Source organism: Flavobacterium melibiosi, assembly GCF_048158545.1.
Classification (GTDB): domain Bacteria; phylum Bacteroidota; class Bacteroidia; order Flavobacteriales; family Flavobacteriaceae; genus Flavobacterium; species Flavobacterium melibiosi.
On the sequence record NZ_JBLNKU010000016.1, the window covers coordinates 1 to 57,671 of the forward strand.

The 57,671-nt window shown below is 34.7% G+C and carries 54 protein-coding genes and 1 pseudogene; 36 read left to right on the forward strand and 19 right to left on the reverse strand.

The window, feature by feature from the left end; translation table 11 throughout:
* The 4 genes from ACM55F_RS16405 to hemL all read left to right on the forward strand — a co-directional run.
* Positions 1-492, forward strand: a 492-nt coding sequence (locus ACM55F_RS16405) for a T9SS type A sorting domain-containing protein (protein WP_416854922.1), incomplete at its 5' end; no start/stop codon positions are given.
* Positions 493-581: 89 nt separating this feature from the next.
* Positions 582-1,478 (forward strand): 1-aminocyclopropane-1-carboxylate deaminase/D-cysteine desulfhydrase, encoded by an 897-nt coding sequence (locus ACM55F_RS16410; RefSeq protein ID WP_416854923.1) that lies wholly within the window; start codon positions 582-584, stop codon positions 1,476-1,478.
* Positions 1,471-2,379: a glucosaminidase domain-containing protein gene (locus tag ACM55F_RS16415; RefSeq protein ID WP_416854924.1), complete on the forward strand. Its 909-nt coding sequence runs from the start codon at positions 1,471-1,473 to the stop codon at positions 2,377-2,379. The genes ACM55F_RS16410 and ACM55F_RS16415 overlap by 8 nt, the downstream gene beginning before the upstream one ends.
* A gap of 31 nt (positions 2,380-2,410) precedes the next feature.
* Positions 2,411-3,697 carry a glutamate-1-semialdehyde 2,1-aminomutase gene (gene hemL, locus ACM55F_RS16420; RefSeq protein ID WP_416854925.1) on the forward strand — a complete coding sequence of 429 codons (1,287 nt, stop codon included), beginning with the start codon at positions 2,411-2,413 and terminating at the stop codon, positions 3,695-3,697.
* A 65-nt stretch (positions 3,698-3,762) separates the two neighbouring features.
* On the opposite strand, the gene ACM55F_RS16425 is transcribed toward hemL, so the two are convergent.
* Positions 3,763-4,227 carry a hypothetical protein gene (locus ACM55F_RS16425; RefSeq protein ID WP_416854927.1) on the reverse strand — a complete coding sequence of 155 codons (465 nt, stop codon included), beginning with the start codon at positions 4,225-4,227 and terminating at the stop codon, positions 3,763-3,765.
* Between the two features lie 195 nt (positions 4,228-4,422).
* Between ACM55F_RS16425 and ACM55F_RS16430 the strand changes: the two genes are divergently transcribed.
* From ACM55F_RS16430 to ACM55F_RS16465, 8 genes are all read left to right on the forward strand, one after another.
* Positions 4,423-4,911 carry a c-type cytochrome gene (locus ACM55F_RS16430; protein ID WP_416854928.1) on the forward strand — a complete coding sequence of 163 codons (489 nt, stop codon included), beginning with the start codon at positions 4,423-4,425 and terminating at the stop codon, positions 4,909-4,911.
* Between the two features lie 16 nt (positions 4,912-4,927).
* Entirely contained in the window at positions 4,928-6,901 is a 1,974-nt protein-coding gene (gene nosZ, locus ACM55F_RS16435) for a Sec-dependent nitrous-oxide reductase (RefSeq protein WP_416854930.1), read from the forward strand.
* A 64-nt stretch (positions 6,902-6,965) separates the two neighbouring features.
* Positions 6,966-7,982, forward strand: coding sequence for a nitrous oxide reductase accessory protein NosL (locus tag ACM55F_RS16440; RefSeq protein ID WP_416854931.1), 1,017 nt, complete (start codon positions 6,966-6,968; stop codon positions 7,980-7,982).
* Between the two features lie 81 nt (positions 7,983-8,063).
* Positions 8,064-9,293 carry a nitrous oxide reductase family maturation protein NosD gene (locus ACM55F_RS16445; RefSeq protein WP_416854933.1) on the forward strand — a complete coding sequence of 410 codons (1,230 nt, stop codon included), beginning with the start codon at positions 8,064-8,066 and terminating at the stop codon, positions 9,291-9,293.
* On the forward strand, positions 9,290-10,012 hold the full coding sequence (locus tag ACM55F_RS16450) for an ABC transporter ATP-binding protein (RefSeq protein WP_416854934.1): 723 nt from the start codon (positions 9,290-9,292) through the stop codon (positions 10,010-10,012). Before ACM55F_RS16445 ends, ACM55F_RS16450 begins: the two co-directional genes overlap by 4 nt.
* Positions 9,996-10,763, forward strand: a complete 768-nt coding sequence (locus ACM55F_RS16455) for an ABC transporter permease subunit (RefSeq protein ID WP_416854935.1) — start codon at positions 9,996-9,998, stop codon at positions 10,761-10,763. Before ACM55F_RS16450 ends, ACM55F_RS16455 begins: the two co-directional genes overlap by 17 nt.
* Positions 10,763-11,056 carry a cupin domain-containing protein gene (locus tag ACM55F_RS16460; protein ID WP_416854937.1) on the forward strand — a complete coding sequence of 98 codons (294 nt, stop codon included), beginning with the start codon at positions 10,763-10,765 and terminating at the stop codon, positions 11,054-11,056. Before ACM55F_RS16455 ends, ACM55F_RS16460 begins: the two co-directional genes overlap by 1 nt.
* A gap of 11 nt (positions 11,057-11,067) precedes the next feature.
* Positions 11,068-11,439, forward strand: coding sequence for a group III truncated hemoglobin (locus ACM55F_RS16465; protein ID WP_416854938.1), 372 nt, complete (start codon positions 11,068-11,070; stop codon positions 11,437-11,439).
* Positions 11,440-11,508: 69 nt separating this feature from the next.
* Here the strand turns inward: ACM55F_RS16465 and ACM55F_RS16470 are convergent, their stop codons facing one another.
* The 3 genes from ACM55F_RS16470 to ACM55F_RS16480 form a co-directional block, all read right to left on the reverse strand.
* Positions 11,509-12,063: a fasciclin domain-containing protein gene (locus ACM55F_RS16470; protein WP_416854939.1), complete on the reverse strand. Its 555-nt coding sequence runs from the start codon at positions 12,061-12,063 to the stop codon at positions 11,509-11,511.
* A 67-nt stretch (positions 12,064-12,130) separates the two neighbouring features.
* Positions 12,131-13,363, reverse strand: a complete 1,233-nt coding sequence (locus tag ACM55F_RS16475) for a hypothetical protein (RefSeq protein ID WP_416854940.1) — start codon at positions 13,361-13,363, stop codon at positions 12,131-12,133.
* Positions 13,364-13,366: 3 nt separating this feature from the next.
* A complete protein-coding gene (locus tag ACM55F_RS16480; protein ID WP_416854941.1) occupies positions 13,367-13,960 on the reverse strand; it encodes a Crp/Fnr family transcriptional regulator in 594 nt (197 codons plus the stop codon).
* Positions 13,961-14,225: 265 nt separating this feature from the next.
* Between ACM55F_RS16480 and ACM55F_RS16485 the strand changes: the two genes are divergently transcribed.
* On the forward strand, positions 14,226-16,040 hold the full coding sequence (locus ACM55F_RS16485) for a hypothetical protein (protein WP_416854942.1): 1,815 nt from the start codon (positions 14,226-14,228) through the stop codon (positions 16,038-16,040).
* A 139-nt stretch (positions 16,041-16,179) separates the two neighbouring features.
* Here ACM55F_RS16485 and nadB read toward each other — a convergent pair whose 3' ends face one another.
* The 11 genes from nadB to ric all read right to left on the reverse strand — a co-directional run bounded on the left by nadB (position 16,180) and on the right by ric (position 26,544).
* Positions 16,180-17,709 (reverse strand): L-aspartate oxidase, encoded by a 1,530-nt coding sequence (gene nadB / locus ACM55F_RS16490; protein WP_416854943.1) that lies wholly within the window; start codon positions 17,707-17,709, stop codon positions 16,180-16,182.
* Positions 17,709-18,638, reverse strand: coding sequence for a quinolinate synthase NadA (gene nadA / locus ACM55F_RS16495; RefSeq protein ID WP_416854944.1), 930 nt, complete (start codon positions 18,636-18,638; stop codon positions 17,709-17,711). Before nadA ends, nadB begins: the two co-directional genes overlap by 1 nt.
* A gap of 72 nt (positions 18,639-18,710) precedes the next feature.
* The gene (locus tag ACM55F_RS16500; protein ID WP_416854945.1) at positions 18,711-19,970 is read right to left on the reverse strand and encodes a pyridoxal phosphate-dependent decarboxylase family protein; all 1,260 of its coding nucleotides are present in this window, start codon (positions 19,968-19,970) and stop codon (positions 18,711-18,713) included.
* 207 nt (positions 19,971-20,177) lie between these two features.
* Complete coding sequence (locus tag ACM55F_RS16505; protein ID WP_416854946.1) at positions 20,178-20,888, reverse strand: endonuclease/exonuclease/phosphatase family protein; 711 nt, start codon at positions 20,886-20,888, stop codon at positions 20,178-20,180.
* A 134-nt stretch (positions 20,889-21,022) separates the two neighbouring features.
* On the reverse strand, positions 21,023-21,457 hold the full coding sequence (locus ACM55F_RS16510) for an RrF2 family transcriptional regulator (RefSeq protein ID WP_282716360.1): 435 nt from the start codon (positions 21,455-21,457) through the stop codon (positions 21,023-21,025).
* A 64-nt stretch (positions 21,458-21,521) separates the two neighbouring features.
* On the reverse strand, positions 21,522-21,986 hold the full coding sequence (locus tag ACM55F_RS16515; protein WP_416854947.1) for a hemerythrin domain-containing protein: 465 nt from the start codon (positions 21,984-21,986) through the stop codon (positions 21,522-21,524).
* An 11-nt stretch (positions 21,987-21,997) separates the two neighbouring features.
* The gene (locus tag ACM55F_RS16520; protein ID WP_416854948.1) at positions 21,998-22,447 is read right to left on the reverse strand and encodes a CopD family protein; all 450 of its coding nucleotides are present in this window, start codon (positions 22,445-22,447) and stop codon (positions 21,998-22,000) included.
* A gap of 274 nt (positions 22,448-22,721) precedes the next feature.
* Positions 22,722-23,411, reverse strand: a complete 690-nt coding sequence (locus tag ACM55F_RS16525; protein ID WP_416854949.1) for an anaerobic ribonucleoside-triphosphate reductase activating protein — start codon at positions 23,409-23,411, stop codon at positions 22,722-22,724.
* Complete coding sequence (gene nrdD / locus ACM55F_RS16530) at positions 23,395-23,556, reverse strand: anaerobic ribonucleoside-triphosphate reductase (protein WP_165153262.1); 162 nt, start codon at positions 23,554-23,556, stop codon at positions 23,395-23,397. The genes ACM55F_RS16525 and nrdD overlap by 17 nt, the downstream gene beginning before the upstream one ends.
* Before the next feature lie 111 nt (positions 23,557-23,667).
* Positions 23,668-25,773 carry a ribonucleoside triphosphate reductase gene (locus ACM55F_RS16535; protein WP_416854950.1) on the reverse strand — a complete coding sequence of 702 codons (2,106 nt, stop codon included), beginning with the start codon at positions 25,771-25,773 and terminating at the stop codon, positions 23,668-23,670.
* A 39-nt stretch (positions 25,774-25,812) separates the two neighbouring features.
* On the reverse strand, positions 25,813-26,544 hold the full coding sequence (gene ric, locus ACM55F_RS16540) for an iron-sulfur cluster repair di-iron protein (protein WP_416854951.1): 732 nt from the start codon (positions 26,542-26,544) through the stop codon (positions 25,813-25,815).
* A 306-nt stretch (positions 26,545-26,850) separates the two neighbouring features.
* On the opposite strand from ric, the gene ACM55F_RS16545 reads away from it, so the two are divergent.
* From ACM55F_RS16545 to ACM55F_RS16605, 13 genes and pseudogenes are all read left to right on the forward strand, one after another.
* Entirely contained in the window at positions 26,851-27,285 is a 435-nt protein-coding gene (locus tag ACM55F_RS16545; protein ID WP_416854952.1) for a c-type cytochrome, read from the forward strand.
* Between the two features lie 11 nt (positions 27,286-27,296).
* Positions 27,297-28,724, forward strand: a complete 1,428-nt coding sequence (locus tag ACM55F_RS16550; protein WP_416854953.1) for a cbb3-type cytochrome c oxidase subunit I — start codon at positions 27,297-27,299, stop codon at positions 28,722-28,724.
* A 131-nt stretch (positions 28,725-28,855) separates the two neighbouring features.
* Positions 28,856-29,635, forward strand: a complete 780-nt coding sequence (locus ACM55F_RS16555; protein WP_416854954.1) for a CbbQ/NirQ/NorQ/GpvN family protein — start codon at positions 28,856-28,858, stop codon at positions 29,633-29,635.
* A 185-nt stretch (positions 29,636-29,820) separates the two neighbouring features.
* Positions 29,821-31,596, forward strand: a complete 1,776-nt coding sequence (locus ACM55F_RS16560) for a nitric oxide reductase activation protein NorD (RefSeq protein ID WP_416854955.1) — start codon at positions 29,821-29,823, stop codon at positions 31,594-31,596.
* A gap of 7 nt (positions 31,597-31,603) precedes the next feature.
* Positions 31,604-32,569, forward strand: coding sequence for a DUF438 domain-containing protein (locus ACM55F_RS16565; RefSeq protein ID WP_416854956.1), 966 nt, complete (start codon positions 31,604-31,606; stop codon positions 32,567-32,569).
* A gap of 123 nt (positions 32,570-32,692) precedes the next feature.
* Positions 32,693-33,418, forward strand: coding sequence for a carbonic anhydrase (locus tag ACM55F_RS16570; RefSeq protein WP_416854957.1), 726 nt, complete (start codon positions 32,693-32,695; stop codon positions 33,416-33,418).
* A 23-nt stretch (positions 33,419-33,441) separates the two neighbouring features.
* Positions 33,442-34,023, forward strand: coding sequence for a cytochrome c oxidase subunit 3 (locus tag ACM55F_RS16575; RefSeq protein WP_131915754.1), 582 nt, complete (start codon positions 33,442-33,444; stop codon positions 34,021-34,023).
* A 3-nt stretch (positions 34,024-34,026) separates the two neighbouring features.
* Positions 34,027-34,263, forward strand: a complete 237-nt coding sequence (locus ACM55F_RS16580; protein WP_416854958.1) for a cytochrome C oxidase subunit IV family protein — start codon at positions 34,027-34,029, stop codon at positions 34,261-34,263.
* Positions 34,264-34,372: 109 nt separating this feature from the next.
* On the forward strand, positions 34,373-35,863 hold the full coding sequence (gene nirK / locus ACM55F_RS16585) for a copper-containing nitrite reductase (RefSeq protein ID WP_416854959.1): 1,491 nt from the start codon (positions 34,373-34,375) through the stop codon (positions 35,861-35,863).
* A 106-nt stretch (positions 35,864-35,969) separates the two neighbouring features.
* Positions 35,970-36,293 (forward strand): annotated as a pseudogene (locus tag ACM55F_RS16590) (c-type cytochrome); the annotation flags it as partial.
* A gap of 101 nt (positions 36,294-36,394) precedes the next feature.
* Complete coding sequence (locus ACM55F_RS16595; protein WP_416855001.1) at positions 36,395-37,093, forward strand: formylglycine-generating enzyme family protein; 699 nt, start codon at positions 36,395-36,397, stop codon at positions 37,091-37,093.
* 18 nt (positions 37,094-37,111) lie between these two features.
* Positions 37,112-37,792 (forward strand): SCO family protein, encoded by a 681-nt coding sequence (locus ACM55F_RS16600; protein WP_416854960.1) that lies wholly within the window; start codon positions 37,112-37,114, stop codon positions 37,790-37,792.
* Positions 37,793-37,794: 2 nt separating this feature from the next.
* Positions 37,795-39,057, forward strand: a complete 1,263-nt coding sequence (locus ACM55F_RS16605) for an alginate export family protein (RefSeq protein ID WP_416854961.1) — start codon at positions 37,795-37,797, stop codon at positions 39,055-39,057.
* A 72-nt stretch (positions 39,058-39,129) separates the two neighbouring features.
* Here ACM55F_RS16605 and ACM55F_RS16610 read toward each other — a convergent pair whose 3' ends face one another.
* The gene (locus tag ACM55F_RS16610; protein WP_416854962.1) at positions 39,130-39,753 is read right to left on the reverse strand and encodes a murein L,D-transpeptidase catalytic domain-containing protein; all 624 of its coding nucleotides are present in this window, start codon (positions 39,751-39,753) and stop codon (positions 39,130-39,132) included.
* A gap of 349 nt (positions 39,754-40,102) precedes the next feature.
* Between ACM55F_RS16610 and ACM55F_RS16615 the strand changes: the two genes are divergently transcribed.
* The 3 genes from ACM55F_RS16615 to ACM55F_RS16625 all read left to right on the forward strand — a co-directional run bounded on the left by ACM55F_RS16615 (position 40,103) and on the right by ACM55F_RS16625 (position 43,547).
* The gene (locus ACM55F_RS16615; RefSeq protein ID WP_416854963.1) at positions 40,103-40,477 is read left to right on the forward strand and encodes a hypothetical protein; all 375 of its coding nucleotides are present in this window, start codon (positions 40,103-40,105) and stop codon (positions 40,475-40,477) included.
* Positions 40,478-40,613: 136 nt separating this feature from the next.
* A complete protein-coding gene (locus ACM55F_RS16620; protein WP_416854964.1) occupies positions 40,614-41,462 on the forward strand; it encodes a hypothetical protein in 849 nt (282 codons plus the stop codon).
* A gap of 87 nt (positions 41,463-41,549) precedes the next feature.
* A complete protein-coding gene (locus ACM55F_RS16625) occupies positions 41,550-43,547 on the forward strand; it encodes a TonB-copper family protein (protein ID WP_416854965.1) in 1,998 nt (665 codons plus the stop codon).
* An 80-nt stretch (positions 43,548-43,627) separates the two neighbouring features.
* Here the strand turns inward: ACM55F_RS16625 and lysS are convergent, their stop codons facing one another.
* The gene (gene lysS / locus ACM55F_RS16630; protein ID WP_416854966.1) at positions 43,628-45,337 is read right to left on the reverse strand and encodes a lysine--tRNA ligase; all 1,710 of its coding nucleotides are present in this window, start codon (positions 45,335-45,337) and stop codon (positions 43,628-43,630) included.
* 204 nt (positions 45,338-45,541) lie between these two features.
* Between lysS and ACM55F_RS16635 the strand changes: the two genes are divergently transcribed.
* Together ACM55F_RS16635 and lipB are read left to right on the forward strand one after the other, a co-directional pair.
* Entirely contained in the window at positions 45,542-46,282 is a 741-nt protein-coding gene (locus tag ACM55F_RS16635; protein ID WP_416854967.1) for a hypothetical protein, read from the forward strand.
* Positions 46,283-46,380: 98 nt separating this feature from the next.
* The gene (lipB, locus tag ACM55F_RS16640; protein WP_416854968.1) at positions 46,381-47,085 is read left to right on the forward strand and encodes a lipoyl(octanoyl) transferase LipB; all 705 of its coding nucleotides are present in this window, start codon (positions 46,381-46,383) and stop codon (positions 47,083-47,085) included.
* A 22-nt stretch (positions 47,086-47,107) separates the two neighbouring features.
* Here the strand turns inward: lipB and ACM55F_RS16645 are convergent, their stop codons facing one another.
* Entirely contained in the window at positions 47,108-47,767 is a 660-nt protein-coding gene (locus ACM55F_RS16645; RefSeq protein ID WP_416854969.1) for a ribonuclease HII, read from the reverse strand.
* Between the two features lie 176 nt (positions 47,768-47,943).
* Here ACM55F_RS16645 and ACM55F_RS16650 point away from each other — a divergent pair, with 176 nt between their 5' ends.
* On the forward strand, positions 47,944-49,902 hold the full coding sequence (locus ACM55F_RS16650) for a putative porin (protein ID WP_416854970.1): 1,959 nt from the start codon (positions 47,944-47,946) through the stop codon (positions 49,900-49,902).
* Between the two features lie 237 nt (positions 49,903-50,139).
* Positions 50,140-51,501, forward strand: a complete 1,362-nt coding sequence (locus ACM55F_RS16655; protein WP_416847050.1) for a pyridoxal-phosphate dependent enzyme — start codon at positions 50,140-50,142, stop codon at positions 51,499-51,501.
* A 135-nt stretch (positions 51,502-51,636) separates the two neighbouring features.
* Here the strand turns inward: ACM55F_RS16655 and ACM55F_RS16660 are convergent, their stop codons facing one another.
* On the reverse strand, positions 51,637-51,867 hold the full coding sequence (locus ACM55F_RS16660; RefSeq protein WP_035670395.1) for a helix-turn-helix domain-containing protein: 231 nt from the start codon (positions 51,865-51,867) through the stop codon (positions 51,637-51,639).
* Between the two features lie 194 nt (positions 51,868-52,061).
* Here ACM55F_RS16660 and ACM55F_RS16665 point away from each other — a divergent pair, with 194 nt between their 5' ends.
* The 3 genes from ACM55F_RS16665 to ACM55F_RS16675 all read left to right on the forward strand — a co-directional run bounded on the left by ACM55F_RS16665 (position 52,062) and on the right by ACM55F_RS16675 (position 57,653).
* Positions 52,062-53,960, forward strand: coding sequence for a site-specific DNA-methyltransferase (locus ACM55F_RS16665; protein WP_416854971.1), 1,899 nt, complete (start codon positions 52,062-52,064; stop codon positions 53,958-53,960).
* A gap of 2 nt (positions 53,961-53,962) precedes the next feature.
* A complete protein-coding gene (locus ACM55F_RS16670) occupies positions 53,963-56,932 on the forward strand; it encodes a type III restriction-modification system endonuclease (protein WP_416854972.1) in 2,970 nt (989 codons plus the stop codon).
* Between the two features lie 238 nt (positions 56,933-57,170).
* Positions 57,171-57,653 carry a 3'-5' exonuclease gene (locus ACM55F_RS16675; RefSeq protein WP_416854973.1) on the forward strand — a complete coding sequence of 161 codons (483 nt, stop codon included), beginning with the start codon at positions 57,171-57,173 and terminating at the stop codon, positions 57,651-57,653.
* Positions 57,654-57,671 lie beyond the last annotated feature (18 nt).

Sequence of the window (57,671 nt, forward strand, 5' to 3'; positions counted from 1 at the left end):
GACATTGATAAAAAAATTCCAATTGGATTTAGAAATGCGAATCAAGCCAATTATAAAATTACGGTGAAAGAAATTTTGAACTTTACAGCCGCTAATACGATTTACTTACACGATAAAACAACTGATTTATACCACGATATCAAAAATGATTTTTATGATTTGACATTACCAGCTGGGGTGAACAACACACAATTTGAAATTACTTTTAAAAAGAATTCTAGTTTAGGTGTTGAAGATATTGAAAGTCAAAGTTTTGTGGTTTATCAAAATAATTCCACTAAGAACTTAACCATTAGTAATCCATTATTACTGGATCTTGCTACCTGCAATTTGTATGATGTAGCCGGAAAATTAATTTTTAATAAAAAAGATTTGGGGTCAAATTCGTCTTACACTTTTTCTACTTCGGGTCTCGGCGATGGAATTTATATTGTTAAGTTATTGACGAAAGACAATATTGGGGTTGGTAAAAAAATTATCATTAAAAACTAGAATTCATCAGGAATGAATATAAAAATGCAATCTTTGGAGGTTGCATTTTTATTATATATAATTTTACCTTTGTACCAAAATCACTTAGCTTGAATCAATACTTAACAACTCCGTTTCTAAATGCCATTTCAGTAGCCATCAAACGGGAAGATTTGATTCACCCTTTTGTTTCCGGAAATAAATTCAGAAAGCTGAAATACAATTTGCTGCAAGCGAAAACGGAGCATTACGAAACGCTGCTTACTTTTGGAGGCGCTTTTTCAAATCATATTGCAGCAGTAGCTTTTGCAGGTAAAGAAAAAGGATTTAAAACCATCGGAATCATTCGTGGAGATGAATTAGGGAGTAAAATTTCGGAAAACCCCACATTGTCATTCGCTCAAAATTGCGGAATGCAACTGGAATTTATTTCAAGAGAAGAGTATCGGTTAAAAAGCGAGGCTTCATTTTTAGAGAACTTAAAACAGCAATTTGGCGATTTTTATCTAATACCTGAAGGCGGGACAAATGCGTTAGCCATCAAAGGTTGTCAAGAGATTCTAACTCCGGAAGATGCTGAATTTGATTATATTTGTTGTTCAATAGGAACTGGCGGTACCATTTCGGGAATCATTAACAGTGTTTTGCCGCACCAAAAAGTTTTAGGATTTCCCGCTTTAAAAGGTGATTTTTTGAAAGAGGAAATTCGTAATTTTGTCCAAAATGAAAATTGGGAGTTAATTACGGAGTATCATTTTGGAGGTTACGGGAAAGTAAATGAAGCCTTAATCGGATTCATCAACCAGTTTTACACCGAAAATCAAATTCCTTTGGATCCCATTTATACGGGAAAGATGGTTTTTGGCGTTATAGATTTAATTCAAAAAAACTATTTTCCTGCCGAATCAAAAATTTTACTAATTCATACGGGTGGAATTCAGGGAATTCAGGGAATGAATATGAAATTAAGAAACAAACAATTACCAACAATCGATATCAATGTTTAAAAAAATTCTACTGCTTCTTACCTTAATTACTTTGATAGGTTGTAATGCCACAAAACCTGTTATTGTAACAAAGAAAGCTCCTGTAAAACCAAAATCGGAAGTAGTCCGCACGATTAAAAAGCCAGCTGCGTCAAGTCCTAATACTACAAGACCAACTGTTGCAAAACCTGTAAAAAAGGAACAAAGTAATCGAGAAACAGAAGTAATTGTTTCAACTTCAAAAACAGTAGTTACGAATGATGTGGTCGTGTCTTATATTTCTAAATTTAAAGAAATTGCGATGGGAAACATGAAGAATTACGGTATTCCCGCAAGTATTATTTTGGCTCAGGGAATTTTAGAATCGGGTGCAGGAAGAGGCGATTTAGCAATAAGTGCCAATAATCATTTTGGAATAAAATGTCACGTAGGATGGACAGGAGAAAGTGTTAAGCACGACGATGATTCTGATCAGGAATGCTTTAGAAAATATGACAACCCTTCAGAATCATTCAAAGATCACGCCTTGTTTTTGACTGGAAGAAGCAGGTATTCTAAGCTGTTTGAATTCTCAAAAGGCGATTATAAAGCTTGGGCAAAAGGCCTAAGAGCTGCAGGTTATGCCACAGATCCTAAATATCCGGATAAGTTGATTTCTTATATTGAACGCTACAATTTGCATCAATATGACAATCAGGTTTTAGATGTCAATTATGTATCTAATGAAAAACAAATGGTTGAGGAATTAACGATTGAATCCAGAAATACAATCAATCATGACTTATTTTCATACGTTGTTCAAAAGGGAGATACGCTTTATTCCATTTCAAAAAAATTCGATTTAAAGGTCGATGATTTAAAACAAAAAAATAATCTTTCTGACAATACACTTTCTATTGGACAGAGATTGGTGGTAAAATAATTGAAAAATAACTATAACTCATAATTTATAAATGTTGTATAAAAGAAGCAGTCAGCTTTTTGCTGAAGCAGAAAAAGTAATTCCGGGAGGTGTAAATTCACCAGTAAGAGCTTTTAAAGCAGTGGGTGGAACTCCAATTTTTGTCAAAAGTGCCAAAGGTGCTTATTTGTATGATGAAGATGGAAACCGTTTGATTGACTATATCAATTCTTGGGGACCAATGATTTTAGGACACGCTTATGAACCGGTAGTACAAGCCGTGATTGAGAAAGCGAAGTTAGGAACCTCGTTTGGAATGCCAACAGAATTGGAAACGCAAATTGCAGCTTTAGCCGTTGCGATGGTTCCAAATATCGATAAAATTAGATTTGTAAACTCTGGTACCGAAGCCTGTATGAGCGCTGTAAGATTGGCTCGCGGATTTACCAAAAGAGATAAAATAATAAAATTTGCAGGGTGTTATCACGGTCATTCGGATTCGTTTTTAATCCAAGCCGGAAGTGGAGCAATTACTTTTGGTTCACCAAACAGCCCTGGAGTTACCGCAGGAACTGCCAAGGATACTTTGTTGGCACGATACAATGATTTAGAAAATGTAGTCACTTTAATTCAAGCGAATAAAAGTGAAATTGCAGCCATAATCGTAGAACCTGTTGCGGGGAATATGGGTTGCATTCCACCAAATAAAGGCTTTCTGGAAGGCTTACGCCAATTGTGTACCGATAACGGAATTCTATTGATTTTTGATGAGGTTATGACCGGATTTAGACTTGCTAGAGGCGGTGTTCAGGAATTATTTAATATAACGGCTGATATCGTTTGCTTTGGGAAAGTAATTGGTGGAGGATTGCCCGTTGGTGCTTTTGCCGCCCGTGCAGAAATTATGAATTATCTGGCTCCGTTAGGTCCTGTTTATCAGGCAGGAACATTGTCTGGAAATCCATTGGCAATGGCCGCAGGATTAGCAATGTTACAAGCTCTAGATACGGACCGTGCTATTTTTCAAAGATTAGAAGAGAAAACAGCGTATTTGGCTGCAGGAATTGATAAAGTGCTGAAAGCAAATGACGTTACATTTACAATCAACAGCATTGGTTCAATGATTTCGGTTCATTTTGATGCTGCTCCTGTTGTAGACTTTCAAACAGCAGCAAACGGCGATAACGAAACGTTCAAGAAATTCTTTCACGGATTATTGCAAGAGGGAATTTATATTGCACCATCTGCTTATGAAACGTGGTTTATTACCGATGCACTAACCTATGAGGATTTAGATTTTACCATTCGAGCTATAGATAAAGTTTCGAAAACATTTTAATAAAAAAAAGCCCCAAATTTGGGGCTTTTTTTATGAAATAAGATGAAATATTTCAAGTAAACAGATTATTTTTTGTCGCCCATTTCAGCTGGTTTTCCATCTTTATGGTGCATCATTCTTTTTTTCATTCCGTGATGTCTTTTCCCTTTCATGTCATCCCATTTTTTATATTGTTCTGGATTAAGAATTTTTTTCATTCTTTCTTTCATCACAATTTGCTCGTCTAACATTTTACTTTTTTTAGCAAAAACTTCGTCAGCAGTAAGTTGTTTTTTAGCAGAATCTTTACTTGCTTTTCTTTCGGCCATTTTAGCTTCTCTTTTGGCACTTTGTTCCGCGATGATTTTGCTCATTTCTTTTTGTTGCGAAGCATTCAAATCTAATTCCAAAGTCATCTTTTTCAAGTGCAATTGATTTCTTTGCTCAGGAGTCATTTGCTCCATTTGAGCTCTCTCTGGTCTTGCTTTTCTTTCTTGTGCAAAGCTTGTCATTCCGACAACTAATAATGCAACGATAAATAATTTTTTCATTTCTATTGTTTTAAGTTTTATAGCTATAAGACAAGGATAGGTTTGAAAAGTTTAATCCTTAACAAAAGTTTATCGTTTGGTTTTCTGATTAGAAGCAGAAAAATCACAAAAAATACTTGATTAAGTATGATTCCAGTCATAATTAATGCGCTAATCTAATCGCAAATTTGTTAAACAATTCTAAAAACAATTTCTATGTACAAATTAACTTTTTTTGTAGTTGCATTCGTAATGTTAACTTCATGTGGTGATAAAACCAAAACCAACGATGACTTTTCAAAAGATACTGCTGCACCTTCTGAGGAATCTGCTACCAACCCAACCGATGCAGTTGCGTATGATCCAAACAGAGGTATTGGAAAACATACATCAGTTGATTTAGGTGATAAATTAGATGAGGCAATGGCTGCCGAAGGAGAAAAAATACAATCCGTTAAATGTTCTTCTTGCCATAAATTGACCGATGAAAAATTAGTTGGTCCAGGATGGAAAGGAGTTACTCAAAGACAAAAACCAGAATGGATTATGAACTTCATCACTAATCCAGACCCAATGATTGATAAAGACCCAAAACTTCAAGCGCAACTAGAACTTTGTTTAGTTCGTATGCCAAATCAAGCCTTGACGGATGTCGATGCAAGAAATTTATTGGAATACATGCGTAAAAATGACGGAGTAAAATAATTTAATTCAAAATAAAATGAACAATTTTTTTATAAAAACAAGTCTATCCATAGTTTTGGTTAGTGCATTTTTTGGTTCTTGCAGACCTAAAGATACTGCAGATGCCGTAAGTGGTGACGCTGCTCAAAAAGTCTATGTTGCTCCGGGAAAATATGACGAATTCTATAATTTCGTTTCAGGAGGTTTTAGTGGTCAAATGAGTGTGTATGGTTTGCCAAGTGCAAGATTATTGAGAGTAGTTCCAATATTTTCCCAAGATCCGCAAAGTGGTTATGGATACAGTGAAGAAACGAAACCAATGTTGAATACTTCTCACGGTTATGTGCCTTGGGACGATCAGCACCATTTAGAATTGTCTCAAACTAAAGGTGAGGTTGATGGTCGTTGGATTTTTGCCAATGCCAATAACACACCCAGAATTGCCCGTGTTGATTTGAAAACGTTCAAAACGGTTGAAATAATTGAATTGCCGAATAGTGCAGGAAATCACTCTTCTCCATTTATTACCGAGAATACAGAGTATGTGGTGGCAGGAACCCGATTCAGCGTTCCTACGGATAATGCTAACGGTGATGTGCCTATTAATACCTACAAACAAAATTTCAAAGGTTATTTGAGTTTTGTAAAAGTAGGGAAGGAAGGTCAGATGGATATTGCTTTCCAAATTGAAGCTCCTGGAGTAAATTTCGACTTAAGTCATGCCGGTAAAGGCAAATCTCACGGTTGGTTTTTCTTCTCTTGTTACAATACGGAACAAGCCAATACTTTGCTGGAAGTGAATGCTTCACAGAATGACAAAGATTATATTATGGCGGTGAACTGGAAAAAAGCCGAAGAATACATTAAAGCCGGAAAAGGAAAAAAAGTAAAAGCTAAATACGCACACAATACGTGGGACGAAAAAACCCATACGGCAAAATCTGAAATGAGAACTGAAGTATTAGTATTAGATTCTAAAGTATTAAAAGACATTTGTTACATGATTCCTTGTCCAAAATCACCTCATGGATGTGATATAGATCCTACGGGAGAATACATTGTAGGCAGCGGAAAATTAGCGGCTTTAATTCCAGTCTTTAGTTTTGACAAAATGAAAAACGCTATTGCCAAAAAACAATTTGACGGCGAATATGAAGGTATTCCGGTTATCAAATATGAGGCAGCTTTACACGGTGAAGTAAAAAAACCGGGATTAGGACCATTACATACTGAATTTGATGGAAAAGGGAATGCGTATACTACTTTCTTTGTTTCTTCAGAAGTGGTGAAATGGGATATTAAAACATTGAAAGTGTTAGATAGAGCAGCTACCTATTATTCTCCAGGACACCTTTCTATTCCTGGTGGAGACAGTAAAAAACCATTTGGTAAATACATGGTAGTTTACAATAAAATCACAAAAGACAGATACCTGCCTACGGGTCCGGAATTAGCTCAAAGTGCCCAATTATTTGATATTAGTGGCGATAAAATGAAGCTTTTGTTGGATTATCCAACTATTGGAGAACCACATTATGCACAATCTGCTCCAGCTGATTTAATCAGAAACAATGGTCAGTTGAAATTTTATAAAATCGAAGAAAACAAACATCCTTACATTGCCAAAGGAGAAAAAGAAGCTAAAGTAGTTAGAGAAGGAAATAAAGTTCATGTGTATATGACTTCCATACGTTCTCACTTTGCTTCTGATAATATCGAAGGGGTCAAAGTAGGTGATGAGGTATATTTCCATGTCACTAATTTAGAACAGGATTGGGATGTACCGCATGGATTTGCTATAAAAGGCGCTGATAATGCCGAACTGTTAATCATGCCGGGTGAAACAGCCACTTTGAAATGGATTCCAAAAAAAGCAGGTATATTTCCTTTCTATTGTACTGATTTTTGTAGTGCGCTGCATCAGGAAATGTCAGGATATCTAAGAGTTTCTCCTGCGGGAAGTAGTGTTCCTTTAACCTTTAGCTTAGGAACAAACATACCGGCTAAATAAGAATCACTTCAAATTCAAGAGGGAACAAATTATCTGGTTTGTTCCCTTTTTTAATAAAAAAAACATGAATAATTCAAAAATTTCAACACTTTCAAAAGTGATGCTTTTGTTGGTGATGGCGCTATTAGTGTCATCTGTTTTTGTTCCAATGTGGAGAATTGAATTGTCAGCTCCTCAATATCCCGAAGGTTTAGTATTGCAGTTGCATGCTAATAAAATAGGTGGTGATGTCGAGATTATTAATGGATTAAACCATTACATTGGCATGAAAACCTTGCATAAAGAAGATTTTATAGAGTTTGCCGTATTGCCTTATATCATTGGTTTTTTTGCATTGTGTGCTTTGACAGTTGCAATAGTTGCCAAGAAAAAAGGACTTTATGCTTTGTTTATTTCTTTTATTCTTTTTGGAATATTAGCAGGAGTCGATTTTTACCGATGGAACTATGAATACGGCCATAATCTGGATCCGAATGCGGCAATCAGGGTGCCGGGAATGTCTTATCAGCCGCCATTAATAGGATACAAACAACTCCTGAATTTTGGAGCGTATTCTATTCCCGATATTGGAGGATGGATGTTAATTGCTTCGGGATTTTTATTGTTTTTATTGGTTATAAAAGAGACTAATCTGTTGCGAAAAATCAAAAAATCAAATACAACAGCAGTTTTATTTGTCTTTTTATCTTTTTCTTTTTTTTCCTGTGCCAAAACGGAAGTGGTTCCCATTAAATTGAACGTTGATACGTGCGATTTCTGTAAAATGACTATCGCCGATGGGAAATATGCGGCGGAAGTGATTACTGAAAAAGGCAGAGTCTACAAGTTTGACGATATCATGTGTATGGTACATTATGGAAAAGAAAATTCCAACACAAAAATGGCAGCTTATTATGTGAATGATTATACCCAAGACAATGTTTTGATTCCTGCTAAAACCGCTTTTTTCATTTCTGAAGGAACTATTCAAAGTCCAATGAGAGGCGGAATTATAGCTTTTTCTTCTGAAAATGAGGCAAAAGAATTTGGAATAAAATTAAAAGCAAAACCAGTTACTTGGGAAGCTGTAATTACAAAATAAACCAATCGTTTTTTGAATCAGTTAGAAATTAAGAACAGTGTGTTTTCTTAATTAAATTCAGATGGTTTAATTTTAAAAATAATGAAAAAAATCCTCTACATATTTCTGTTTTTTTCTTCATTCCTTCATGCTCATGTGATTGAAGTAGGCGCTAATAAACCTGTAAAATCAATAAAAAAAGCCATTAATCTGGCTAAAGTTGGTGACACGGTTTTGGTTCATAAAGGTGTGTATCGAGAAGGCAATATTGTTATTGATAAAAGAATTGTTTTTCTAGGTAAAGGATATCCGGTTTTAGATGGGCAAAAAAAGTATGAAGTACTTTCCATTAAAGCGGATAGTGTGGTTGTGCAAGGTTTTAAAGTGATAAAATCAGGGTATGCTTCACTCGAAGATCCCTGTGCGATTAAAGTGTATAATAAAAGCCATGTTATTATTCAGAACAATATTCTAGATGATAATTTCTTTGGAATTTATATCCAAAATGGCAAAAACTGCCTGATAAAAAACAATACCATTGTGGCGTATGGCAAAGAAGAACAGCAAATAGGCAATGGAATTCATTGTTGGAAAAGTGAGAATCTCCAAATTATCGCCAACACCATTTCCGGTCATCGGGATGGGATTTATTTTGAATTTGTTACCAATTCCATTATCTGGAGGAATATTTCAATTAACAATATTCGGTATGGCTTGCATTTTATGTTCTCTAATGACGACGCGTATATTACCAATATTTTCAAGAATAACGGTGCCGGCGTTGCGGTAATGTTTACCAAAAATGTCAAGATGTTCAATAACTATTTCGAAGAAAATTGGGGCGATGGCGCTTATGGATTATTCCTTAAGGAAATCACGGACAGCCATATTATTGGTAATAAATTTTCTAAAAACACTTCTGGAATTCACATGGAAGGAACCAATCGGATTCGGGTTGAAAAAAACGTATTTGAAGCCAACGGTTGGGCGATGAAAATCCAGGCTAGTTGCGTAGACAATGAAATCGTGAATAATAATTTTATTGGAAATACTTTTGATATGGGAACTAACGGAAGTTTAGTTTTAAACAAGTTCGATACCAATTATTGGGATAAATACGAAGGATATGATTTAGACAAAAATGGTGTCGGTGATGTGCCGTATCATCCGTTGAGTTTATTTGCGGTTTTAGTTGAAAATAATCCCTCGGCGATGTTGTTGTTCCGGAGTTTCATGATCACACTTTTGGATAAATCCGAAAAAGTGTTGCCCAGTATAACGCCAGATAATTTCATTGACAATTCGCCATTAATGCATTCATTACCATTATGATTGAAATAAAAAATATATATAAAAAATTCGGAAAATTAGAGGTTTTAAATGACATCAATCTTTCTTTTAAAAAAGGAGAATGCATTGCTTTAATTGGTCCAAATGGCTGTGGAAAAACGACTTTGATAAAAAGTATTTTGGGAATGGTTATTCCTTCTAAAGGCGATATTTTATTCAATGAAAAATCAATTTTAAAGGAATTTAAATATCGGGAACAAATAGGATATATGCCGCAAATAGGGCGTTATCCGGATTATATGACAGTTGGGCAAATCATCGAAATGATAAAAAAAATTCGAAATTCGGATCAGGTTTTAGATGAAGATTTAGTCAAGGCATTTGAACTCGAAAAAATAGTTGACAAACAAATGCGGACACTTTCAGGAGGAACAACGCAAAAAGTAAGTGCTACACTGGCTTTTTTGTTTAATCCTGAAGTGCTGATTTTAGACGAACCCACAGCGGGATTAGATCCATTGGCTTCCGAAATATTGAAAGAAAAAATTATAAAAGAAAAAGAAAAGGGAAAACTCATTTTGATTACTTCCCATCTTTTGAGTGAATTAGATGATTTGATTACGCAAATTATTTACATGCAAGACGGAACAGTACATTTTCATCAAACTATCGCAGATTTATTGGAATCAACAAACGAACAAAAAATATCCAAAGCAATTGCTAAAATCTTAAAAAACAAAAGCAATGAACAGAATCATTAAAATCATTTTTCTAGACATTCTGAAGAACAAGATTATACTGGGGTACACCTTTATTTTAGCCATTCTTTCGTGGAGCTCATTTGGGCTTGAAGATAATTCTGCCAAAGGATTGCTTACTATTTTGAATATAATTTTATTCACGGTTCCGCTGGTTTCTATTCTTTTTGCCACGATTTATTTGTACAACAGTACGGAGTTTATTGAGCTTTTATTAAGCCAACCGATTAAGCGCAAGAAAATTTGGTTGAGTCTGTTTCTCGGACTTTCGTTAGCAATGGTTTTAGCCTTTTTTATTGGTGCCGGAATTCCGCTTTTAATCAATGCGCCGGATAGCGTAGGCATTATGATGCTCGTCGTAGGTTGCCTGATTACGTTGGTCTTCGTGGCTTTAGCATTTTTAAGTTCAATTCTGACCAGAGACAAGGCAAAAGGAATAGGAATTGCCATCATGGGTTGGTTGTATTTTGCACTGCTTTTTGATGGAATAATTTTGTATTTGTTGTTTCAATTTTCAGATTATCCAATCGAGAAAGCAATGATAGTTGTTACGGCGTTAAGCCCAATAGATTTAGCCCGAATTCAAATCCTGTTGCATCTGTATGTTTCAGCGATGATGGGATATACCGGAGCTATTTTTAAAGATTTTTTCGGGACTTCATTGGGGCTGTTACTTTCTTTCTCGTTGCTGTGTTTGTGGATTATTATCCCATTTTTCATTTCATTAATCAAATTTAAAAACAAAGATTTATAATGTTTAAAGATATACTTCAAAAACTAGAAAATGCTGCTAATCCAGTGGCGCAAGTGGTTCAAAATACTTCTTGCAGTAAAGTAATGGTGATTGCTTTCAAAAAAGGAATGATACTCAAGGAGCATAAAACGGATGTTCCTGCCAAATTATTAGTGATAAAAGGGAATGTGATTTATAAAGAGAAAGACCAACAAAACGAACTTTTTCTTTATGACGAATATGATATTCCGGTAGCAGTTTTGCATTCCGTAGAAGCGATGGAAGACAGCTTGTGTTTATTGTTTAAAGGCTAAAAAATCTAGAAATGAAAACAGATATAAAAAACAGAAATGACATTGAGAAACTGATAAACACTTTTTATGATAAAATAAAAACGGATACTAAAATCGGTTATTTTTTTACGGATGTAGCCAAGGTGAATTGGGAAGATCACTTGCCTAAAATGTATGATTTCTGGGAAAATATTATGTTTTCTAATGGGAATTACACGGGGAATCCGATGACAAAACACAAAGAGTTGCATCAAAAAAGCGAAATGAAAGAAGCTCATTTTCACCATTGGAACGCCTTGTTCAATGAAACCGTTGATGAATTATTCACGGGAGAAAAAGCAGAAGAAATCAAACAAAGAGCGATGAATATTTCGGCAGTATTGATGTACAAAACAATAGGTTGAAAAGCATAAAAAAAGCGTGAACTATTTTAGTTTACGCTTTTTTCAATCAGGCAAAATGAATTAATAATATTATTTTGGAAGTAAAACATCATTTATCACGTGTATAATTCCGTTTGATGTTGGTATTGAGGATACTATTTCTGAACCATTTACAAATACTTTATCACCTACTTTAGTGATTTTTACTTTACCGCCATTTACTTGTTCAAATTCCTGGCCGTCCTGCATGTATTCCGTTTTCAAAGCACCCACATAGGTATGGTATTCTAATATGTTTTTCAAATCATCTTTTTTCTCGGGTTTCAATAGTCCTTCAACAGTTCCTTTTGGGAGTTTATCAAAAGCAGCGTTTGTTGGTGCAAAAACGGTAAATGGCCCGGCATTGCTCAAAACATCCACTAATTCTGCTGCTTTTACTGCAGTTACAAGAGTAGAGTGATCTTTACTTCCGGAGGCTGTCTGAACGATATTTGGACTGGAAGCATCATCAACCACGGCAGACTGTCCGGCACCTTGGGCTGCTGTGATTTCTGTTGTTGTTTCAAGCGAAGCTTCACTATTTTGTTTGCAACCAAAAATGGTAAAGAAACAAACGACTGCTACTAATTGAATTGATTTTTTCATAATTAAGGTTACTTTGGTTTTATATAGCAAAGTACCTAATTATCAATTTTTTATTCTATGAGTTCAATCATAAAGGCGGGTTGTTTTTAACTTTTTTGATAGAAAAATAAGTAGTAAACCCAATTCCTAAAAGCAAGATTAATGCGACAACAAAAAGAAGTTCATTTACATACGGAATAATAGTATAAGTGAACGATGCAACACCTTGAATGGCGAGAACCAACTCGTTTAATAGAACGCCAACAGAAAATAGAACCAAGCCGATTTTTATCTTTTTAGTAATGAAAATCAAATGACTGGCATAAATGTAAAACAACAGAAACAACGAAATTACCGCCAATAAAACCAAGTGTAAATAGGCGATTACAATTGGTCTGAAACCAAAGGCAAGCTGGCTTAACGATGGGATTGTTGAACCCAATTGCAGGATGAATTTTATGCTTAATGCCAAGCAGGAAAAGAGTAAAATGTAGCGTAATAAAAGCGCAAAATTTTTCAAATGTTCTTTTTTCGTTTGTACTAAAATGACAAGAAGTTTAAACCAGGCAACAACCTGAATTATTGCGGCAAAGACAGAGATTGCGTAAAGCCAAACTGGTAAATCCAACCAAAGTGTAGATAAAAAATAGGCAGGAATACAAGAAACAGCAAACAGCTTAAAGGAAGTTTCGTAAAAGGAATGTTCTGATTTTTTTAGATTTAAAAAGCCAAAAAATAAACCGATGCAACCAAAGAAAAACCAACCGTTATATTGAAAATGGAGAAAATAATAAATGGATGCTAAATACAAATCCTGAATAACATTTTTACTTGCCATCATGTAAGCCAAGTAAAAAGTCCCAAAAGAGGAAATAATATTAAAAAATAGGGCGGCCTTAAACCAGTTTATTGCGGCAAAATCAGTATCTAGTTTTCTCAAATCTTTGATGTAATAAAAGCCAAAAACATAGGAAACCAGAATCGATACCGTTGAGAAAAATATGGAAATCATCCCGTATCCCTGAATAATAAAGAAAATAAGCATCCCGTAAGAACAAATGAGATTGGCTATAATTATTTTGCGGTATTTATGGACATGAAAGTCTGCCGTTTTATTCTGAAGATAATACACCATCAACGTCATCAATGTATGACTAATCCATCCTGAAAACGCAAAATGAGAATGGGAATGTAAGATGTTTTTTTGATTGAAATAAGGGAATTCAAAACCAATTTTATAACGCATTAAAACGCCAAGAGTGGCAACGATACAAAGATTCAACAAGGAAAATTTAAGCCAAAACTGAATGTTTAATTTCATTTTTTAAAAAAATATTTTGTGATTGATGATGTCAACTTTATTGCAATCATTCATTTTTGAAAAAACTCGAATCACCGTTTCGACTCTCAATCCGGTAAAATTTGCAATTTCCTGACGCGTGTAAGGAATTAATACTTTTTGGCCATTACATTCTGATTTTCTTTTGTGTGTGTTCAAAAAGGCAAGAATTCTAAATTCTGGTTTCTGGTTGATGATTTCTTTTGAAGTATTGGATTTTGAGTGAATTTTATTGGCAAGCAGAATCAGAAATGTTTTTTGGATTATGGGATATTCGTCAAGAATTTTTAAAAATTTATCTTTTGATAATTTTATAATAGTGCTGTCCTGAATGCAAATCGCTTTAGATGGATACGGTTGGTCAATAAACAAAGGGGGTTCGCCAAAACTCTCTCCTATACAAAAAAGCCCCTGAGTAAACTCTTTTCCTTCGTCATTTGAATTAAACATTCTCACACTTCCATCAATAATTTGATAATAAAAATGGGCTATTTCATCTTCATGAAAAATAACTTCGTTTTTTTTATATTTTTTGGCAACAGCACCCCATGAGAACAATAAATCTATGTCTATTTGCATAATTAAATTGGAATTAATAATAGTTTATTAGCAATAAAAAAAGGCAAAAATTTGTAACGAATACAAATGTAATTTTTATAAAATCAATAGGAATATGATTGAAATCATAAAATATGATCAGAAAAAGTATTTGTTTACTAAAATTTTATATAAAAAAAATAATGGCTAAAGTATTTCATTAAAGTAGTATAGCATATGATATTTATCAGTTTTTATACGGTTTAGTTTCTCGACTTTTGTGGTTTATTTATTAAATCATTCAGGCATGACAACATTTAAACCACTTCATACTTTTCATATCCCGGTTATGGGACTTGCTTATACGATTGATAGTCCGATACGAGTGGCAAAGTATGGAATTTCATCCGTGATTTCAATTATGGATGATGAGCTTATCGAAAAAATGAATGCTTTTTACAGCAAGAAATTCGATTTGCCTTATCAGGAAATTACCCAAAAAATACATGATTATCGCGCAGAACGCATTACTTCTTATTTGAATTTGGTAGACAAAATCGTCAAGGAAAAATTCGAAAATTTCAAAACGGAATTATCCGAAAGCAAATCAGCTTTGGAAAATTACATCGCCATGCTGCCCAACAAATCGGAGATTAAAGCAGGCTTGCAAAACTTGATGGAAGACGGTTTTGCTTTCAAAGAAAACATCAAAAATTATCTGGAGAAGAATCTTTATCCGGGCGATATTGATGTCAATATTATGACCAAATTGGATAAGGATAATTTCATCAAAGACGAACAATTGCCAATTATTTTTAATGATGCACATGCCGCGCTGCGTGGGTTTGTCAATAGTACATTAGAATCTTCGGTAGTTTTATCGGCTGGGATGAATCCAAGGTTATACAGCTATTTCGAAAGTTTTTCAGCTTTTTTTCCTGATACAAATAACACGCTGAAAAAGAAAATCACACTGAAAGTGAGCGACTTTCGTTCGGCGATGATTCAAGGGAATTTTTTAGCCAAAAAAGGACTTTGGGTTTCTGAATATCGAATCGAATCCGGACTAAATTGTGGCGGACATGCTTTTGCTACCGAAGGGTATTTGTTAGGACCAATTCTGGAAGAATTCAAACAGAAAAAAGAGCAATTGATTCAATCTGCCCATGAGTTGATGGTGAAAGCGTTGGGACAAAAAGAAATGCATGTTCCGGAACAACCTTTGGATTTAAAAATCACGGTTCAAGGCGGCGTAGGAACTGCTGAAGAACACGATTTTCTATTGGACCATTATGATGTAGATTCTGTGGGTTGGGGTTCTCCGTTTTTATTGGTTCCTGAAGCCACTTCGGTAGATAAACACACCAGAACATTACTGGCTGGAGCCAAAGAAGATGATTTGTATTTAAGTCATATTTCGCCGTTGGGAATCCCTTTCAATACGTTGCGAGGAACGACGAATGAAAAATTGAAATTGAAACGAATTGAAGAAAGCAAAGCGGGAAGTTCGTGTCCAAAACGATTTTTGGCGTTAAGCAAAGAATACGATGCAAAAGGAATTTGTACGTCTTCCAAGAAATACCAAGACTTGAAACTGGAAGAATTACTACTGCAAAAGGATATTTTAACTGCAGAAGTTTTCGAAAAAAAGAAAAATAGTATTACTGAGAAAGCCTGTCTTTGTGTGGGTTTAGCCAATGCTTCGTATCTTGAAAATGACATTAAGATAAAAGGGCAGGCTCAGGGTGTAATCATTTGTCCAGGACCCAATATGGCTTATTTTGACCAAGAAGTTTCACTGTCTAAAATGGTGCAGCATATTTATGGAAACGCTTCTGTACTGACGGTTACCAATCGTCCAAACCTATTTGTCAAAGAGTTAAAAATGTATCTGGATTATCTGAAAAACGAAATCACAGCCGTTACTGAAGAAATAACTTTGGGACAAATTAAAAAATGGAATTCGTTTAAAAACAATTTGCTTTTAGGAATCGGATATTATGAAGAATTATTTTCAGCAACTCCTTTTTTCGAAAGTACTAAAAATGAGATTTTCAGTCAATTTGATATTTATAAAAATGAACTGATTGCTTTTGAGATTCCAGAATTAAAATTGGCATAATAAAAAATAGGCTTGATTAATTTCAAGCCTATTTTTTTATTTTTTATTAGCCTGTTTAAAATTTAAAAGGCTCTTATTTTGGAATAATTTTTTTAGAATGATACAGCTTTTTAGAGTTGAAAAAATCATTTCTATATTCCTATAAATTGTAGACTTTCATAAAACCACCTCGGTTATTCTTCCTTTCAATGGAGTGCTGCACAATTAAATTCCCAATTGTAATCATGTTCAGTAATTCGTAAATCGCAACACTAATTTGATGGGTTCTACTAATTTCTTCCATTTCATTTTGCCAATGCAAAAGCTGTTCTTTGGCTTTCGCTAAATCCAATTCATTTCGCACAATTCCTGCATTCTGACGCATCAAAAGCTGTAATTGGGCCTTCCTTTTAGCCAAATAATCAGAATTAATTTTAGGTTTTTCAGCGGATTCCAAATTCGAGATGATCCCATTGAATTCGCTTTTTTCAATAGAAACATGGGCCAAATAATCATAAATTTTCTCTGAATATACGAGTGCTTCCAACAAGGAATTGGAGGCTAATCTATTTGCGCCATGTAATCCTGTACGAGAACATTCACCACAGGCAAATAAATTTTCTATAGATGTTTTTCCGTTTTTATCAACAGTAATTCCGCCACACAGATAATGCTGTGCGGGAACCACGGGAATCCAGTCTCTTGCTATGTCAATCCCAATGCTTTTGCAACGCTCATAAATCATGGGAAAGTGCTTTATGAAAGCGTCTAAGTCCAGATGGGTACAATCTAAATAAACGCAATCATCTCCTGATTTTTTTAGTTCCAAATCAATGCTTTGCGAAACAATATCTCTGGACGCTAATTCGCCTCTTTCATCATAATCCATCATAAACCGAAGTCCTTTTTGCGTACGTAAATACGCTCCAAAACCTCGAACTGCCTCCGAAATTAAAAATTTAGATCCTGCTGAAGCATCATATAAAGCGGTAGGATGAAATTGAATAAACTCCATGTCTTTGATAATGGTATTTGCACGAAAAGCCATGCCAATACCATCTCCGGTTGCTATAACCGGATTGGTGGTATGACCGTAAAGATGGCCGATTCCTCCAGTGGCCAGCACCGTGAAATCAGAGTGGAATGTGATAATTTCGTTTGTTTTTTCCTGCAATGCATAAGCACCAAAACAACCATTATTTTGGGTTATCAAATCAAGTGCAAAATAATGATTCAGAACGGTTATGTTTTCTTTTTGATGCACTTGCTCTAAAATGGCACGCTCAATTTCATAACCCGTTTGGTCTTTATGATGTACCACCCTATTTTGGGAATGGCCACCTTCTTTGCCTAAATCAAAATTTCCTTTGACCGTTTTATCAAATTTGGCGCCCCACGCTATGAGTTCTTTCAATCGTTTCGGGCCTTCGGTAACGACCATTTTAACGACATCAACATCGCACAAACCGTCTCCGCAAATGAGGGTGTCGTCAATGTGTTTTTGATAGGAATCCTCGGTTTCGTCAGTGACAATCGCAATCCCGCCTTGCGCATATTTTGTATTGGATTCATCTTCGTTCGACTTGGTAATTATCGTGATTTTTCTATCAGGAAATCGTTCTGCAATTTTTATGGCAAAAGTCAATCCTGCCACGCCAGAACCGATGATTAAGTAATTTGTAGCAATCATTATTTGGACATTTCAAGCATTCGTTCAATGGGAACTAAGGCTTTTTTTCTAATATTTTCAGGGACATCAATTTCCGGACTTTCACTAAGCAAGCAATCATATACTTTTTGTAACGTATTCATTTTCATATAGCCGCATTCGCTGCAAGCACAGGTATTATCCTCTTTTGAAGGAGCCGGAATCAATATTTTATGCGGTACTTCCTGTTGCATTTTATGTAAAATTCCCGCTTCGGTAGCCACAATAAATTGATTGTTCGGATTTGTTTTTACGTACTCAATCATCCCGGCTGTTGAACCAATATAGCTTGCTGTTTGCAGAATATGTGTTTCTGATTCGGGATGTGCAATGATGGTTGCATCAGGATATTGTTTATGGATTTCGATTAATTTATCTAGCGAAAAAGCTTCATGAACCACACAGGATCCGTCCCAAAGCAGCATGTCTCTTCCTGTTTTGCTGATGATGTATTTTCCTAAATTCTTATCCGGTGCAAAAATAATGGGCGTTTCTTTGGGAATGGATTCCACTATTTTTAAAGCATTAGATGAGGTACAGACAATATCGCTCAACGCTTTAATTTCGGCAAAACAATTCACGTAAGTGATGACAATGTGATCGGGATGTTCATCAATGAATTTTTTGAATAAATCCGGTGGACACGATTCTGCTAATGAGCAACCTGCTTTCAAATCGGGCAGAATTACTTTCTTTGTTGGGTTTAATATTTTGGCAGTTTCGGCCATAAAATGTACGCCGGCAAAAAGAATGATATCGGCATCCACTTTCATGGCTTCTTGTGATAAGCCTAAACTGTCGCCCACATAATCCGCAATATCCTGAATATCGGCTTCTTGATAGTAATGAGCTAAAATAACCGCATTTTTCTCTTTTTTCAATTCCAGTATGCGCTCTTTAAGATTTTTCATTAGTTAAGTTTTAAAAAAACATCATTGTCATGCATTCCCACTTCAAAATCAGGAAGCAGATTTTATAGTGTATCACACGGGAACAATTTCGTTTTTCTGTTGAAGTGTAGTTTTTAAGTCTGTTATAAAAGCCATCAAATGGTCTATTTCGACATGATCCATAATTACAATTTTGTACCATTGATTATTTCCGTCGTGTTTTTGGGGAACCAAATCGAATTTTTTTACCAATTCTGGCGTAATATATTCGGCTTGAATGGTTGCAATATTCATAAAAGGTTCTCTGAAATAGTTCACATGTAACGCATCCAATTGTTCACAAAACCACTCTGTTCTCATTTGTAAAATCCGAATTTTTTCACACCATCCAAAAGGGCCGTACGTGAATAAAATCATCCAAACCGCTACGGCATTTGCACCGGAACGACTTCCGCAGAGCGTCAAATCCATTCCTTCGACATATTCGGCTTCTTTTGTCAAAACATTTTCGATTAATCCTTTTCGACAAATAAAAACTCCCGTTCCATAAGGAGCCTGAAGCATTTTGTGCGCATCGATGGTTATGGAACTGATTTTTGGGTTTTCAAAATTGATTTCGGAGGCTTTATTGCTAAACGGATATACAAAACCACCATAAGCGGCATCAATGTGTAATTTGTATTTAAAGTCGTGTTTTTCGAGGATTTCGATATAATCATTCGGGTTATCAATAGCGCCAAACATCGTCGTTCCCATATTTGAAACTACGATAAAATATTTTTTCCCACGTTTTTTAGCATTGATAATGCTATTTTCAAGTGCGAATATATCAATAGTACGGGTTTCGAAATCAACAGGGATTTTTAACCAATCCAACATCAATACATTGGCCGCTTTCGGAATGGAATAATGCGTATCTTCTGAAGCTATTATAGCAATTTCGGACAGGTTGGTATTCAGTTTGTTCATGAAATAGTTGCGATACATCCAAATGGCCTGAATATTCGCCTCGGTGCCACCAGGAGCAATATAACCGTCAAAGGAATTGGCTTCGGCTTTAAAAACATCAACGGCGAGCACATTCAAAACCTCCCGTTCTATTTCCTGTGTTCCTCTAAAAGCTTTTTCAGAAGTGCCAAAAGTATGACAGCCAATATGATTGGGATTGGCAACATAGGTTTGTAAAATGGGCGCATCTTTTAGAAATTGAGCCTCCTCATTGAATACTTTTCCATCTAACTTGGATGCAGGATACCCCAAAGAGGCATCATGAGAGAAATTCACATTCTCGCCTAATGCTTTTTGAATGCGAATTTGCCTTTCTGTGGGGGTGATTTTTTTCCAGAATTGCATGATTACTATTTTTACCAAAGCTACATGCTAAAAAAATCAGAAAATATGATAAATGTTAGGTTTTGGTTTTAAAAAATAGAAATTTTATAAGCGTAATTTTGATAGTGTGGGTTCATTAAATTGCGTAAAGTCAGAGATATTTGCGTAGCCTTAACGAGAAAATTATTTATTTAGAGAAATACTTTACGGAGCGTGGGATTTCTGTCGTCATATTTCAAATATTACAGTTACAGGTTTGTGGTCGCTATATTTAGTCCAATTTTCATATTCTCCGATTTGCACACTTGTAATTTTGTTAATTAGATTATTCGATGCAAAGCAAAAATCAATGTGATATGGTCTATCAATTTTTCTATGCATAAATAGAGTTGAAGCAGTTTCTTTTCCTTGTTCCTGATTATAGAAACTATGGTAGGTGCTATATATATTCTTATTTTTCAAAAGTTCAACAAGGTTAGAATGGTTATAAATTCTGTTTGGCTTGTCCCAAATTGAACTGCTGTTAAAATCACCTGCAAGAATTATATTCTCATTATTCAACAAGTCGCTATAAAAATGAACTGCGTTCCAAATTTGTTCTGTATAGCAATCGTGATTTTTAGGTTTTTGAGCCCATATTGCAAAAATTGTAAACTCGATTTCATCGTTGCTTACGGATAATGGTAAAACATATTTAAATTCAGGATTGTGAATACTTAGAAGTTCAATCTTAAAGTCTGAATATGAAAATATTCCAAGCCCTTTGTTTGGGTTTTGTCCGAACCAAAATAGGTCTGTCGGCCTAGCTATATCATTTTTGAAAATCAATTTGTCAGGATGTTCGCATTCAGGCACAATTAGAATATCTGGCTGTTCTGTCAGAATAAATTCCGCTTTTTTACGGAAAGCCATATTACAATTCCAAGTTATTATTTTCATTCTGTTTGTTGTTGTTATTTTGTCCGATACAGTTCTAGGTAACTTGTATAAGCACACATAAAGGGGCTAGAATCCATCCAAAATCTTAGCTATTATGTCACAAAACAGTTTTGTAAATATAAGATTACTTTTTATTAATACCTCAAGAAAGTATCACCTGATTTTATTCCCATTGCTAATTCTTCCAGATTGGTGTTTTCGAGCATGAAAGCCAATTCATTTCTGATGGACTTGAATTTATCGTGAACAGGACAAGGATGGTCCTCGGAACAGTGACTTAATCCCAGACCGCAACCGGTAAAAACGCGATCTCCGTCTAATGCCGTTACAATTTGGGATAGCTTTATTTGGCTCATGGATTCTTTTGGAATTTCAAATCCGCCACCAACTCCTTTGATAGAATGGATGATATTATCCTTGGATAGTATTTGTAAAATTTTGGCCGTAAAAGCCTCGGGAGAATCTATTTTTTTAGCAATATCTCTAAGCCCAACTCTATTATTTTGATAGGATTCTGATGCTATAAAAATGGTGGCTCGGATTCCGTATTCACAGGTTTTAGAAAACATAATTGTTTTTTTACAAATTTATAGAAATAAGTACTATCCTTTATTCTTTGGGTTGGCTATTTTTTTAAATCCAAAAAGGATCATCGTCCTTTTCTGTAAAAGATTCTTCGGTATGAATTTCTTTGATTTTAGCCAATTGATCTTGGGTGGCTATTTTTTGGATTTCAACAAATAAAATGCGTTCCTCAAAACGAATGTGTGCTTCCAATTCTTCTTCAATGAGCCCTAAAGACTTTTCTGTATCAGTAGTTTTCTTGAATAAACGTTTCAAACGACGATGTTCTGTCAACGCTCGTTTTACAAGTTCATTTTCTGTCTCTAAAATTGGAAATACGTGTTTTTCTTCCAATTCGAAATGAGGTTTCAAATGCGTTTTAAAAAACCAGTCCGCATATTTTTTGATGCGATTGGGTTCAATTTGTTTCGAAAAACCCGTTCGTATTTTCCAACACAATTGCAAACCATGATGATGATCGTGGCTTAAAGGTTGTAATTCCGGAGCTCTTTTTAATGGTTTATTTGATATCATAAGGTATAAATTTAAAACCCGCCAAAACGGATGAAAGAGCCAAAAATGAGGATCAATACACCAATTATCGTAACGGATAGTATATGAAAAGCCATTTCAGGCAACTTGTCTGGATTATTTTTAAGTTTGGGAATTACCCTGAACTGTGCGCTCAAGGCGAAGGCTACCGTCAAGAACAATAAAAGTAATTTTGCAGAAACCACTTTCTCAACAGGAGTGGCAAACTGGAACCAATATTCGATGCTAACGCCGTATTTGTAAGCCATTAAAATTCCCGTAACGACCAGTAAAACCAAGGCTGTCATTCCCACAGGTTCATACTTCTTTTCGTAATTTAAAATGATGCCTGGGTCTTTCTCTTTAAGGGCTTGAGGCAAATGACCAAAGACTAACAACAAATGTCCGCCCACCCAAACTGTGGCACTTAAAAGATGGATAATTAACAAAAAATGATGGTTCATGTAAATTTTTATTGGTCACTGAAATAATTAAAACTATGCACTTTTGTGTATTTCGCTTTAGCTTCTAAAAAATGTTTGGCCACAGATTAAATGGATTATCACTGATTAATCTGTGCGAATCTTTTTAATCTGTGCGAATCTTTTTAATCTGTGGCAAATTAAAAAGCTTTAACCTTGCAGACTTTAAGTCTGCCAAACCAAATCTATGGACTTCAAGTCCATAGTGGTTTAGTTGTTTTTAAAGATACGCTTTCTCAGCAACGCTACTTTAGAATCAACCTCTAAAATGTACTTTAATACTTGCGGTAGAAAGATTTTCTTTTTCCAATTCCCTAACAGAATAGCCCAATTTTTCTAACGTAGTCGCTCCATTCACAAAATGCTGGATGTAGTAATTTCCCTGATAGTTTTGCTGCTCTAAATACTGTATCATGGCTTGCATATGGTTCTTATCAATCAAATCAGAATGCACCGTGGTGCGAACTTCAAACGGGAGCCCACTTTCGACTAATAAATGCAACGATTTTTCAAAAGGCAGAAAAAGATTGGACTGTGTTATCTTTTCAAAATGAATTGGCATGGCTTTAAAATCCAACGCAACATAATCGATCAATTGATTTTTAAGTAATTGTTGCAAAACCTCAGGTCGTGATCCATTGGTGTCAATTTTTACCAAAAAGCCCATTTTTTTGACTTCGCTTATGAGTTGAATGCTATTTTTATGCAACAGGCATTCACCTCCGCTAAAAACTACCGCGTCCAACAAGTTTTTTCTGGAATGAAGAAAAGTAAGCGCTTTTTCGAATGAAATTGTTCCTTTTCCTAATACGATTTCAGGATTGTAACAATACAAACAACGCATATTACAGCCTGCAAACCAAAGAATGCAAGCCGATTTATGCGCATAATCTAATAAAGTAAAAGGCGTTATGCTGTAAATGGGAGTACTAACATTTTCCTTCACTGAAATGAGTTCGCTGTTTGTGTTCTCCTTTTTTTCCAATATTGAAACTTTCTACGGGTCTGTGATAGCCCATTACTCTTGTGTATACTAAACATTTGGTTCTCAAATGTTGGTTTTCTTCTAAAATTGGGTTTGTTGTTTTCATATTTTTTTGAGGTTTAAAAAATTAAAATTATTTTTTTGAACCATTAAGAAATTAAGAAAATTAAGTATGATTTGGCTTAATGGAACTTAAATTCTTAATGGTTTTAAAGTTTTATAACTCAACTTTAAACTTTTTTTCTTCAATGAGAATTTCATCGCATTTTGGGCAATATTCGTGCTCGCCATTCAAATAACCATGTACGGGACATACACTAAACACTGGCGTAACGGTGATGTAAGGCAATTTGAAATTGGATATTACTTTCTTCACAAACTGTTTGCAGGCTTCCGGAGAACTGATTTTTTCACTCATATACAAGTGCAAAACCGTTCCGCCGGTATATTTACATTGCAATTCGTCTTGTAAAAACAACGCTTCAAAAGGGTCTTCGGTGTGATCCACCGGAATCTGGGAACTGTTGGTGTAATAAATATTTTCGCCCTGTCCGGCTTGCAAAATGTTCGGGAAACGTTTTTTGTCTTCTTTGGCAAAACGGTAGGTGGTACCTTCGGCCGGTGTGGCTTCCAGATTGTATAAATTCCCGGTTTCCTCTTGGAATTCTTTCATTCGGTTTCGAATATGCTCCAAGATTTCAGCAGCAAATTCGATTCCTGATGATGAAGTTATGGCATCTTGATTTCCGGTAAAATTTGCAATCATTTCGTTCATTCCGTTTACACCAATGGTCGAAAAGTGATTTCTGAAATGCTGTAAATACCGTTTGGTGTACGGATACAAACCGCGGTCGTACATTTCTTGGATAAATACTCTTTTTTTCTCTAAAGTAGATTTAGAAATATATAATAAACGATCTAATTGTTTGAATAATTCTGTTTTATTTCCTTTGAATAAATAACCCAAACGTGCCATATTAATGGTCACGACACCAATGCTTCCTGTCATTTCTGCACTTCCAAAAAGTCCGTTTCCACGTTTTAACAGTTCTCTTAAATCGAGTTGCAAACGACAACACATGCTGCGAACGGCATTGGGTTTATACGCGTTTTCATTTTCTGTTTTATTCCCATTTTCATCCAAAATATATTGGCTTCCAATGAAATTCTGGAAATAAGAAGAACCTATTTTGGCTGTATTTTCAAAAAGCAAATCGGTATTTTCTCCATCCCAATCAAATTCTTCGGTGATGTTTACCGTTGGAATAGGGAAGGTGAACGGCTGTCCGTTGGCATCGCCTTCGGTCATTACGGTGTAATACGCTTTGTTGATGAGGTTCATTTCCTTTTGAAAATGTTCGTAACGCAATTCGGTTACTTTTGTAACGCCTCTTTCCTTAGCTCGCAACAAGAGATCATAATCAAAATTATTTTCGAAAAAATGATAGTCATTTTTCGTCGGAATTTGGGTTTTCAGATCATCGGGAACGACCCAGTCCAAAGTGATATTCGTGAAAGGCGATTGTCCCCAACGCGCCGGAACATTCAAATTGTAAACAAAACTGCGAACGGCTTTCAAAACATCGTCAAAAGACAAATCATCTTTGAAAACATAGGGAGCCAAATACGTGTCAAACGAACTGAAGGCTTGCGCTCCGGCCCATTCGCTTTGCAAAATCCCAAGGAAATTCGCCATTTGTCCCAAAGCTTCCCTGAAATGGGAAGGCGCTTTGCTTTCCACGCGTCCGCGAACGCCATTAAAACCATCGTTGAGCAACACCCTCAGGCTCCAACCGGCGCAATATCCGGTCAAACAATCTAAATCGTGAATGTGGATATCGCCATTGCGATGCGCATACCCTTCCTCTTTTGTATATACTTTGTCGAGCCAATAATTAGCAATGATTTTTCCGGCAACATTATTGACCAATCCCGCATTAGAATAGGAGGTATTGGCATTGGCATTGATGCGCCAATCCGTTTGTTCTATATATTCTTCGATTGTTTGCGTGCTATCAACATAAGTGGTGTCTTCGTTTAAGCCATTCACATGTTCACGTTGCAATTTGCGCGTATGTCTGAATAACATAAAGGAACGCATGACTTCGAAATACTGTTTTTCAAAAAGGTTTTTCTCGATTAAATCCTGAATTTCCTCAACGGCCCAGGTTTCTTTGGATTGTAAATCCTGAATAATTTTTTCAAAAAGAATTTCATCAAATGCTATGGAAACACTCTGAAAGCTTTTTTCAATCGCGTCTTTTATTTTAAAACTCTCAAAAGGTTTGTATTCGCCGTTTCTTTTGATAACATATTTTTCCATAGCATGTGATGGTTTAAGGTTAGGTTATTTGGGTTTATTTTATTCTTGTTCGGAGAATTTTTTTTCTAAAAGCATAGCGCTTGGAAACAAAATGTTGTTTTCCAAATGAATGTGTTTGTGTAAATCCTGCTCAAAATCAGCTAGCATGGCATAAGTCACACGGAACGTACTGCAACCATCTGCCGGCGGTGTATAATTATTGGTTAATGCTGCTATTTTTACAAAACGATCCCCTTCGGCTTCATGCTCTTCCATCATCATGGCAATAGGATTTTTTACAGTTCCAAATTGTGGTTTCGCAATTGGTTCCTCGGTAAGCGATGCTTTTGCCATTTTTTTGATAAAGGGAAATAAAATCAGTTCTTCTTTTTTCATGTGTTGCGCTAATTCGCCTGCACAACCAATAAACAGTTCATTGATTTCGAATAATTCAGGATGATTTGCTCCATGTACTTTGCACAGTTTGTCTAAAAATGGAAGCAAAATTTGCGTTTTTTCTTCTACATAACGATGATGGGTTTTCTCAATATAATCTGCCAATAAATCCAAAGGCCAAATTTTGAAATCTATAGTACTGTCATTTTTGGTTGCCAAAACAGTGTTTAACTGCTCCATTAATTGATCCGTATCAACGTCCTTTTTTTCGCAAGCTTCCTCGATTGTTCGATTGCCTTTGCAGCAAAAATCTATTCCGTATTTTGAAAATATTGCTGCGGTTCTAAAATCTTTTGCAACGTATTCTCCGATTGTTATTTTCTCTAAAGTTTCCATAAGATCTGTTTTCGATTAAAATTTATTTAGACAAAAATAATCATTATTTTTAATAAAAGACAAATTTATCCTTAATTAATTTTTTAAATTAATTTTATTTATAAAGTGCTTATTATAAGGAGTATGTGTTTTTTAAAAATCATTTTTAATGAATATTAATTTTATAATTTAAAAAATAATAAAAAGATGATTTTTATCATGTTTTAGCTTTTTTTAAAGTCATTAATTTGCAACAAACAAATAAAAGACATTTTTGTCCTTTATTTAAATTAAAGTACATTTATTAACTAACAAAAACGGATACTTATGCTTTCAAAATCACAGGCAAGAGCATTTTTTTTAGGAGGAACAGTGGTCACCTTTTTAATCTTTATAGGATTGACCATTTATTCGTTCATGCCAAGGAATGATCAAACAAACTACAGTAAGATTACTAAAGAAGTAGTGAGAGGAAAAGAAATTTGGGAAACTAACAATTGTATGGGCTGTCATACCATTATGGGCGAAGGAGGATATTATGCTCCGGAGTTGACAAAGGTGATGGAACGTCGTGGCGAAGGCTATATCAAAGCGGTTTTGATGTCGCCTATTCCTTGGGCACCAAACGGGCGAAAAATGGTAGCTTATAAAATGAATGAAGCGGATGCCAATGCCATGGTTGCCTATTTCCAATGGATTGGAAAATTAGATTTAAATGGTTTCGACCGAATCGTTTCTCCTTTAGCTAAAGAAAATAATTAAAATTTTTAAAAATGAAATATAAATCACAAAAAGTAGCCTACTGGTTTTTTGCATTGTGCATGCTTTTGTTCTCGCTGCAAATTGTCTATGGCTTTATCATGGGCTTTGACCGAATAGGAATTCAAGGATTACATGAAATTATCCCTTTTAACGTGGCACGAGCGGTGCATACTAATTTGTTGGTGGTATGGTTGTTAACCGGTTTTATGGGTGCGGCATATTACATTATTCCCGAAGAAGCGCAGCGCGAATTAATAAGCGTGAAATGGGCTTATGTTCAACTGATTTCATTAGCTATTGTTGGCGTTGTTACTATAATTGGCTTTCACTTTAACCATTGGGAAGGTAGAAAATTTCTTGAAATTCCAAGAGAGTTGGACTATTTAGTAGTTGTAAATGTACTGTTGTTCTTATTCATAATTTTGGGTACACTTTTCAAAGGAAAACGACAAACTACAACGGCTTTAGTACTATCAATGGGATTGTTTTTTGCAGCGTTGCTTTATATACCCGGAATGATTTGGTTTGACAGCCAGGTAATGGATTCATTTTTCCGTTGGTGGGTGGTTCACTTGTGGGTTGAAGGCGTTTGGGAATTAATTATGGGAGGTATTCTTTCGTTCTTATTGATCAAGTTAACCGGAGTGGACAGAGAAGTTATCGAAAAATGGTTGTACGTAATTGTTGGATTAACTTTCCTTTCGGGAGTTTTGGGAACTGGGCATCACTACTACTACATTGGAGTAAATAAAATTTGGTTGATCGTTGGTGGAATTTTCTCTGCCTTAGAACCTTTGGCTTTCTTAGCAATGGCATTATTTGCTGTAAACATGTACAGAAAAGGGGAAAAAAGTCATCCGAACAAAATTGCTTTATTCTGGACTATTGGTTCAGCTATCGTTTCTTTTGTAGGCGCAGGATTACTTGGTTTTGCACATACATTACCACAAACAAACTTGTATACGCATGGAACTTTAGTAACTGCAATGCACGCTCATTATGCATTCTGGGGCGCTTATGCGATGATTGTTCTAGCGATGATTAGTTATGCTTTACCCAATTTAACGGGGCGTAAACGTTACGAAAGTTCGCAAGGTATGATGGCTTTTTGGCTATCGAATATTGGAATCTTGGGGATGACTGTAGCCTTTGGTGTTGCCGGAGTTGCTCAAGTGTATATGGAACGAAAAATGAAAATGGATTTCATGGTTGTTCAAAGCGAAATCAGCATCCATTTTGTAGTGCTTCTTATTTGTGCTACCATGTTTACCATAGGAATTGGTCTGTTTATTTTTGATTTTATCAAATACGGCAGACTTACAGATGAAGCTCTAGATACCGACAATCAAGGACATAGAGTAGATGGGTATAAAATTGATGGCCATGTAATTGAAAATTTAACAGGAACAAGTGAGAAAAAAGGAAAAACAGTGATTTAAAACTGAAACCTTTTTCGTGAACGGAATACTTAAAATAAAATTTCCAGAATGCTTTAACCACCGTTTTTTGGAATTGCATTTCCGAAAAAACAATAGTTATCGTGTTCTGGTTTTTTTCTAAAATAAAAAAAATGTTAGTAAATATCCCATATTATCACGCGGTAGGCAAAGAAAAAGAGGTCTTTGAACACGCCTATAAAAACAAAATACCTTTCCTGTTGAAAGGACCAACCGGAACCGGAAAATCCCGTTTTGTGGAATACATGGCACATCAATTGGATAAAAAAATCATCACAATTAGCTGTCATGAAGAAACATCTTCTACGGATTTAATTGGTCGATTTATAATTAAAGGTGCCGAAACGGTTTGGCTTGACGGTCCATTAACCACTGCCGTAAAAGAAGGAGCGATTATTTATTTGGATGAAATCGCCGAAGCGCGACCAGATGTTATTGTGGCCATTCACTCGTTGACGGATCACAGAAGAGAATTATTCATAGACAAATTAGGCGAAACCGTAAAAGCGCATGACGATTTTATGTTGGTTGCTTCCTTTAATCCCGGTTATCAAAGAGGTTTTAAAGAACTAAAACCCTCGACTCGTCAGCGATTTATTGCCGTTTCTTTTGAATATCCGGAAACGAAAATTGAAACTGAAATTTTGGTAAAAGAAACGAATGTGGATACTGATGTCGCCAAAAAACTGGTAGCCATTGGGAACAAAATCAGAAACCTAACCGAATTGGGGTTGACAGAAACCGTTTCGACCCGACTTTTAGTGGATGCCGCCAAAATTATTCATTCTGGTCTTCCAAAACGATTGTCGGTTCATGTGGCTATTGTAGAACCGTTAACCGATGATTTACAAACGGTGGAAGCATTGAAGGATTTGTGTGATTTGATGATATAGAAAAAAGTGGTCAGTGGTCAGTTTTTTTTAGTGTTCAGTTGCATGAATGATTAAATAAGTGTTCCATTGATAAGAAAGCTACTTTTACTTTTATCAAAATAAAAATAAATACTAAAAATGAATACTATTACTGAGCACTGACGATTAAATTATGGTTCACTAATATAACTGATCACTTGGAAAAGATGGGTTTCGAAATAGACGAATATATAGTTGGGAAGTTATTCAGACACTTAAAAAAAAGTAAAAAGATACATCCCGAAATTACTGCAAGAACTGTAACGCTTAATGATATAAAACCGCGATTGACTATTTTGGCTCGTGCTTTGACGGGAAAACCAATCGAAATTTTCCCCGCCGAAAGAGAAGGGGGATATAAAAACAATAATTTTTTCCTCCCCATTTCTTTTTCCAAATTACCTACGAAAAAAGACAACCTTACTTTTTATCTTTTTAGGATTTTGTATCTGAGCGTACAACAGCGGTTGAATTTGAATTGGACTTTGGAAGAAAAAGACCAGCCATTGGCACTTTCACAACAAAAAGCATTTGAAACATCTGAAGCTGTTCTGGCCATTTTGTTTGAAGAATTTTCTATCGATAAAAAATTTCATACCGAAACAAAACTGCATTTCATTCAAAAGGAAAACGGAAAAAATACTCCTGATTTTTCTTGGCTGTATGGCAAATGGATGCAAAATGAAATAGAAAAAAATAGCAATACCATTCTCGAAAATTTCTCTGATAAAACCAAAAAAGCTAATGAAAATCAGGCTTTAACCACTTTAAAAACAAAAGCGGTCGAAGAAGTGATTACTGTTGAGGTCGATAAAAAACAACAGGAAGATTATGTATTGCTTCACAATTTTGAAAAAGTGGAAACTGCCGAAGAATTCAATGGAACTTGGCGCGATTTTGATGGTTCGGACGAATTAGAAGAACATCAGGAAGCATTGGAAGAGTTGAATATGAAATACACGGTTCGGGTAGATGATACGGCACATTCCGTTTATCAATCTGATTTTATTGAGAATACTTCCATCTCCGAAAGTGCTGAAATTGATGCCAAAGGATTCCATCTTACCTATAACGAATGGGATTTTAGTAAGCGTATTTATAAAGAGAATTTTTGTAAAGTGTATCCGAAATCACAACAGAAAACGGACCCTAATTACTATAAAAAGACCATTGCAAAAAATGCTTCGACCTTATTGGGTTTGCGAAAAATGCTGACCAATGTCAATAACAGAATGCAACAGCAAAAACGCCAGACACAAGGAGACGAATTCGATATCGATGCTATTACGGATTTGTATATTGATGTGCATTCGAAACGGACACCTTCGGAAAATATATACATTTCAAATCGGAAAAAAGAGAAAGATTTATCGATTTTAATCCTCTTGGATATCAGTCTTTCCAGTGATGGATATGCCGCAGGAAATCGTGTGATTGATGTGGAGAAAGAAGTTTCTATTCTTTTTGGAGAAATTTTAAACGAGTTCAATATCGATTTTTCCATTGACAGTTTTTACTCCAAAACTCGAAATTTTTCGACCTATTTAACGGTAAAGGATTTTGATGAAAACTGGAATATCGCCAAACATAAAATTGGAGCGATAGAACCCAATGGCTATACCAGAATTGGAGCTGCTTTACGTCATGCCGGCGCAAGACTTGATAAAAGAAACACCAAAAACAAATGGGTCATCCTGATTTCTGACGGAAAACCCAATGATTACGATAAATACGAAGGAAAGTACGGCGTGAATGATGTGAAACAAGCACTTCGGGAACTCAATAACAGAAATATTAATTCCTATGCTTTGGCTATTGAAGCCCAGGCAAAATATTATCTGCCGCAAATGTTCGGGCAAAATCACTATCAAATTCTAACAACACCGGTCGAACTATTGCGATCCTTGGTGCAATTGTACGAAAAAATTAAACATCAAAAATAAATATATAATGAACGATATTTCCAATACCACAACACTTCCTGATGGACATCCGGTTCAGATTTACTTTCAGGAAAACGACATTATTCATGCACTTTTAGAAGAATTATCAGCTGTAAATCCTGAGGATGATTTGCAGAAATATACGAATATATTCAATCAGCTTCACACCATCGAGAAACGATTTTCCCGTAAAGAAAATCAGCTTTTTCCGTTTTTAGAAAAAAAAGGATGGAACGGTCCTTCTCAGGGAATGTGGTCCTTTCATGATAATTTAAGAGAGCAATTCCGTTTAATTCAGTACTATCTTAAAATGAATAATCCGGAGAAAATTAGTATCAATACTCCTTTTCTGGTCAATGGAATCGACCGATTGATGCAGATGGAAGAAGCGGTTTTGTTTCCAAATGCCTTAGAACTCCTTACTGAAGCCGACTGGATTGAAATGCGCAAAGGTGAAGAAGAAATTGGCTGGATGCTGCCAGAAGCTCCTGCTCCTTATCCAAAACAAGAATACATTCACCCAAGTGAAGATTTTACCAAAAGAGAAATGTCTTTTTCACTCGAAAATACGTCTCATTATGATGAAGGATATATGACGGCGGAGCAGGTAAATTTACTTTTTAAAACGATGCCGTTAGATTTGACTTATGTTGATGAAAACGACAAAGTGATTTTCTATAATCGGGGAGAAGAACGTGTTTTCCCCAGAAGTGCCGGGATTATTGGTCGGGAAGTCAAGTTTTGTCACCCACCAAAAAGTGTGGGAACCGTGCTTAAAATCTTGGATGAATTTAGAAAAGGAACAAAAAACGAATCCTCATTTTGGATTAATTACAAAGAACGTCTGATTTACATTCGCTATTTCGCGGTCAGGGATGCCGATAAAAACTACAAAGGTGTCATAGAAATGTCACAGGACATTACCGACATCAAGAAAATAGAAGGCGAAAAACGATTGTTGGACTGGGATTAATTTCACTGTGAAAATAGCCATTATTTTTAACCTCCTCTTTGCTTGCAACAAGATTCCAACTCATAAATTGTGAAGGGGGGGTTATTCTTAAAACACTGGGTTAATAAAATAAATTTCAACTATATGTGTCCAAAATACCAACGCAATAACCGAAGAACACTGCTTTTATTTGTATTATGTCCATTTTTTACACTGACTCTTTTCAGTTTCATATTTTTTAAAAATGTAAAAGCAGAAGAACATCATCTTGAAATAAAAACCCCTGATGAAGCGATTGCGGATTTAAAAAATGGCAACCTGCGGTTTTTAGAAAATAAGTCCGTTCACCTCAATTATGCGCATGAAATTGATCTTACAAAAAAAGAACAACATCCGCATACATTGGTTTTAACGTGTATTGATTCTCGGGTTCCCCCTGAAATTATCTTTGACCAAGGTATTGGAAATCTATTTGTAGCAAGAGTTGCCGGTAATATAGAAGACGATAACATTTTAGGCAGTATGGAATTTGCCACTACAATTAAACACACCAAGCTTATCTTGGTGTTAGGACACAATCATTGCGGTGCAGTTCAAGGCGCAATTGATAATGTTGGTTTAGAACATTTAACCCAGCTCACCTCACAAATCAAACCATCCATAAATCCACACAAAACGTATCCATTATCGGACTATACCATTGATGATACTTCAAGAAAAAATGTTGTGTTGACCATTGAAAAAATCATACGAAAAAGTGTCACACTAGAACATCAATTAAAAAATAAAGAAATAAAAATCATTGGTGCTTATTACGATATCACTAATGGAAAAGTAGCTTTTTTAGAAAATAATGGGGCACTCAAATGACACTATAAATACAATCCTATAAAATGAACACACTCAAAATCGATTACAAAAACATCTACTATCCGCCAGGAGGTATTTTGATGTGGATTATTATTTTCTTGGAGCTAATCACTTTCGGAATGGCGCTGTTAGCATTCGTTTATTACGGAAAAGAGCAGCCTGAATTATTTCATCAGTCACGGTTGCAACTCAATACTACTTTTGGAGCAATAAACACTATTTTTTTGTTGACGAGTGGTTTTTTTATGGCCAATGCAGTCTTGGAGTTTAAAAACAATAACCGTTTAAAGTCGTCTTTGTATTTTAAATTGACCATGCTTGGCGGAACATTATTTTTAATATTAAAAGGAGTTGAATACTATCATAAAATGGAATCGGGTATCACTCCAGAAACCAATGTTTTTTTTACTTTTTATTGGTTGTTAACCGCTTTTCATTTGATTCATGTAATCATGGGTTTGGTGATTTTAATCTGGACCAACTATGGAATGACCAAGAAAAATTCAGATACAGGTATTGACGATGTTGAAGCCTGCGCTGCTTTCTGGCACATGTGTGATTTGATTTGGTTGTTGCTATTTCCTGTTTTGTACTTAATTTTTTAGAAAATGAAAAAAACACTTTTTATTACGTATGGTTTATTGATTGTATTGACGGCTTCAACCGCTTTGATTTCGAATACAATGTCTGTTTCCGGACTTGCAATTATTTTAATTATGGGATTATCCGTACTGAAATTTCTCTTGGTTTCTTTCGAATTCATGGAACTTAAAAAGGCAAATGCTTTTTGGAAAGTGAGTCTGATTTCGGTTTTAGGGTTGATTGTTTTAGGATTAATTTTATAAAAAAAGGCTCTTAAATAAAAGTTAAAAACATGACAAATGTCATAATAAAGGATAAAGTTATCTTTTATTTTTACACTATAAATCACGATTAATTTAACACCTGATTATTATGGAAATTACATTTAATTTTAACAAACAAAGTAGGGTAGTAGCCATTGCTTTTTTTGTAGCCCTTGGTTTGTTTTCTTGTTCTAAAAATGAGGAAAAAGACGCAAAATATTATGAGAGTATTAAGATAGAAGGTCAAAAAACAGCAGAACTGACTGCACCACCTTTTGTTCCTAAACCCGTGGGCGATCGTGCAGCCACTAAATTGGTGGTGAACATGGAAATAAAAGAACAAGAGGGCGAAATGGTAGATGGTGTTAAATATACCTATTGGACCTTTGGTGGATCAGTTCCTGGAAGTTTTATAAGAACTCGAGTTGGTGATGAGGTAGAATTTCATTTGAAAAATCACCCGGATAATAAAATGCCGCACAATATAGATTTACATGCGGTAACTGGACCAGGCGGAGGAGCAACCTCTTCATTAGTGGCACCGGGACATGAAAAAGTATTCAATTTCAAAACGTTGAATCCAGGCTTGTATGTATACCATTGTGCTACAGCTCCTGTTGGGATGCACATTGCAAACGGTATGTATGGTTTGATTTTAGTGGAACCTGAAGGTGGTTTGCCTCCAGTTGACAAAGAATACTACATTATGCAAGGCGATTTTTATACCAAAGGAAATTATGGAGAACAAGGCTCTCAACCATTTGATATGAATAAAGCGATTAAAGAGCAACCTGATTACGTAGTGTTTAATGGAAAAGTAGGGGCGTTAACAGGTGATAAAGCATTAACAGCCAAAAAAGGAGAAACAGTACGTATTTATATGGGTAATGGTGGGCCAAACTTAGTATCTTCTTTCCACGCAATTGGTGAAATATTCGATAAAGTTCATATAGAAGGAGGCGATTTGATCAACAAAAACGTCCAAACAACTTTGATACCAGCCGGTGGCGCTGCAATAGTTGAATTTAAAGTAGATGTTCCCGGTACGTTTATCCTGGTAGATCACTCTATTTTTAGAGCTTTCAACAAAGGGGCATTGGGAATGTTAAAAGTAGAAGGAGAAGATAATAAGCCAGTCTATTCTGGAACAACACAAGAGGGGATTTATTTGCCGGAAGGTGGTACCATACAAAATATGCCTAAAGTGAAAGGTACAACTAAAAGCGTTGCGGTAAAAACTGTAGCAGAACATGTTAAGGCAGGGAAAGAACTATACGGAAGAACCTGTCTAGCCTGTCACCAATCAGAAGGGCAAGGAATTCAAAATGCCTTCCCTCCATTAGCCAAATCAGATTTCTTAAACGCTAATTCAGGCAGAGCAATAAATGCAGTTTTACATGGATTGAGCGGAGAAGTTACTGTAAATGGTAAAAAATTCAATAACGTCATGACCAGTCAAAATTTGACCGACGATGAAGTAGCCAGCGTGTTGACTTATGTGTATGATAGTTGGGGAAATAATAAAACGGTTGTAACGCCTGCAATGGTTAAAACATTAAGAGGAAAAGTAGCTCCAAAAGTAAAAGATATTCATGAATAAAAACGGGATTGAATCCAAATCTAAACAAGTATTTAACAATAATTATAATAAAATGAAAAAGTATATTTTATGCATCGGAATGATGGGATTGGCTTTACAGGGATACAGTCAAAGTGCTGATAAAGGAAAAGGAGTTTATGCGAAAACGTGTATTGCTTGTCACCAAGCTACCGGGCAAGGAATTCCGGGTGCTTTCCCTCCTTTAGCCAAATCAGATTACTTAAATAAAGATGTGAATCGCGCTGTAAAAGGTGTCGTAAAAGGGTTAACGGGGCCAATTACTGTAAATGGTAAAAAATTCAGTGGTGCCATGCCCGCACAAGCATTGAGCGATCAACAAATAGCGGATGCAATGACTTATGTCTACGCAAGTTGGGGAAATAACAAAACCACGGTTACACCAGCAATGGTAAAAGCCCAAAGAAAATAATTCGTACAGCTTAAAAGAAATTAGCCATGTTAAATATGAAAAGATTTTTGCCACTATTTTTGTTTCTTATTACAGCATCGCTATGGTCTCAAGTTGTTAAAATGGCTTCTATTGAAAGGGGGACTTTTGTTCCCCTTTATGGAGCTACAAGTAAAAAACCAGTACAAGTTGACGCTTTTAGCATGGATATTTATCCGGTTAACAATGCCCAGTTTTTGGAATTTTTGAAGAAATATCCAGAAAACAGTCGCTCTAGAATGAAAGGTATTTTTGCCGATAAAAGTTACTTATCACAATGGGAAAGTGATTTTAATTATGGCTCTGCCAATTTAAGTACTGCTCCGGTAACGAATATTTCTTGGTTTACAGCCAAAAAATATTGTGAGTGCCAAGGAAAACGATTACCCACTATGGATGAATGGGAATATGTCGCCATGGCCGATGAGAAACGAATTGACGCACGTACTAAAGAAAGCTTCAATAATTACATCTTGTCTTGGTATGAAAAGCCAAAAACCTATGCAAATCCGGTAGGTCGCACCTTCAGAAATTATTGGGGTGTTTATGATATGCATGGATTAGTTTGGGAATGGACAGCCGATTTCAATAGTGTTTTTCTTTCCGGGGAATCCAGAAAAGATAAGGATACGGACCGGAATCTATTTTGCGGAAGCGGTTCTGTCAATGCAACAGATTTAATGAATTATGCCGCTTTTATGCGCTATGCTTTCCGAGGAAGTCTTAAGGCACGATTTACTACAAAAAACCTCGGTTTTCGATGTGCGAAAGATAAAAAGTAGCGCTCAAAATCAACTCAAATGACAACAGAAATGAAATCAAATAGTCACAACACCAGCTTATTAGTACAAGCGAATTCTTCAAAGATAAAAACTAAAAAAAACATCTGTAAAACGCTTTTTTTAGGATTCGTTTTAATTTTTTTATCACTTCAATCTTGTGTTAATAAATCAAAAGCGGAAACAATAGACAAACCTATTTCGGATTTATCCATTTATAATCTTCCTTCAAAATGGACCAATGAAGAAGGTGAAAATCTAGAAATGAAAGATTTGAAGGGAAAAGTGCTGGTTATGGTTATGATTTATACTTCATGTAAAGCTGCTTGTCCAAGATTAGTGGCAGACATGCGTAATATCGAACAAAGATTACCCAATAACATTAAGGATAATGTAACATTGGTTTTAGTGAGTATCGATCCTGCTGTAGATACACCCAAACGTTTGAAAGCATTTGCTGTTGAAAATAAAATGGACGGTCCACAATGGGTTTTCTTACGCTCAACAGAAGAAAACACAAGAGAATTTGCAGCAGTTTTGGCTGTAAATTATAAAAAAATAGCGCCATTGGAATTCTCCCATTCCAATATCATAAGTGTATTTAATGCTGATGGGGAATTAGCGTATCAACAAGAAGGTTTAGGTGTCAATTCAGACCAAACCATTCAAAAGATTACTGAGGAAGCTCAAAAAATAAATTAAACATGAAACTATTTAAAATAATTGGTTTGTCATTTTTAGGAATGGTAAGCATGGGGACTTATGCGCAAGAATTAGATGTAAACCTGCAACTCAGACCGCGTTATGAATACCGAAACGGTTTTAAAAACTTGATGCCAAATGGCGAAAAGGCAACTTCATTTGTATCGCAACGTTCCCGATTAAATTTTAATTACAAGCAAGAAAAATTAAAAGCCAAATTGACTTTTCAGAACATTCGTACTTGGGGTGATGTGGCAACAACAACACAAGTTGATAAAAACGGAATTGCTTTATATGAGGCTTGGGCACAATATGATTGTGATGCCAAATGGAGTGCACGCTTGGGTCGCCAAGTGATTTCGTATGACAATCAGCGTATTTTTGGAGAAATTGATTGGGCGCAACAAGGACAAAGTCATGATGCTGCTGTAATTACGTTTCATCCTAAGAATCATCAATTGGATTTAGGTTTTGCTTTGAATGCCAATGCAGAAAATTTATTGGAGCCGAAAACCGCCTATACAACAAATTACAAAAACTTGCAATATGCATGGTATCATACCCAGTTTAGCAAATTGAATTTGAGTTTGCTACTGTTAAATACCGGATATGAATTTGAAAAAACCATTGGCAATTTAGAAATAGATTACAAACAAACCTTTGGTACTTACCTTTCTTTAAAGGAAAAAAAATGGGATGCTAATTTTGGGGCTTATGGACAAACTGGAAAAAGCGTCGATAAAAAGGTAAACGCATGGTATGTGGGAGCTTTCCTTGGTTATGCGGTCACCAATACATTCAAAGCGGGATTAGGATATGAATATCTTTCGGGTAAAAACCAAAACGATAGCAGTTCTGACATAAAATCGTTTAGCCCAATTTTTGGAACCAACCATGGTTTTAATGGCTTCATGGATTATTTTTATGTAGGAAATCATCAAAATAGTGTGGGATTACAAGATGCCTATTTAAAGTTAAATTATGTGTCTAATACATGGCAATTTACGTTGATGCCACATGTTTTTAATGCGCCGAATACTGTTTTGGATACTTCCAATAAAAAAATGGACAGCTATTTAGGAACAGAAATAGATTTCACTGCCAGTTACACCCTTCAAAAAGATATAATAGCTTCGGCTGGGTATTCCCAAATGTTTGGTTCTGGAACTTTAGAAAGATTAAAAAATGTTGCTGATGCCGCCAATACCAACAATTGGGTTTGGGTTATGATTTCTTTTAGTCCTAGACTATTTAGTTTAAAATAAAACACGTTTGTATTGGTTAAAAAAGGATTTTAGGTTGTTTGTTCTTAATGGATGTCGATTATAGTAGTACTTTTAGTAGTAAATTTCTAAAACGATTTTGCTTTTTGAATTGTCAACTAGTTTTTCAATTCTTTTATAAAAGTCGGCATTTACCATTGGACAGCCAAAACTTTTGCATATTGGTTTATCCTGTTCTTCATAAGGCACTTTATCATATTTATGAAGAACAATATTTCTGATAAAAGCATTATTGTTGGTTTCGTCTAAACCGTATAATTTGTATGCTTTTCCAAAGTTTCCAGTATAACTATTTCCGATGTAGTATTTGCCTAATGATGTACAAAGAGATTGGTTAATATTACTGAATTTTAGTTGGCCGTCAATTTGTGTTTCTGAACCAAAACCGTGAGTAACCAAACCCTGGTCAATTATTTTATTGTTTTTTAAGTCATAAACAAAGAATCTGTTTTTTCCGGACATAATTTTCATGTCAATAAGAAATGCGATTTCATTGTTATAGTTAGGATTGTTGGTAATGAATTTCTTTATAATACTAGCTCGGCTCAAAAGTTTTTCTTCTGTTGAATCATCTGATACAGAAATTAAAGAAGATTTATTTTTAGTATTTTTTGAAAAAATATTGATACTAAAAAAGAATATTCCCATTGAGATTAAAACGAAAATTAGTTTTCTCATTTCAGTGTTCTTAGATATAGTTTTTTGTCTTTATAGTAGGACTGTCGAAAACTCAAATACGAATGTCAATCCAAAGAGGATGAATTTGCATAAAATGTCAAGATTATTATTGTACAAAAATAAGCTTTTATTTCTTACTGTATTGGTACTTAGTGTATTATTAACAAATGAAAGAAAATAAGTTATTAATGAATTCTATTAAATATTGAAATCAAATATTGGAATGTGTATTTACTCTCGGTAATCATAAAAAAAATCAGGTGTGTTTAAAAATAAATTCTAAAAATATTCTTTTGTAACTGATACGTTTAATCGCTGTAGAATCTGAAAATATATTTACTTTTGTCCCATGAAAAAAATCATATTCATAATTGTATTGATCATGCTTGTAAAGCCAATTCTACCGGTTTTAGAGTATGTCGTGAATTATGAATACATTTCAAAAGTACTTTGTATTAATAAGGACAAACCTAAAATGCAATGTAACGGGAAATGTCATTTGATGAAAGAATTAGCGAAAGCTTCTGATGCTGAAAAGCCCCTCTCTTTAGATAAAAAAGGAACTTCTCCAATACTTGACATACTCATTTTTGAGGAAATCAAATCTTTCGAAATTGTACCCGTTTGTTTTGGAACCAAAGAAAAAATAAATCATTACTATTCTAATTTATACTTTCACTTGAATAGTAATTCTGTTTTTCACCCACCCACTTTCATTTCTTAAAATTTTGATGCACGTAGTGTGCTTTTATTAATCCGTTTTATGCAACGGATGAGATTCTGTTTGCTTTTTTTGGAAATAAATTGTCCAAAAATGGCATGCAAATCAACATCCATATTTAAAATAAAAATCTAAAGAAATGAAATTTCAATTAAAAAATATACTGGCTGTAGTGGCTATAGCACTTGCGTTTTCCTCCTGTTCCTCAGATAGTGAAACTCCTATTGTTGATGAATTAGCAGAATTGACAAAATTCAAAGAAATCACCAACACCACCCATACTATCGAATTGTATGCTCACATGGGAGCTTTAGAACAAGGTTACAACGAAATCAATTTAAGAATTAAAGACAAAGCAAGCGGAAATTACGTAAAAAATGCAACTGTCAGTTGGATGCCACTGATGCACATGACTATGATGACGCATTCATGCCCAAAATCAGAAGTTGAAAAAATAACGGCTGATGGAACTTTATACAAAGGAAACATTGTTTTTCAAATGCCTCAAAATGCCACGGAATATTGGGATTTAAAAATAGATTATACGATTGATGGAACCACTTATACGGCAACTTCAGTAATTGATGTTCCGGCTTCGGCTAAACAAAGAGTGACTACTTTTACAGGTTCTGATAATGTAAGATATATTGTGGCTTATGTTGAACCACATCATCCAAAAGTGGCACTGAATAATATTACGGTTGGTGTTTATAAAATGGAATCGATGATGAGTTTTCCAGTAGTTGACAATTTTAAAGTTAAAATTGATCCAAGAATGCCAAGCATGGGGAATCATGGTTCGCCAAACAATGTTGATTTAACGCAGTCTATTTTGGACAAATTATATCACGGAAAATTATCATTGACCATGACCGGTTTATGGAAAATCAACTTACAGCTTTTAAATGCATCTGATGTTGTTTTGAAAGGTGAAACCATTACGGATTTAGTTCCGGCAAGCAGTATTTACTTTGAGATAGAATTCTAATTCTATTTCATTTTCTTAACTAAAAAAGGTCAATAAAATCAAATGTATTGACAGCTGTTCTTTTGGCCTTTTTTTAATTTTTCTATCATGAAAAAGAAATTATACGGTTTTGTACTCTTATGTTTCACTTCTATAACTCTTTTTGCACAAGGTCAAGTTATAGATGCGGTCGTGCCAAAAAAACTAAATGAAGTGATTGTCATTGGAAAAAAAACGCAATTATATCAAAAACAAACCAAACCTCTGGCTACAGTAGAGGAGTATTTGCAGCAGTCCGGAAAAGTTGGAATGATTAAAAGAGGCGGATATGCGTGGGAGCCAATAATTAACAGTATGGCTACCGAAAGAACGTTGATTACCATAGACGGAATGCGTGTTTTCGGGGCTTGCACTGACAAAATGGACCCGATAACTTCTTATGTTGAGGTTTCCAATTTATCAAAAGCCACAATTACATCGGGACAGCAAGGCGGTTGTCATGGGGCAACTATTGGCGGATCTATTGATTTAAAAAGAAATCGCAGCGGATTTATAAATTCCGGTTGGGATGTTTCACTACATTCCGGTTTTGAAAGTAACGGCAATCAAAAAATTATTGGATCGGCAATCAATTACGCAAACAATCGTTTTTATATCGATACTGATTTCATGTATCGCGATGCCGAAAATTATTCAGCAGGAAACAATCAAGAAGTTCTGTTTTCACAGTTTAGAAAATTCAATATTTCTGCCACTTCTGGTTTCTCTTTTGATGAAAATAAAATGTTGGAAGCTTCATTAATCTATGATAAAGCAACTGATGTGGGTTATCCTGCACTACCGATGGATGTTTCTTTGGCGGAAGCTTTAATCACTTCATTGAAATTTGAATATGTTCCAAAGTCTTCAAAAATTGAAAATTGGGAAACTAAAATTTATTACAACACGATCACGCATATAATGGATGATACCAAACGTCCTTTTGTTCCTATTCACATGGATATGCCGGGCTGGAGCGATACGTACGGATTCTATTCAAAAGCCAAAGGAGTTTTTAAAAGCCATCATTTTCTGGTTGATTTGAATTCGTTTTATAACCGTTCCGTTGCTGAAATGACGATGTATCCGAGCGATCCAAATGAAAGTTTGATGTTTATGTTTACCTGGCCGGATGTGCGAACACTTTATAATGCGTTGTTTCTGGAAGACAATATCGTTTTGAACAGTCAATCCAGTTTGCGGTTTTCAGCAAGTGTTGCGAATCATTTTAATAAAGTTGCCGATGATTTAGGGCTGGAAAGTTTACAGATTTTTTATCCAAATATGAAAGACAGCAAAAATAGAATTTTAAAAAGTATTTCGTCAAATTATGCATACGATAAAAATGGGTTTCAGTATGGATTTGGACTTGCTCATGGTGAGCGTGCTCCATCGGTTTCTGAGGGATATGGATTTTATTTATTCAATAGTTTTGATAGATACGATTATATTGGAAACCCGGAATTAAGAAACGAAAAATCATCAGAAGCGAATGCTTTTATTGGTTACAAAAACCAAAAAATAAGCACTAAAATCTCGTCTTCCTATTTTCATATCTCGAATTATATTGTTGGTAAACCTGCTGAGAATTTGATTCCGATGACTATTGGCGCAAGCGGAATAAAAATCTACACTGCACTGGATTATGCTACTATTTTTAATACTGATTTGAATATCGAATATCAATTTAATAAGAACTTTAAATGGTCAGGGCAATTGGTTTACAGCTATGGGCAAGATCATAAAAAAGAGAATTTACCTTTTATAAGCCCGTTGCGGTATTCGTCTTCGTTGCATTATAGACTAAATAAATTCTCCTCTGAAATCGCGGTTCAGGGAAATGCAGTTCAAACGCAATACAGTCCTTTTTATGGTGAAGACAGAACGCCGGATTATGCAATTTTAAACTTCGCATCGAGTTATTCATTTCAGATTGATAAAAGCAAATGGAATGTAAAAGCAGGAGTAGAGAATGTTTTAGATACGTATTATTCCACTTTTTCAGATTGGAACAATATTCCTCGAAAAGGAAGAAATTTCTTTTTGAATGTTGGTTTAGGGTTTTAAAAACCATCAGATTTATAGTTTGGAACAAAAAAAGGAGCTTCAATGGAAGCTCCTTTTTTATAAATATATTTTGAATAAACTTATTCTTTTAATCGGCACGCTTTGCTGTCGCCATTCACGACAACTTCAGTCATTCCTAAAGAAGATAAGTTTTTCATGGCTTTATCCCATTTCTTACCACTCAATTCCGATTTGATTTTCAATAATCCGAAATCCATTTTGCTGTCATTCGTTTTCAAGATAGCAACAATCAGTTTTTCATCATCTTCCAATTCAATTTGAACTTGTTTTTTCTCTGGTCGCATTTGAGGGAACAACAATACTTCTTGAATAGAAGCATTATTTGTCAAATACATAATCAATCGGTCCATTCCAATTCCCATTCCGGATGTTGGAGGCATTCCGTATTCCAACGCTCTCAAGAAATCTTCATCGATTATTCCAGTAGCTTCATCATCCCCTTTTTCAGCCAATCTCATTTGGTCTTCAAAACGTTCTCTTTGGTCAATTGGGTCATTCAATTCAGAATAAGCGTTCGCTACTTCTTTACCACAAACCATTAATTCAAAACGTTCTGTCAATTCTGGATTGTCACGGTGTTGCTTACACAATGGCGACATTTCCTTTGGATAATCCGTGATGTAAGTGGGTTGAATATAATTTCCTTCGCATTTAGCGCCAAAAATCTCATCAATCAATTTTCCTTTACCCATGGTTGCATCCACATCAATTCCCATACCTCTGGCAGCGTCAAATAACTCTGTTTCACTTTTTCCTGAAATATCAAATCCAGTGAAATGTTTGATAGAATCGGTCATTGTAACTCGTGCATAAGGCGCTTTGAAATTGATGGTATGTTCTCCAAAAGTCACTTCTGATTTCCCATTTACGGCAATCGCGCAATGCTCCAAAAGATCTTCGGCAAATTTCATCATCCAGTTGTAGTCTTTGTAGGCTACATATATTTCCATGGCAGTAAATTCCGGGTTGTGCGTACGGTCCATTCCTTCGTTACGGAAGTTTTTCGAAAACTCATAAACTCCTTCAAAACCACCAACAATCAATCTTTTTAAGTACAACTCATTTGCAATACGCATGTACAATGGCATATCAAGTGAGTTGTGGTGCGTGATAAAAGGACGCGCTGCAGCGCCACCGGGAATCGGTTGCAAAACAGGCGTTTCTACCTCTAAATATCCTTTATCATTAAAGAACGAACGCATTGCATTGAACAATTTTGTTCTTTTGATAAACGTTTCTTTGACGTGGTCGTTCACGGTTAAATCCACGTAACGACGACGGTATCTTTGTTCCGGATCAGCAAAAGCATCATGCGTTTTTCCGTCAGCATCCGTTTTTACTACAGGAAGTGGTTTCAAAGCTTTTGCCAAAACCGTCAATCCATAAACATGAACCGAAATTTCCCCCACTTGCGTTTTGAAAACCGTTCCGCGAACTCCAATAAAATCGCCAATGTCCAATAGTTTTTTGAAAACTACGTTGTACATTGTTTTCTCTTCATCAGTCGAAATATCATCTCTCGAAACATAAATTTGAATACGTCCTTCAGCATCTTTCAATTCTGCAAATGACGCCTTTCCCATGATACGCTTACCCATTAAACGTCCTGCTAAAACCACTTCCTTTCCTTCGTACTTCTCGAAATCAGCTAGGATTTCGCTGGAATAAGCGGTGGTGATAAATTCGGCTGCTGGATAAGGCTCAATGCCTAAATTGCGTAATTCGGTAAGTGCTTCTCTACGTAATATTTCTTGTTCGGATAATGCCATTTTATGCTGTTTTTAAGAGCGCAAAGATACTGTATAAGTAGCAAAGTAGCAAAGTGCTAAAGGTTTTTTGGAGCTATTTCCAGCTTTCCGTTATAATCTTTTTATTTTTAAAAAAAAATAAAAAGGATTTCCACTGTAATCTGGGCTAGGAATTGTAGTTATTATTTTACATTTGGTAAAAATCACGATTCAAAATCATAAAAATTGAAAAATAAAATTTACGCTTTCCTACTCTTAGGGCTACTCGCTACAAGTTGTCAAATCACCGAAACCATCTATTTAAACCAGGACGGAACGGGAAAAATAGAAACCGAATCACTTCGCGACGAACACAGTTACATGCAATTAGCGGGTGAAAATTACTCGAAAGAAGAAAAATTCGAGGATACAACTTACGTTTTTAAGGATTTTATAACGAAATATTCGGAAACATTTTCTAAACTTCCAGCATCCGAAAAGGCCATTTTTCAAAAATATGCAACCGTAAACGTTCACATCAAGAAAAGTTCCTATGAGAAAGAATTTCGAACAAAAATCAATCAAAACTTCGATAAAATTTCAGCAGTTCCGGATTTATACAAAACCCAGGAATATGCGGATGATTTAGAACATAATTATGCCTTAACTGCCGAAAAACATTATTATAGTGTGAGTTATGCTTTTGACGGAAGTCTTTTCAAAAGAATAGTGAAAATTACAGATGAGATGGAATTAAAAAAACAGCAGGATAAAATTTCAGAATTGAAAACCCGAGTTTCCAATTTTAAAATCAACCAGCCTTATGTTTTAAAATATCATTTTCCTCGAAAAATAAAATCAGTTTCGAATGCAAATGCAAAAATAAGCGAAGATAAAAAAGCATTAGAATTGCAATTCCTGTTATCGGATTGTTTGCAAAATCCAGAAAGCACGAATTTAGAAGTGATTTTGGAACCAGAATTTTAAACATGGAACACTGCATTATTCATTCTTGAAAACTTTGTACCTTTGCCAATTAAAAATAAGGGAAAGAAATAGGATTGCTTCGTTCCTCGCAATGACAAATGAACAAAATCATCCAACTTCAAGATTTAGGAAACAAAGATTACAAGGAAACTTGGGAATACCAAGAAGAATTGTTCAAAGGAATAGTTGACTTAAAAATTAAAAATAGGAGAGAGGAAACGAGTTTACAAACGCCCAATTATTTCCTTTTTGTGGAACATCCTCACGTTTATACTTTGGGTAAAAGTGGCGATTTAAGTAATTTGCTTTTATCTGAAAAACAATTGGAAGCCAAAGGAGCCAATTTCTATAAAATTAATCGTGGTGGTGATATTACGTATCACGGACCTGGACAAATTGTGGGTTATCCAATTATAGACTTAGAAAATTTCTTTACTGATATTCATAAATACTTGCGTTTTCTGGAAGAAGCCATTATTCTTACCCTTCAAGAATATGGAATTGTTTGTGGCAGAAGCGAAGGCGAAACCGGAGTTTGGTTAGGGGCAGGAACTCCATTTGCAAGAAAAATTTGTGCCATGGGCGTTCGCGCTTCCCGTTGGGTAACCATGCATGGATTTGCACTAAACGTAAATGCTGATTTGGGTTATTTTGACAATATTATTCCGTGTGGAATTCGCGGTAAAGCCGTAACTACATTAAACGTAGAACTTGGAATTGAAAGAGTAAACGAAGAAGAAGTGAAAGAGAAAATCCTAAAACATTTCTCCCATTTGTTCGAAGCTACATTTGAGAAATCTTAAATCAAAAATCATTAATCGGCAATCAAAAATCAAAAGAATATTGTTCCGGTAATAATCGAAACGTCATTCGGTGGTATTTCGTTATCCCATATTTCCGTATTGCTTCGCGATGTTCTTTGGTAGGATAGCCTTTGTTTTGTTTCCAATTGTACATAGGGAATTCCTCATGAATGCAATTCATATACTCATCCCGATAGGTTTTTGCCAATACCGAAGCAGCTGCAATACTCATAAATTTAGAATCTCCTTTTACGATACTGGTATTTGGAATCGAATTTAAAATTTCGAGTTCAGCAGCAGTAAAAATTTTTCCTCCACGGTTTTTTATTCCTTTTTTGTGAATCAGCGGTGCATTTCCGTCGAGAATAATATATTCCGGTCTTGGATGGAGTTTTAAAATGCTTTCCTGCATGGCTTTTATAGATGCATTCAGAATGTTGATTTCATCAATTACCAAAGGCTCAAGATGCGTTACCGCAAAGGAAATGGCTTGCTGCTCAATAATAGGTCTTAACTTTTCTCTGGTTTTTTCTGATAACTGTTTACTGTCATTCAGGATTGCGTTTTCAAAATCGAAAGGTAATATTACGGCCGCTGCTGTTACAGGGCCGGCAAGACAGCCTCGACCTGCTTCATCAGTTCCGCTTTCGAGAATAATTTTCGAAAAATTGTTTTCGAGCATATTGTATTGTTTTAAAGAAACAAATATTATAAAATTTTCTCTGTAAAAACCCGTTAGTTACCTATTTGTTATAACAATCCTATAAAATGCTGTGTTTTTTTATTTATATGTTTTTATAAATTACCTTTGCTTGATTAAAATTGTAAAAATAATTGCCTAATTATACCCACTTTCAAATGAGAATTCTCTTTTTTTTTATTTTTTTATCATGCCCCAGTTTGCTATTTTCTCAGGAAAAAAACAGTACAAATATAGACTTCAATAGTAAATACAATAGTTCGGATTCAATAAACAAAAAAAAGCAATCAGTTGCTACCATAGATATGTATCGGGTGATTACTTTGGATCGGGACACTACTTATATTGATACTTCGCTTACCATTCAAAAAGAATACAGCCATAATTATTTACGAAAAGACATTTTTGGACTTTTACCTTTTTCAAATGACGGACAAACGTACAATACTTTGCAATATAGTTTAACCGATTTTTCTCCTCTTCCGGAATTTGGATTCAAAGCAAAACATTTTAATTTTCTCGAAGCAAACCAAATTAGATACAGTTCTGTAGCCACTCCAGTTACCGAGTTATATTTTAAAACTACCGTACAAAAAGGGCAATCTACAGATGCATTTATTACTTTAAACACTTCGGAGAATCTCAATTTTTCTATAGCTTACAGAGGATTACGCTCTCAGGGAGAATATATAAATCAATTATCAAGTACAGGAAATTTCAGATTCACGGTAAGTTATAATACTAAAAATAAGCGCTATTATTCTAATGCACATTTTACATCTCAGGATATTTTAAATGAGGAAAATGGCGGAATTACAACAATTAGTGATTTTGAAAGTGAAGACCCAAATTACAATAACAGACAACGACTGGAGGTCTTTTTTTCGGATGCTAAATCATTTCTGAAAGGGAAAAGAGTATTCTTAGATCACAATTTTAGAATCAATGCGAATAAGGGTGCTAATAATTTATATGTTACCCATCAATTTAATTACGAGAACAAATTTTTTGAATACAATCAAGCCACAGTTCCATCTGCTGTAGGAGGAACAATCGTTTACCGTTTTGGGGAATCTTTTAAAAATAGTGGAATAAACGATCAGACCCATTATAATAAAATGTACAATAAAGCGGGACTAATTTATGAGAATACAACTTTAGGGAAATTTCAATTTTTTATTGATGACTTTGGTTCTAATTACTACTACAATCAGATATTAATTTTTGATGATAAAACAGTTCCCAGCTCTTTAAGTCAAAACATAAATAATGTGGGAGGGCAATATGAGTATCAACAAAACAAGTGGAATGGAAAATTCTTGTATTCAAGATCCATTACCAATCAATCACTGTCAAATTTGGATGCCAAAGTGAAATATGATTTTAATGATGAAACTGAATTGTCATTTCAATATCAAAACATAAATAAGTTGCCAAATAATAATTACAATCTGTATCAAAGCAGCTATATCCAATACAACTGGTCAAATGATTTTAAGAATGAAAAAATTAACTCAATTAGCGCCAATGCTATCACTCCATGGGTTAATGCATCGTTGCAGTATTCAGTTCTAAAGGATCATTTGTATTTTAATGATGTTTCTACTGATGCACAGATATTGGCACGTACCCAAATCGTTGCGCCAACGCAATATGAGAACACGATAAATTATTTGTCAGTGAAAGTGAGTAAAGAATTAAAATTTGGGAGATTTGCTTTAGATAATACTGTTTTGTATCAAAAAGTAGATCAACAAGATAATGTCTTAAATGTACCTGAAATAGTGACGAGAAATACCTTTTATTACTCGGGTTATTTTTTCAAAAAGAACGCTTTGTTTTTACAGACAGGAGTTTCGTTTAATTATTTTACAAAATATTATGCCAATGATTACAATCCAGTGATTGGTGAGTTTTTTGTTCAAAATGAAAAAGAAATTGGAAATCATCCTAATTTTGATTTTTTTATCAATGCAAAGATTCAAAGAACCAGAATTTACATAAAAGCAGAGCATTTTAATTCAGCTTTATCGGGTAATAATTTTTATTCTTCACCTAACAATCCTTCTCGTGATTTTACAATTCGTTTTGGATTGGTTTGGAATTTCTTCAATTAATAAATAGTAGTACACCATTTAGCGGGAAAACTCATTTTTTCATCCTATCCAATATATTTTTACCAGCTTGATAGCAAGTAAAGAATGCTGCTTTAAATGAAATTTACAAAACTCCTATACTAAAAGTATGGTGTAGTAATAATGTGTGCAAAATTCAGTAATCTGTATTTTTTTGTAACAAAATGCTATCTTTGTATTGCGATTTATAACAACTCACACTTTTAAATGAATAATAAAATGCACTACGCAGAAAACATATTAGGTACAATAGGCAACACACCATTAGTAAAACTTAATAAAGTTGTTGCTGGAATAGATGCTTTGGTACTTGCTAAAGTAGAAACTTTTAATCCAGGAAATTCCGTAAAAGACAGAATGGCCGTTAAAATGATTGAAGATGCCGAAGCAGATGGAAGATTAAAACCAGGAGGAACTATTATTGAAGGAACTTCAGGGAATACTGGAATGGGATTGGCATTAGTGGCTATTATAAAAGGCTATAAACTTATTTGCGTGATTTCGGATAAGCAGTCCAAAGAAAAAATGGATATTCTTCGTGCCGTAGGAGCAAAAGTGGTAGTTTGTCCTACCGATGTAGAACCTACCGATCCACGTTCGTATTATTCAGTTTCTAAAAGATTAGCTGAGGAAACGCCTAATTCCTGGTATGTAAATCAATACGATAATCCATCCAACTCTTTAGCACATTATGAGCAAACCGGACCTGAAATTTGGGAACAAACCGGTGGTAAAATCACTCATTTTGTATCGGGAGTAGGAACAGGAGGAACGATTTCAGGTGTTGGAAAATATTTGAAAGAAAGAAATCCCAATATTAAAATTTGGGGAATTGATACCTATGGTTCTGTATTTAAAAAGTACCATGAAACAGGGATTTTCGACGAAAATGAAATCTATTCTTATATCACCGAAGGAATTGGAGAAGACATATTACCAAAGAATGTTGACTTCTCTTTGATTGATGGTTTTACAAAAGTAACCGACAAAGATGCAGCGGTTTATACCCGAAAAATTGCACTTGAAGAAGGGATTTTTGTTGGAAATTCAGCTGGTGCAGCCGTAAAAGGATTGTTGCAACTCAAAGAACATTTCAAACCCGAAGATGTGGTGGTGGTTCTTTTTCACGATTCAGGAAGCCGTTATGTAGGCAAAATGTTCAATGACGATTGGATGCGTGAAAGAGGTTTTCTTGATGAAGAAATCAAAAAGGCCGAAGATGTTATCAAAGATCATATCGACAAACCATTGATTGTTGTTCGTACGGAAGAATTAGTTTCACACGCTATAGAAAGAATGCGTAAATACAAGATTTCTCAAATTCCGGTGATTGACGTCACAGGGTTTGTAGGTTCAGTTGATGAAAGTGATTTGTTCCAAAGTTATGTTGCCGATAAAAATGTAGCGGACAGACCTATCAAAGAAATTATGGGAAAACCATTTCCAATCGTAAAATTAGGAACCTCAATAGAAGAAGTCTCTAAATTATTTACCAAAGAAAATGATGCGGTTTTGGTTGAATTAGAGAATGGAAATCACCATATTATTACCAAATACGATATTATTGGGTCAATAAAATAGGACTTTAATACGAATTAATTTTAGCATACACCTGCAAGGTTTTTTAACCTTGTAGGTTTTTTTTGTTTTTAGAGAGTTTAGATTTAGCTAAAAATTGTTCAATATCCACAAATTAAATTGATGTTTTATTAAGTTTTAAAAAAGATCTTTAACCTCTATTTTAAGGGCTTCAACAATTTTTAACATTGTACTTACTTTCATTTCTTGTTTTCCTTTAATGTATTTTCTTAAATTTTCTACATCCATATCAGCATCGTGGGCAACTTCTCTGGTTTTCAATCCTTTTTCTTTGATAATTTCCTCAATACGTTTCCCTAAAAGGATAATTTTTTGACTCATTTCCGATTTTCGAACTCTTTTTTCCATAATTGGAAAATTACTTTCGTCTGATTAAATAAATAGGATTGTATCAATCGGGTTGTATTCAACCGTTTTTTATATATTTGAAAAATATAATTATTTAAATGAAATTATGCGCAATAATCCAAGCAGGAATACCCACTTCATAATGTATTGATTTTTAAAAATACTTCATTTAAAATCAATTTAAAACACACATTATGATAAAAGATATAGAACGCAATAACGAAAATATTTCCATAAACGATACAGCAATTTCCATCTTAAAAGAACACTTTTCGTCTTGTTTTAAAAAAGACGGCAGTTTTGATATGGAACGATTTAAGGAAGAACTGAAAGACAAAGTTGATGTTGTTCACGAAGGATACGAACTTAAATTTCTTGGTAAAAGTTATGCCAAACTTTTAGCTTCATTAGACACAACAACGGTCATTACTCCCAATACTGACCATAATGATTTACCCGAAAACCAGAACAGCGAGAACATCTATATCAGTGGTGATAATCTTGACGGATTGAAGCATTTATTGAAATCCTATTCTAAAAGTGTAAAATGTATTTATATAGACCCACCTTACAACACAGGAAGTGACGGATTTGTGTATAAAGACAATTTCAATTTTACGGTTGATGAATTGCAGGACAAATTAAGCGTTGACGAAACACAAGCCAAACGAATTTTGGATTTAACCAAAAGGAATTCGGCATCACACTCTGCTTGGTTGATGTTCATGTTTTCTCGTTTGCAATTAGCAAAAGATTTATTGAAAGATGATGGCGTGATTTTTATCTCTATTGATGATAATGAACAGGCAAATTTGAAGTTGTTGTGTGATGATATTTTTGGAGAGGAGAATTTTGTAACTGAAATTGCTTGGAGAAAATCAGATAATCAAGCGAATATTGGACAAATAGCAAGAGTAAAGGAATATATTATTTGCTATTGTAAATCAAAAGACCAATTAAATCTAAATAAAATTCCATTAACTGAAAAAGCAAAAAAAGAGTATAGTTATGGTGATGAAAACGGGAAATTTAGAAGGGCAATTTTATTGGATAAAACAAGAGGAAGGCATTTTTACGATGTAAAGACAAAGTCAGGGAATATTTTAAATGGACCTTGGATGATTAAAGAAGATGATTTTTTAGAGAAGGATAAAAATAAAGAGATTTACTGGACTAGCGCAGGAGATGAGCAACCGTATGGTAAAATATATTTAGATAATTCAACAGGTCAAATTGTAAATGATTTTTGGGATACAAGTTTTGGTAGCAATCAAGAGGCAAGTCTAAACTTAGAGAAGCTTTTTGGGGTAAGAGTTTTTGATTTTTCAAAATCTGTTAAATTGCTAACGAACTTGTTAATTATTGGAACGGACAAGAATGATTTAGTTCTTGATTTTTTCTCTGGTTCAGCTTCAACAGCTCATGCAGTAATGGAACTGAATATAAAGGATAAAGGGAATAGAAAATTTATCTCAATACAACTTCCAGAAGTCTTAAATCCAAAGGATTCAAGTCAAAAAACGACTTATGAATTTTTAAAATCAATAAATAAACCAACAACACTAGATTACGTTGGAATAGAAAGAATTATTAGAGCCTCTAAAAAAATCAAAACCGAAGAGCCTAATCTTTTTAATGATGAAGGAGCAATAAAAGGAGATTTCGGTTTCAAGCATTTTATTCTGAACGAACCCAATCAAAACACGCTAGACAAATGCGAAACATTTGATAATGCTGGTTTGCTTGGAGATGCTAGTATTTTAGATGATTTTGGTACAGAAACAGTATTGACGACTTGGCTCAACAATGATGGATATGGATTGAATGCAAATGTTGAAACCATAGATTTAGATGGTTATATGGCGCATTACTGCAAGAAACATTTATATCTCATCAATCCCGATTTTACTCAAGGCGCCATGGTAGCGCTTTTTGAGAAATACGATACCATTGCTGGTTTCAATCCCGAAAACATTGTGTTGTTTGGTTATAGTTTTATTGAATGGTCTGTAACCGAAATGTTAGAAAAGAATTTGAAAATCTTGAATGATAGTGAAAAGAATTTGAAAATCAATATTGATGTAAGGTACTAACTATGGAATTAATTTTAAAGAATGGTTTGCCTCATCAGGAAAAAGCTGTTAATGCCATTAGCAATGCTTTTGTAGAAGGTGGTTTTGAACAAAAAAGGATGTATTATTCCAATCCTGTTTTAGATTTGGATAAAGAGCTATTGCTGGAACGCATCAAAGCGGTTCAAAAAGAGAATACAGTAGATTTAGAATATGTGAATTTGAATGGTATTCAAAACTATTTGAATCTAGATATTAAAATGGAAACAGGAACTGGAAAAACCTATGTTCACACCGCCGCCATATTTGAACTTCATAAAAAATTCAAGATTAATAAATTTATAATTGTTGTTCCAACATTGGCGATAAAAGCAGGAACGAAGCAATTTATTCAGGACAGTTATACTAAAAAACATTTTAAAGATGTTTGCGGTTATGGAACTGAAATAGAATTACAGGTTTTAGAAGCAGGTAAAAATAAAAAAGGGAAAAAGTTTTTTCCGAGTACAGTTCGAGAATTTGTTTCGGGTTCGAGCCAAAATGCGAATAAAATATATGTATTGCTGACCAATATGGCTTTGTTGAGCAACAGGAAAGATGCTATGTTGAATCGGGATGATTATGATTATGGACCAGAGGGATTTCATCGCCCAGTTGATGCTCTAAAAGCAACAAAACCTTTCTTGATTATTGATGAACCCCATCGTTTCTCAAAAGAGCAAAAGACATTTGAGTTTATTACCAATGATATTCAGCCACAGTGCATTATTCGGTTTGGAGCTACATTTCCAACAGTAACAATTGGAAAAGGAAAAGCAAAAAAAACAATCAAGGATTATCATAACCTATTATACAATCTAAATGCGTGTGATGCTTTTAATCAAAATTTGATAAAAGGAATTGCTAAAGAACATTTTGAACCGCTATCGAACAAAGAAGATAAGGTGAAAATTATGTCTGTTCAAAGTAAAACGGCTGTTCGATTAAATTACATTCAAAAAGGGAGTTCAACAAGATCTTTTGAACTAAAGAAAGGAGATAGCTTGTCTTTAATTTCGACTGAATTAGAAGGGATTGTTATTGAAGCAATCGGGACAAATTATATTGAATTGTCAAACGGTCAGACTAAGTTTCAAGGCGAGGAATTTAGCACAGACATTTACTCTTCCTCCTACCAAGAGCAAATGCTAAAATTGGCAATTGACCGACATTTTGAAACAGAGAAAATTAATTTTGACAGAAAGTTCAAAATAAAAACATTGGCTCTTTTCTTTATTGACGATATACATTCCTACAGAAAAGATGATAAAAGCGAAAAAGAAACGTATCTGAAAAATACTTTTGAAAAGCTATTATTAGAAAAGATAAACGAAGTTTTGCCTACACTCTCGATTGAGAATGATAGCGATTATATAGACTATTTAAAAGCATCCAAATTAGATGTTGCGAGTTGTCACGCAGGTTATTTTTCGCAAGATAACACCAACTCAGATGAAGAAATAGCCAATCAAATCAACGAAATTTTATTTGACAAAAAGAAATTACTGTCCATAAAATTTGATAATGGAAAACTGAATACTAGACGTTTTTTGTTCTCTAAATGGACTTTGAAAGAAGGTTGGGATAATCCTAATGTGTTTACTATTACAAAATTACGTTCCAGCGGAAGTGAAAATAGTAAAATTCAAGAGGTTGGACGAGGGTTGCGTTTGCCTGTTGATGAAAATGGAAATAGAATATCCAATGAAGATTTTAAACTAAATTACATTATAGATTTCACAGAAGCCGATTTTGCCGAAAAATTGGTCAATGAAATTAACGATGAATTGCCAAAAGGCTTCGTAATAACCGAAGAACGTCTCCAAAAAGTTGCTGAAAAATTAGGTTTAAACTCGGATGATTTATTTACGGACTTGTTGATTAAAAAATTTATCGATAGAAATAAAAATGTTGTAATTGAAAATTCAAATCAGCTTTTTGAAGAATATCCAGATTTTGTAATAGGATTAAATACTGGAAAAATAACTGACAATAATAAAGGCAAAGATCGAAAAGTAAAGATTAGACCTGCACAATACAACGAATTGAAAAGTTTATGGGAAGCCATAAGCCAAAAGTATTTGTTGTTTTATGAGAAAGTAGAAAACGACGATTATTTAAAAAACGAATTAGTTGGTCTTTTCAAAAAGGACGTTTTTACGGATGTTGTTATATCAAGTTCAAGACAAGAATTGAATACTTCGGATGATGGTTTAATGACGTTAAATGAAAGTAGTGGAATTCAATATAAAATCATTAAAAGGTTAGCTTACGGAGAATTTCTAAAAAGAATAAACAAGCAAACTAATATTCCGATTCTATTATTAAATCAGGCATTGATTCAGTATGCTTCAGCCAATGAAATTGATAAGGATAAAATAAATGAGTTTAGTGTTGCAAATTTTGTTTCAAAATTCAATGACTGGAAAACTAATAATTTAGCTGGTCGATTTTCTTACGGTAAAACAAATATCAAGTTAAATGCAACCGCTTTGACTTTTGCAAATGGAGCTCCAAGGTCAGAAATAACACAAGGAATAATTGGAACAAAATTTATTGAAGGAAATCCTGTGGAGAAATATTTATACGATACTTATGCCTATGATTCTCCATTAGAAAAAAACAATATTTTAGAACAGGTGCAAGAAGTAATTGTTTATGGAAAAATCCCCAGACGAAGCATTTCTATCCCAACAATTACGGGACAATCATACAGTCCAGATTTTATGTACGTGGTGAAAAGATCCGATGGAAATAAAGTCTTAAATATTATTGTTGAAACAAAAGATGTTAAAAATGAATCTGATTTAAGAAATATTGAATCTGTAAAAATTAGTTGTGCGAAAGAATTTTTCAAGCAATTAACAATAGATGGTTATTCAGTGGCTTTTCATGAGCAGATAAACAATAAAAAAATGAAGCAAATTATTGAGGATGTTTTTGTTAAGGATTAGGCATTTGTTATAAAAAATAAATCGAATCAACCTATAATGATACCCTTTGTCAAAGGTTTGAACTTTGACAAAGGGTTTTTAGAATTAATGTCCATTTGTGCAGAAGTAAAAGTTTTAGCCCTCAAAAGGTTACAAGACGAAATGAAAAGAAAGTTGTTGAATGCTTTGAACTTGTATAATTGATAGTATTTTTGTAAATCTGAAATCAAAAATTACTATTCAAAAATCTGAAATACAAATGACTTTCACCGCAATAGATTTTGAAACCGCAACAGCATTCCATCCTTGCTCTGTAGGTATTGTAACCGTAGAAAACGGAATAATTGTAGATGAGTTTGTCAGTTTAATCAAGCCACCAAATAATCTATATTCTCCCTTTACGATTCAAGTCCATGGAATTTATCCGCGTGATACGGTGAATGCAAAATCATTCGCGCAAGTATATCCTGAAATACAAAAACGCCTTCAAAACAGGGTTGTTGTAGCTCATAATGAGAGTTTCGACAGAAACGTTCTTGCGAAATCAATGGCGCTTTATGGTTTGGATTATGCTGATTTGAATATCGCTTCCCGTTGGGAATGTACCGTTAAAATTTACAAAGCCAAAGGATTAAAACCAACCAAATTAAGTGATTGTTGTCGGGAAATGAAAATAGCTTTAAATCATCACGAAGCATTATCAGATGCTCGGGCTTGTGCCAAATTATATATATTGAGATAAATTTCTTTCATTTCTGTT

Coding starts and splice junctions, on each gene's coding strand:
- ACM55F_RS16415 (WP_416854924.1), top strand. CDS start 1,471: ATGTTTAAAAAAATTCTACTGCTTCTTACCTTAATTACTTTGATAGGT.
- hemL (WP_416854925.1), top strand. CDS start 2,411: ATGTTGTATAAAAGAAGCAGTCAGCTTTTTGCTGAAGCAGAAAAAGTA.
- ACM55F_RS16425 (WP_416854927.1), bottom strand. CDS start 4,227: ATGAAAAAATTATTTATCGTTGCATTATTAGTTGTCGGAATGACAAGC.
- ACM55F_RS16430 (WP_416854928.1), top strand. CDS start 4,423: ATGTACAAATTAACTTTTTTTGTAGTTGCATTCGTAATGTTAACTTCA.
- nosZ (WP_416854930.1), top strand. CDS start 4,928: ATGAACAATTTTTTTATAAAAACAAGTCTATCCATAGTTTTGGTTAGT.
- ACM55F_RS16440 (WP_416854931.1), top strand. CDS start 6,966: ATGAATAATTCAAAAATTTCAACACTTTCAAAAGTGATGCTTTTGTTG.
- ACM55F_RS16445 (WP_416854933.1), top strand. CDS start 8,064: ATGAAAAAAATCCTCTACATATTTCTGTTTTTTTCTTCATTCCTTCAT.
- ACM55F_RS16450 (WP_416854934.1), top strand. CDS start 9,290: ATGATTGAAATAAAAAATATATATAAAAAATTCGGAAAATTAGAGGTT.
- ACM55F_RS16455 (WP_416854935.1), top strand. CDS start 9,996: ATGAACAGAATCATTAAAATCATTTTTCTAGACATTCTGAAGAACAAG.
- ACM55F_RS16460 (WP_416854937.1), top strand. CDS start 10,763: ATGTTTAAAGATATACTTCAAAAACTAGAAAATGCTGCTAATCCAGTG.
- ACM55F_RS16465 (WP_416854938.1), top strand. CDS start 11,068: ATGAAAACAGATATAAAAAACAGAAATGACATTGAGAAACTGATAAAC.
- ACM55F_RS16470 (WP_416854939.1), bottom strand. CDS start 12,063: ATGAAAAAATCAATTCAATTAGTAGCAGTCGTTTGTTTCTTTACCATT.
- ACM55F_RS16475 (WP_416854940.1), bottom strand. CDS start 13,363: ATGAAATTAAACATTCAGTTTTGGCTTAAATTTTCCTTGTTGAATCTT.
- ACM55F_RS16480 (WP_416854941.1), bottom strand. CDS start 13,960: ATGCAAATAGACATAGATTTATTGTTCTCATGGGGTGCTGTTGCCAAA.
- ACM55F_RS16485 (WP_416854942.1), top strand. CDS start 14,226: ATGACAACATTTAAACCACTTCATACTTTTCATATCCCGGTTATGGGA.
- nadB (WP_416854943.1), bottom strand. CDS start 17,709: ATGATTGCTACAAATTACTTAATCATCGGTTCTGGCGTGGCAGGATTG.
- nadA (WP_416854944.1), bottom strand. CDS start 18,638: ATGAAAAATCTTAAAGAGCGCATACTGGAATTGAAAAAAGAGAAAAAT.
- ACM55F_RS16500 (WP_416854945.1), bottom strand. CDS start 19,970: ATGCAATTCTGGAAAAAAATCACCCCCACAGAAAGGCAAATTCGCATT.
- ACM55F_RS16505 (WP_416854946.1), bottom strand. CDS start 20,888: ATGAAAATAATAACTTGGAATTGTAATATGGCTTTCCGTAAAAAAGCG.
- ACM55F_RS16510 (WP_282716360.1), bottom strand. CDS start 21,457: ATGTTTTCTAAAACCTGTGAATACGGAATCCGAGCCACCATTTTTATA.
- ACM55F_RS16515 (WP_416854947.1), bottom strand. CDS start 21,986: ATGATATCAAATAAACCATTAAAAAGAGCTCCGGAATTACAACCTTTA.
- ACM55F_RS16520 (WP_416854948.1), bottom strand. CDS start 22,447: ATGAACCATCATTTTTTGTTAATTATCCATCTTTTAAGTGCCACAGTT.
- nrdD (WP_165153262.1), bottom strand. CDS start 23,556: ATGAAAACAACAAACCCAATTTTAGAAGAAAACCAACATTTGAGAACC.
- ACM55F_RS16535 (WP_416854950.1), bottom strand. CDS start 25,773: ATGGAAAAATATGTTATCAAAAGAAACGGCGAATACAAACCTTTTGAG.
- ric (WP_416854951.1), bottom strand. CDS start 26,544: ATGGAAACTTTAGAGAAAATAACAATCGGAGAATACGTTGCAAAAGAT.
- ACM55F_RS16545 (WP_416854952.1), top strand. CDS start 26,851: ATGCTTTCAAAATCACAGGCAAGAGCATTTTTTTTAGGAGGAACAGTG.
- ACM55F_RS16550 (WP_416854953.1), top strand. CDS start 27,297: ATGAAATATAAATCACAAAAAGTAGCCTACTGGTTTTTTGCATTGTGC.
- ACM55F_RS16555 (WP_416854954.1), top strand. CDS start 28,856: ATGTTAGTAAATATCCCATATTATCACGCGGTAGGCAAAGAAAAAGAG.
- ACM55F_RS16560 (WP_416854955.1), top strand. CDS start 29,821: ATGGGTTTCGAAATAGACGAATATATAGTTGGGAAGTTATTCAGACAC.
- ACM55F_RS16565 (WP_416854956.1), top strand. CDS start 31,604: ATGAACGATATTTCCAATACCACAACACTTCCTGATGGACATCCGGTT.
- ACM55F_RS16570 (WP_416854957.1), top strand. CDS start 32,693: ATGTGTCCAAAATACCAACGCAATAACCGAAGAACACTGCTTTTATTT.
- ACM55F_RS16575 (WP_131915754.1), top strand. CDS start 33,442: ATGAACACACTCAAAATCGATTACAAAAACATCTACTATCCGCCAGGA.
- ACM55F_RS16580 (WP_416854958.1), top strand. CDS start 34,027: ATGAAAAAAACACTTTTTATTACGTATGGTTTATTGATTGTATTGACG.
- nirK (WP_416854959.1), top strand. CDS start 34,373: ATGGAAATTACATTTAATTTTAACAAACAAAGTAGGGTAGTAGCCATT.
- ACM55F_RS16595 (WP_416855001.1), top strand. CDS start 36,395: ATGGCTTCTATTGAAAGGGGGACTTTTGTTCCCCTTTATGGAGCTACA.
- ACM55F_RS16600 (WP_416854960.1), top strand. CDS start 37,112: ATGACAACAGAAATGAAATCAAATAGTCACAACACCAGCTTATTAGTA.
- ACM55F_RS16605 (WP_416854961.1), top strand. CDS start 37,795: ATGAAACTATTTAAAATAATTGGTTTGTCATTTTTAGGAATGGTAAGC.
- ACM55F_RS16610 (WP_416854962.1), bottom strand. CDS start 39,753: ATGAGAAAACTAATTTTCGTTTTAATCTCAATGGGAATATTCTTTTTT.
- ACM55F_RS16615 (WP_416854963.1), top strand. CDS start 40,103: ATGAAAAAAATCATATTCATAATTGTATTGATCATGCTTGTAAAGCCA.
- ACM55F_RS16620 (WP_416854964.1), top strand. CDS start 40,614: ATGAAATTTCAATTAAAAAATATACTGGCTGTAGTGGCTATAGCACTT.
- ACM55F_RS16625 (WP_416854965.1), top strand. CDS start 41,550: ATGAAAAAGAAATTATACGGTTTTGTACTCTTATGTTTCACTTCTATA.
- lysS (WP_416854966.1), bottom strand. CDS start 45,337: ATGGCATTATCCGAACAAGAAATATTACGTAGAGAAGCACTTACCGAA.
- lipB (WP_416854968.1), top strand. CDS start 46,381: ATGAACAAAATCATCCAACTTCAAGATTTAGGAAACAAAGATTACAAG.
- ACM55F_RS16645 (WP_416854969.1), bottom strand. CDS start 47,767: ATGCTCGAAAACAATTTTTCGAAAATTATTCTCGAAAGCGGAACTGAT.
- ACM55F_RS16650 (WP_416854970.1), top strand. CDS start 47,944: ATGAGAATTCTCTTTTTTTTTATTTTTTTATCATGCCCCAGTTTGCTA.
- ACM55F_RS16655 (WP_416847050.1), top strand. CDS start 50,140: ATGCACTACGCAGAAAACATATTAGGTACAATAGGCAACACACCATTA.
- ACM55F_RS16660 (WP_035670395.1), bottom strand. CDS start 51,867: ATGGAAAAAAGAGTTCGAAAATCGGAAATGAGTCAAAAAATTATCCTT.
- ACM55F_RS16665 (WP_416854971.1), top strand. CDS start 52,062: ATGATAAAAGATATAGAACGCAATAACGAAAATATTTCCATAAACGAT.
- ACM55F_RS16670 (WP_416854972.1), top strand. CDS start 53,963: ATGGAATTAATTTTAAAGAATGGTTTGCCTCATCAGGAAAAAGCTGTT.
- ACM55F_RS16675 (WP_416854973.1), top strand. CDS start 57,171: ATGACTTTCACCGCAATAGATTTTGAAACCGCAACAGCATTCCATCCT.